Origin of the sequence: Porphyrobacter sp. AAP82, assembly GCF_000331285.1 — a bacterium.
GTDB lineage: Bacteria > Pseudomonadota > Alphaproteobacteria > Sphingomonadales > Sphingomonadaceae > Erythrobacter.
On the sequence record NZ_ANFX01000025.1, the window covers coordinates 1 to 46,512 of the forward strand.

At 64.2% G+C, this 46,512-nt stretch carries 39 protein-coding genes and 1 tRNA gene; 17 read left to right on the top strand and 23 right to left on the bottom strand.

What is annotated here, in order from left to right; genetic code table 11:
* Nucleotides 1-198: 198 nt before the first annotated feature.
* Nucleotides 199-639 (top strand): hypothetical protein, encoded by a 441-nt coding sequence (locus D620_RS0107845; RefSeq protein WP_017665248.1) that lies wholly within the window; start codon nt 199-201, stop codon nt 637-639.
* A 7-nt stretch (nt 640-646) separates the two neighbouring features.
* Here D620_RS0107845 and trmFO read toward each other — a convergent pair whose 3' ends face one another.
* The gene (trmFO, locus tag D620_RS0107850) at nt 647-2,035 is read right to left on the bottom strand and encodes a methylenetetrahydrofolate--tRNA-(uracil(54)-C(5))-methyltransferase (FADH(2)-oxidizing) TrmFO (protein WP_017665249.1); all 1,389 of its coding nucleotides are present in this window, start codon (nt 2,033-2,035) and stop codon (nt 647-649) included.
* Nucleotides 2,036-2,105: 70 nt separating this feature from the next.
* Here trmFO and D620_RS0107855 point away from each other — a divergent pair, with 70 nt between their 5' ends.
* On the top strand, nt 2,106-2,771 hold the full coding sequence (locus tag D620_RS0107855) for a lysoplasmalogenase family protein (RefSeq protein ID WP_017665250.1): 666 nt from the start codon (nt 2,106-2,108) through the stop codon (nt 2,769-2,771).
* A gap of 6 nt (nt 2,772-2,777) precedes the next feature.
* Here the strand turns inward: D620_RS0107855 and gyrA are convergent, their stop codons facing one another.
* Nucleotides 2,778-5,549 (bottom strand): DNA gyrase subunit A, encoded by a 2,772-nt coding sequence (gene gyrA, locus D620_RS14925; RefSeq protein ID WP_017665251.1) that lies wholly within the window; start codon nt 5,547-5,549, stop codon nt 2,778-2,780.
* 323 nt (nt 5,550-5,872) lie between these two features.
* On the opposite strand from gyrA, the gene D620_RS0107865 reads away from it, so the two are divergent.
* The 3 genes from D620_RS0107865 (at nt 5,873) to D620_RS0107875 (ending at nt 8,810) form a co-directional block, all read left to right on the top strand.
* Nucleotides 5,873-7,222 carry a hypothetical protein gene (locus D620_RS0107865; RefSeq protein WP_026092037.1) on the top strand — a complete coding sequence of 450 codons (1,350 nt, stop codon included), beginning with the start codon at nt 5,873-5,875 and terminating at the stop codon, nt 7,220-7,222.
* Nucleotides 7,223-7,378: 156 nt separating this feature from the next.
* Complete coding sequence (lipA, locus tag D620_RS0107870; RefSeq protein ID WP_033376484.1) at nt 7,379-8,344, top strand: lipoyl synthase; 966 nt, start codon at nt 7,379-7,381, stop codon at nt 8,342-8,344.
* Between the two features lie 4 nt (nt 8,345-8,348).
* Complete coding sequence (locus D620_RS0107875; RefSeq protein WP_017665254.1) at nt 8,349-8,810, top strand: type II toxin-antitoxin system RatA family toxin; 462 nt, start codon at nt 8,349-8,351, stop codon at nt 8,808-8,810.
* Here the strand turns inward: D620_RS0107875 and D620_RS0107880 are convergent.
* Genes D620_RS0107880 through D620_RS0107890 form a run of 3 tightly spaced genes read right to left on the bottom strand, consistent with a single transcriptional unit; the run spans nt 8,771 to nt 11,023 of the window.
* On the bottom strand, nt 8,771-9,283 hold the full coding sequence (locus tag D620_RS0107880) for a CinA family protein (RefSeq protein WP_017665255.1): 513 nt from the start codon (nt 9,281-9,283) through the stop codon (nt 8,771-8,773). The two genes, D620_RS0107875 and D620_RS0107880, sit on opposite strands and share 40 nt — an antisense overlap.
* Before the next feature lie 7 nt (nt 9,284-9,290).
* On the bottom strand, nt 9,291-9,851 hold the full coding sequence (locus D620_RS0107885) for a hypothetical protein (RefSeq protein ID WP_017665256.1): 561 nt from the start codon (nt 9,849-9,851) through the stop codon (nt 9,291-9,293).
* Nucleotides 9,852-9,862: 11 nt separating this feature from the next.
* Complete coding sequence (locus tag D620_RS0107890) at nt 9,863-11,023, bottom strand: bifunctional 2-C-methyl-D-erythritol 4-phosphate cytidylyltransferase/2-C-methyl-D-erythritol 2,4-cyclodiphosphate synthase (RefSeq protein ID WP_026092038.1); 1,161 nt, start codon at nt 11,021-11,023, stop codon at nt 9,863-9,865.
* Nucleotides 11,024-11,102: 79 nt separating this feature from the next.
* On the opposite strand from D620_RS0107890, the gene dusB reads away from it, so the two are divergent.
* The 7 genes from dusB to hflX all read left to right on the top strand — a co-directional run bounded on the left by dusB (nt 11,103) and on the right by hflX (nt 20,496).
* A complete protein-coding gene (dusB, locus tag D620_RS0107895) occupies nt 11,103-12,119 on the top strand; it encodes a tRNA dihydrouridine synthase DusB (RefSeq protein WP_017665258.1) in 1,017 nt (338 codons plus the stop codon).
* A gap of 2 nt (nt 12,120-12,121) precedes the next feature.
* Complete coding sequence (locus D620_RS0107900) at nt 12,122-13,225, top strand: two-component system sensor histidine kinase NtrB (protein ID WP_017665259.1); 1,104 nt, start codon at nt 12,122-12,124, stop codon at nt 13,223-13,225.
* Nucleotides 13,225-14,664, top strand: a complete 1,440-nt coding sequence (locus D620_RS0107905; RefSeq protein ID WP_017665260.1) for a sigma-54-dependent transcriptional regulator — start codon at nt 13,225-13,227, stop codon at nt 14,662-14,664. Before D620_RS0107900 ends, D620_RS0107905 begins: the two co-directional genes overlap by 1 nt.
* A 94-nt stretch (nt 14,665-14,758) precedes the next feature.
* A complete protein-coding gene (locus D620_RS0107910; protein WP_017665261.1) occupies nt 14,759-17,002 on the top strand; it encodes an ATP-binding protein in 2,244 nt (747 codons plus the stop codon).
* Between the two features lie 46 nt (nt 17,003-17,048).
* Nucleotides 17,049-18,431: a sigma-54-dependent transcriptional regulator gene (locus tag D620_RS0107915; protein ID WP_017665262.1), complete on the top strand. Its 1,383-nt coding sequence runs from the start codon at nt 17,049-17,051 to the stop codon at nt 18,429-18,431.
* Between the two features lie 167 nt (nt 18,432-18,598).
* On the top strand, nt 18,599-19,180 hold the full coding sequence (hfq, locus tag D620_RS0107920; RefSeq protein ID WP_026092039.1) for an RNA chaperone Hfq: 582 nt from the start codon (nt 18,599-18,601) through the stop codon (nt 19,178-19,180).
* 26 nt (nt 19,181-19,206) lie between these two features.
* Nucleotides 19,207-20,496 (top strand): GTPase HflX, encoded by a 1,290-nt coding sequence (hflX, locus tag D620_RS0107925; RefSeq protein ID WP_017665264.1) that lies wholly within the window; start codon nt 19,207-19,209, stop codon nt 20,494-20,496.
* Here hflX and mazG read toward each other — a convergent pair.
* Genes mazG through D620_RS0107970 form a run of 9 tightly spaced genes read right to left on the bottom strand, consistent with a single transcriptional unit; the run spans nt 20,485 to nt 28,497 of the window.
* Nucleotides 20,485-21,276, bottom strand: a complete 792-nt coding sequence (gene mazG, locus D620_RS0107930; RefSeq protein ID WP_033376478.1) for a nucleoside triphosphate pyrophosphohydrolase — start codon at nt 21,274-21,276, stop codon at nt 20,485-20,487. The genes hflX and mazG overlap by 12 nt on opposite strands.
* An 8-nt stretch (nt 21,277-21,284) precedes the next feature.
* Nucleotides 21,285-21,512, bottom strand: coding sequence for a hypothetical protein (locus tag D620_RS14930; RefSeq protein ID WP_017665266.1), 228 nt, complete (start codon nt 21,510-21,512; stop codon nt 21,285-21,287).
* Nucleotides 21,509-22,291: an MBL fold metallo-hydrolase gene (locus D620_RS0107940; RefSeq protein ID WP_017665267.1), complete on the bottom strand. Its 783-nt coding sequence runs from the start codon at nt 22,289-22,291 to the stop codon at nt 21,509-21,511. The genes D620_RS14930 and D620_RS0107940 overlap by 4 nt, the downstream gene beginning before the upstream one ends.
* Entirely contained in the window at nt 22,288-23,064 is a 777-nt protein-coding gene (locus tag D620_RS0107945; protein ID WP_017665268.1) for a TatD family hydrolase, read from the bottom strand. Before D620_RS0107945 ends, D620_RS0107940 begins: the two co-directional genes overlap by 4 nt.
* Nucleotides 23,064-24,620 (bottom strand): methionine--tRNA ligase, encoded by a 1,557-nt coding sequence (metG, locus tag D620_RS0107950; RefSeq protein ID WP_017665269.1) that lies wholly within the window; start codon nt 24,618-24,620, stop codon nt 23,064-23,066. The genes D620_RS0107945 and metG overlap by 1 nt, the downstream gene beginning before the upstream one ends.
* Nucleotides 24,613-25,584: a hypothetical protein gene (locus D620_RS0107955; RefSeq protein ID WP_017665270.1), complete on the bottom strand. Its 972-nt coding sequence runs from the start codon at nt 25,582-25,584 to the stop codon at nt 24,613-24,615. Before D620_RS0107955 ends, metG begins: the two co-directional genes overlap by 8 nt.
* Nucleotides 25,581-26,213: a dTMP kinase gene (tmk, locus tag D620_RS0107960; RefSeq protein WP_017665271.1), complete on the bottom strand. Its 633-nt coding sequence runs from the start codon at nt 26,211-26,213 to the stop codon at nt 25,581-25,583. Before tmk ends, D620_RS0107955 begins: the two co-directional genes overlap by 4 nt.
* Nucleotides 26,210-27,403, bottom strand: a complete 1,194-nt coding sequence (locus D620_RS0107965; protein ID WP_017665272.1) for a D-alanyl-D-alanine carboxypeptidase family protein — start codon at nt 27,401-27,403, stop codon at nt 26,210-26,212. The genes tmk and D620_RS0107965 overlap by 4 nt, the downstream gene beginning before the upstream one ends.
* Before the next feature lie 53 nt (nt 27,404-27,456).
* The gene (locus D620_RS0107970; protein WP_017665273.1) at nt 27,457-28,497 is read right to left on the bottom strand and encodes a lytic murein transglycosylase; all 1,041 of its coding nucleotides are present in this window, start codon (nt 28,495-28,497) and stop codon (nt 27,457-27,459) included.
* A 117-nt stretch (nt 28,498-28,614) separates the two neighbouring features.
* Between D620_RS0107970 and D620_RS0107975 the strand changes: the two genes are divergently transcribed.
* Nucleotides 28,615-28,704, top strand: a tRNA-Ser gene (locus D620_RS0107975).
* Between the two features lie 342 nt (nt 28,705-29,046).
* Here the strand turns inward: D620_RS0107975 and D620_RS0107980 are convergent.
* The 4 genes from D620_RS0107980 to D620_RS0107995 all read right to left on the bottom strand — a co-directional run bounded on the left by D620_RS0107980 (nt 29,047) and on the right by D620_RS0107995 (nt 31,543).
* Nucleotides 29,047-29,442 (bottom strand): hypothetical protein, encoded by a 396-nt coding sequence (locus D620_RS0107980; protein ID WP_026092040.1) that lies wholly within the window; start codon nt 29,440-29,442, stop codon nt 29,047-29,049.
* A complete protein-coding gene (locus tag D620_RS0107985; RefSeq protein WP_017665275.1) occupies nt 29,439-30,758 on the bottom strand; it encodes a recombinase family protein in 1,320 nt (439 codons plus the stop codon). Before D620_RS0107985 ends, D620_RS0107980 begins: the two co-directional genes overlap by 4 nt.
* Nucleotides 30,755-31,240, bottom strand: a complete 486-nt coding sequence (locus D620_RS0107990; protein ID WP_051020568.1) for a DUF2924 domain-containing protein — start codon at nt 31,238-31,240, stop codon at nt 30,755-30,757. Before D620_RS0107990 ends, D620_RS0107985 begins: the two co-directional genes overlap by 4 nt.
* An 84-nt stretch (nt 31,241-31,324) precedes the next feature.
* A complete protein-coding gene (locus D620_RS0107995; protein WP_017665277.1) occupies nt 31,325-31,543 on the bottom strand; it encodes a hypothetical protein in 219 nt (72 codons plus the stop codon).
* A 19-nt stretch (nt 31,544-31,562) separates the two neighbouring features.
* Between D620_RS0107995 and D620_RS0108000 the strand changes: the two genes are divergently transcribed.
* Entirely contained in the window at nt 31,563-32,183 is a 621-nt protein-coding gene (locus D620_RS0108000; protein ID WP_017665278.1) for a tail fiber domain-containing protein, read from the top strand.
* Nucleotides 32,184-32,205: 22 nt separating this feature from the next.
* Here the strand turns inward: D620_RS0108000 and D620_RS0108005 are convergent, their stop codons facing one another.
* From D620_RS0108005 to D620_RS0108020, 4 genes are read right to left on the bottom strand one after another with little or no spacing between them, the layout of a single operon-like run.
* Complete coding sequence (locus D620_RS0108005; protein WP_017665279.1) at nt 32,206-35,505, bottom strand: DUF499 domain-containing protein; 3,300 nt, start codon at nt 35,503-35,505, stop codon at nt 32,206-32,208.
* Nucleotides 35,506-35,517: 12 nt separating this feature from the next.
* Nucleotides 35,518-38,316, bottom strand: a complete 2,799-nt coding sequence (locus D620_RS14935) for a DUF1156 domain-containing protein (RefSeq protein ID WP_033376481.1) — start codon at nt 38,314-38,316, stop codon at nt 35,518-35,520.
* Nucleotides 38,313-41,819 (bottom strand): helicase-related protein, encoded by a 3,507-nt coding sequence (locus tag D620_RS0108015; protein ID WP_017665281.1) that lies wholly within the window; start codon nt 41,817-41,819, stop codon nt 38,313-38,315. Before D620_RS0108015 ends, D620_RS14935 begins: the two co-directional genes overlap by 4 nt.
* Before the next feature lie 17 nt (nt 41,820-41,836).
* Nucleotides 41,837-42,001, bottom strand: a complete 165-nt coding sequence (locus tag D620_RS0108020) for a helix-turn-helix domain-containing protein (RefSeq protein WP_033376489.1) — start codon at nt 41,999-42,001, stop codon at nt 41,837-41,839.
* Between the two features lie 636 nt (nt 42,002-42,637).
* Between D620_RS0108020 and D620_RS15990 the strand changes: the two genes are divergently transcribed.
* Genes D620_RS15990 through D620_RS16400 form a run of 3 tightly spaced genes read left to right on the top strand, consistent with a single transcriptional unit; the run spans nt 42,638 to nt 45,876 of the window.
* Entirely contained in the window at nt 42,638-43,474 is an 837-nt protein-coding gene (locus D620_RS15990; RefSeq protein WP_081596551.1) for a vWA domain-containing protein, read from the top strand.
* Between the two features lie 3 nt (nt 43,475-43,477).
* Entirely contained in the window at nt 43,478-44,212 is a 735-nt protein-coding gene (locus D620_RS16395; RefSeq protein WP_155800077.1) for a protein phosphatase 2C domain-containing protein, read from the top strand.
* A complete protein-coding gene (locus D620_RS16400) occupies nt 44,209-45,876 on the top strand; it encodes a hypothetical protein (protein ID WP_155800078.1) in 1,668 nt (555 codons plus the stop codon). The genes D620_RS16395 and D620_RS16400 overlap by 4 nt, the downstream gene beginning before the upstream one ends.
* Before the next feature lie 351 nt (nt 45,877-46,227).
* Here the strand turns inward: D620_RS16400 and D620_RS14940 are convergent.
* Nucleotides 46,228-46,512, bottom strand: a 285-nt coding sequence (locus tag D620_RS14940; RefSeq protein WP_017665284.1) for a hypothetical protein, incomplete at its 5' end; no start/stop codon positions are given.

A 46,512-nucleotide genomic window follows, 5' to 3' on the forward strand; every position in this document is an offset into this window, starting at 1 on the left:
CGCGGGCTTGGCGGGGTGGCGGTGCTCGAGGCGCTCGCGGTGCGCGCGCTGGCGCGCGGCGGGCGCCCGCTGATGGAAGGGCGCGGCGCCGCACGCGCCGCCCTGCGGGCCGCTATCTTTCGCGCCTGATTCCGTGTATTTACCGAGCCGTGATGGCAGCAACAGGGGGGCAGACCCTTGCGACAGGCGGTGCTGGGAGTGCTGGGGGGCCTCGTCCTTGCCGGAGTGGGCGTGTTCTGGTGGCAGGGCCGCGCCGAGATCGAACGCGGCGCGCCGCCGCCGCCCGCTGCCACGCCCGCGCGTGACCCAATGCAGCTTCCGCTCGCCGATCCCGGCACCCGGCAAGGCCCCGCGCCGCCCGAACTGAGCGAGCTCGGCAAGGAGGAACAGCGCTTCTTCCGCTATGACCGCAACCGCGACCGGATGATCACCCGCGACGAGATGCTCTCGACCCGCACCGAGGGCTTCCGCAGCCTCGACAAGGACGGCAACAACCTCCTCACCTTCGAGGAATGGGCGGTCACCACGGTCGACCGCTTCGGCAAGGCCGACAGGGACGGGGACGGCAGGCTCACCCCGCGCGAATTCGCCGCGACCGCGCCCAAACCGGCCGCCAGAAAGCCCGCCTGCAAATGTTGAAAGCCGCCTAGGCCGGTACCGCCTCGCGGGTCGCGCTGATCCAGCGCGCCAGATCGGTCTTGGCGCGCGCGGTATAGGCTTCCTTGCGGACCTTCTTGCCGACCTCGTGGAGGGGCGGGAACAGGCCGAAATTGACGTTCATGGGCTGGAAGGTCTCGGCCTCGGCATCGCCGGTGATGTGGCTCAGCAGCGCTCCCAGCGCAGTCGTCGCCGGAAGCGATTGCCACGCGCGCCCGGCCAGTTCCGCCGCCGTCATCAGACCCGCGACGAGGCCGATCGCGGCGCTCTCGACATAGCCCTCGCAGCCCGTCACCTGGCCGGCAAAGCGGATATGCGGCGCGGCCTTCAACCTGAGCTGGCGGTCGAGCACTTGCGGCGAATTGAGGAAGGTGTTGCGGTGCAGGCCGCCCAGCCGCGCGAATTCGGCGTTCTCCAGGCCCGGGATGGTGCGGAACAGCTCGATCTGCGCTGCATATTTGAGCTTGGTCTGGAAGCCGACCATGTTCCACAGCGTGCCGAGCTTGTTGTCCTGCCGCAGCTGCACCACCGCATAGGGCCAGCGCCCCTGCGGAAATTCCGGGGTCACATCGAAAGGATTGTCGAGACCGACGCCTTTCATCGGGCCATAGCGCAGCGTCTCGACGCCGCGTTCGGCCATCACTTCGATCGGCATGCAGCCGTCGAAATAGGGCGTGTCCTTCTCCCACTGCTTGAACGTGGTCTTCTCGCCCTCGATCAGTCCCCGGTGGAAGGCGAGGTATTGTTCCTGCGTCATCGGGCAGTTGATGTAATCGCCGCCTTCGTTGCTGGCCTCGGTGCGCTTGTTCCAGCGCGACTGGATCCACACCTTGCTCATGTCGATCGAATCGTAGTGGACGATCGGCGCGATGGCATCGAAGAAGGCGAGCCTTTCGGAACCGGTCGCGCGCACGATGCTGCCTGCGAGCGCCTCGGCGGTGAGCGGCCCGGTGGCGACGATGGTGAGGCCCGCCTGCGGCAGTTCATCCACCCGCTCGCGCACGATGGTGACGTTGGGGTGCGCGCGAAGCGCCTTTTCGACCTCGGCCGAGAACACGTCGCGGTCGACCGCCATCGCGCTTCCCGCCGGCACGCGCGCGGCGTGGCCTGCGCGCATCACCAGCGAATCCAGCGCGCGCATCTCGTGGTGGAGCAGGCCGACGGCGTTCCTGGTGTCGTCGTCGGAGCGGAAGGAGTTGGAGCAGACCAGTTCGGCGAGGCCATCGGTCTGGTGCGCGGGGGTCATGTTGTCCCCGCTGCCGCGCATCTCCGACAGGCGCACCCTCGCGCCCGTCTGTGCCAGCTGCCAGGCCGCCTCGCTCCCGGCGAGGCCGCCGCCGATTATGTGCACATCGTGGGAAGTCGCATGGCTGGTCATGGCGGGGGCCGTAATTGCGTGTTAGCCCGCCTGCAAGTCCGCACTGGGATCGGGCACGGGAAGGGCAGGCATGGCGAAGCGCGCGTTGATCGAACAAAGGCCGTGGCTGCTGGCGAGCATTGCCGCGTCGGTCGCCTACTACTTCCTGCGCGACAATCCGGTGGGCGAGGGCACCTGGGGCCTTGCCTTGAAGGGCGCGAGCGTCGGCCTGCTGGCGCTCTATGTCGCCTTGCGCGTGCCCCATGGCAGGCACCGCGCGGACGGGCTCCTGCTGGTCGCGGTGCTGGCTCTGGGGGCTTGCGGCGATGTCGCGATCGAGCTCGATTTCGTAACCGGCGGCGCCTTTTTTGCCGCGGCGCATGTGGTGGCGGTGGGGCTCTATCTGCGCAACCGCCACCAGCGCCCCTCGCCCGTGCAGAAACTGACCGGCGCCGCGCTGCTGGTCGGCACGCCGCTGGTGAGCTGGCTGCTGAGCGGCGACGGGCAGATCGCGGCCTATGCCGGCTTCCTCGGCGCGATGGCGGGCACCGCGTGGATGAGCCACTACCCGCGCTACCGGGTCGGCACGGGGGCGGTGCTGTTCGTGCTCAGTGACTGGCTGATCTTCGCGCGGATGGGACCGCTGGATCTGGAGCCTGCCAACACGATCCTGATCTGGCCGCTCTATTACGCCGGCCAGTTGATGATCGCGACCGGGATCATCCAGTGCCTGCGGGGCGAACAGCCGGTCAGGTGAGGGCCGTCAGGTGACGGGCGCCTCGCCCGCCTCTTCGCCCGTCTCGTCCTCGCCGGCATCATCGATCAGCGCCGCGCCGACGATGTGTTCGCCCTTGGCGACATCGAAGATGCGCACGCCCGACGATCCGCGCCCGGAAATGCTGAAGCCCTTGTGTTCCTCGAACCCGCCGGGGGTCAAATGGCGGAAATCGATCCCGAGGCGGATCAGCTTGGCCTGATCGGTCACCAGCATCAGCTGCGAGCCGTGCTTGACCGGGAAGCTCGCCACGACCGGGCCGTTGCGCTCGGGGTTGCTTTCGGGCGTGCCGATATTGGTGATCCCCTGCCCGCCGCGCGCGGTGGTGCGGTATTCATAGGCCGAGGAGATCTTGCCATAACCATTGGCGGTGATGGTGAGGATGAACTCCTCGGCTTCCGCCATCGCTGCGACGTGCCCGGCGGGCAAGGTGGGGACAGCGTCGTTGTTCTTCCACGCCGCGGCGCGCAGGTAGGCCTCGCGCGTTTCCATGTCGGCGGTGAGCGGATCGACCACCGCCATGGACACGACCTTGCCGCCCTTCTTGAGGCTCATGCCGCGCACCCCGATGCCGGTGCGGCTCTTGGTTTCGCGCGCGTCGGTGGCCGAGAAGCGGATCGCCTTGCCTGCATCGCTCGCAAGGAAGATTTCCTGGTCCTCGGTGAGCAATTGCACCCCGATCAGCCGGTCGCCCGAACCCTCGACAAAGCCCATCGCATATTTGCCCGCGGTCGGGATGTTGGCGAAGGCGTCCATCGAGTTGCGACGGACCATGCCCTGTTCGGTGGCAAAGACAATGTTGAGATTGGCCCAGGTCGCCTCGTCCTCGGGCAGCGGAAGCACGTTGGTGACGCGCTCCTCGTCGCCGAGCGGCAGCAGGTTGACCATCGGGCGGCCCTTGGTCTGCGGCCCGCCTTCGGGGAGCTTCCACACCTTCATGCGGTAGACGCGCCCCGTATTGGTGAAGAACAGCACGGGGTTGTGGGTGCTGGTGACGAACAGTTCGACCACCGCGTCCTCGTCCTTGGTCGCCATCCCCGAACGGCCCTTGCCGCCGCGCGCCTGGGCACGGAAGGCGTCAAGCGGCGTGCGCTTGATGTAGCCGCCGTGGGTGACGGTGACGACCATCTCCTCGCGCTCGATCAGGTCCTCGTCCTCGAGGCCGTCCCATGCGGGGGCGATTTCGGACAGGCGGGGCGTGGCATAGGTGGCGCGGATTTCCTCAAGCTCGCCGCGCATCACGCCGTAAAGCTTCACGCGGTCGGCGAGGATCGAGAGATATTCCTCGATCGAGAGCGCCAGTTCCTTCAATTCGTCCCCGATCTCGTCGCGGCCCAGCGCGGTCAGGCGGTGGAGGCGCAGTTCGAGGATCGCCTTCACCTGCCGCTCGGACAGCTTGTAGGTGCCGCCGCTCTCGTCGGCGGAGGGCTCGATCGCTTCGACAAGGCGGATATATTGCGCGATGTCGCCGATCGGCCATTCCTTGGCGAGCAGCTTCGCCCGCGCCTCGGCCGGGTTGCGGGCCGAGCGGATCATCGCCACGACCTCGTCAAGGTTCGAGACCGCGACCACGAGGCCCAGCAACAGATGCGCCCGCTCGCGCGCCTTGTTCAGTTCGAACTTGGTGCGCCGGGTGATGACCTCCTCGCGGAAGGCGATGAAACTCTGCACGATGTCGCGCAGGGTAAGCGTTTCGGGCCGCCCGCCGCGGATCGCGAGCATGTTGGCGGGGAAGCTCGATTGCGCGGGGGTGTGCCGCCAGATCTGGTTGAGCACGACCTCGGGGGTGGCATCGCGCTTCAGATCGATGACCACGCGCACGCCTTCGCGCGAGCTTTCATCGCGGATGTCGCTGATGCCCTCGATGCGTTTGTCCTTGGCGGCCTCGGCGATCTTTTCGACCAGGCCCGACTTGCCGACCTGGTAGGGGATCGAGGTGAACACGATGCTCTCGCGCCCCTCGCTCTTGGCGCCGCGGGTGCTTTCGATCTCGTGACGGCAGCGCATCAGGATCGAGCCGCGCCCGGTGGTGTAGGCCATCCGCCCGCCATGCGTGCCGAGGATCAGCGGGGCGGTGGGGAAATCGGGACCGGGGATGAACCTGATGAGTTCTTCCGAGGTGATGGCCGGGTTCTCGATGAAGGCCAGGCACCCGTCGATCACCTCGCCGAGGTTGTGCGGCGGCACATTGGTCGCCATGCCGACCGCGATCCCGCCCGCGCCGTTGACCAAGAGGTTGGGGAAGCGCGCGGGCAGCACCGTCGGCTCGCGTCGACTGCTGTCATAGTTGTCGGTGAAATCGACCGTGTCCTTATCGAGATCGTCGAGCAGGCTGTTCGCCACCCGCGCCAGCCGCGCTTCGGTGTAGCGCATCGAGGCCGGCGGATCGGGGTCCATCGAGCCGAAATTGCCTTGCCCATCGATCAGCGGCACGCGCATCGACCAGGGCTGGGTCATGCGCGCCAGCGCATCATAGATCGCCGCATCGCCGTGGGGGTGGTAGTTGCCCATCACGTCGCCGACGATCTTGGCGCTCTTGCGGTAGGGCTTGCCGGCGACGAAGCCGCCCTCCTGGCTGGCAAAGAGGATGCGGCGGTGCACCGGCTTCAGCCCGTCGCGCACATCGGGCAGCGCGCGGCTGACAATCACGCTCATCGCATAGTCGAGATAGCTCGACTTCATTTCGTCCACGATATCGATGCGGTCGAAACCGCCGATCGGGGCTGCGGGAGAATCGAGAATGTCGCTGTCGTCGCTCAAGGTCGGGGCCGTTTCTGTGTGTGTTCGGGTGCCGCATGCGGCGGGCGGGCCATAGCAGGGCCGGCGGTCGCTCTCCATTTAGGCACAACCCCGGGCTTTCGCCACTCTGGGGGCGGAACAAGGCGCGAACGCGGCGCTTTTTTCCACACTTGCAGGCCGGCAGCGGTGACGCAGTGCGCGGCGGCATTCAAAGCCCGTTCAGCACGGCGCGCCTAGCGGGAATTGCAAATTGCGTGCGGGCGGTTCAAAGGCTCGCACGGAAGTTCGCCGCAGTCCCGGCCGCCGCAACGGCACAAGGGCCTGCGCTTCTTGTGGAGGATGCAGTGACCAATATTTCTTCGCCCCGTCGTCCGGCCGCGCTCGCGCGCCAGCTCGCTCTGGCAGTGGCGCTTGCCGCCGGCACCGCGGTGCTCGCGGTTCCCGGATTTGCCGATGCGGCCCATGCGCAAAAGAAGAAGAAGGGCGAGGAAGCCGAAGCCGCCGGCAAGCCCGTCTACACCCCGGCTTTCGTCAAGGCCTACCAGCCGCTCGACGCCAAGCTCAAGGCGCCCGGCGCCAGCATCGCGGCCCTCAAGCCCGAGATCGACGCGCTGATCCCGCTGGCGGTCACCAATGACGACAAGCTGGCGCTTGGCGGCATGCTGTTCAACGCCGGGATCACCGGCAAGGATTATGCGCTCCAGCTGCTGGGCGCGGAAACCATGCTGGCGAGCGGCAAGACCAAGCCCGAGGAAACCGGCCGCTATCACGTCGTCGCCTTCCAGCTCGCCAACGAACTGAAGCAGTACGACAAGGCACGCGCCAACCTCCAGAAGGCGATCGACCTGAACTACACCGCGCCCAACCTCAGCGCAGGCGATCTCCAGATGAACATGGCCGAACTGTTCTTCATCGAGGATCGTAACGAGGAAGGCCTCAAGTACCTCACCGATGTCATCGCCGCCAAGAAGGCCGCAGGCCAGAAGGTCGATGCCAAGCTCTATCGGCGCGGGGTTTCGGTCGCCTACCAGAACGAGATCGTTCCGCAGGTCTACGACTTCGTCGAGCATTGGGTCGCCGATTACCCCACCCCTGAAAACTGGCGCGATGCGGTGAACCTGACGCGCAATCTCAACGATTTCGAAGGGCCGGTGCTGCTCGATCTGCTGCGCCTCGGCAAGAAGGTCGGGACCCTCAAGGAGAAGAACGACTTCATCATCTATGTGGAGGCGGCCGACCCGCGCCGTCTGCCTTCGGAGGTGAAGGCGGTGATCGACGATGCCTATGCATTGGGCGTGATCCCCAAGGGCAGCGACAGCTGGATCGAGGAGCAGTACAAGGCCGCAAACAGCCTTGTTGCGGCCGACCGGGCCGGCCTGCCCGCGCTCGAGCGGGACGCCAATGCCGCCGCCGCCAAGCTGCGCACGGTCATGGCCGCCGGCGATACCTTCCTCAGCTACGGCGAATACGCCAAGGCCGCCGGCTTTTACGAGAAGAGCCTGACGCTCGCCGACGCTGACCGCGATGCCTCGCTCACCCGTCTCGGCATCGCGCAGATCGGCGCGGGCAATATCGAGGCGGCGCGCGCGGCTTTCGCGCAGGTCACCGGCGCGCGCGTTCCGATCGCGCGGCTGTGGACGGCCTATGCCGAGCAGCAGGCCGCCGCGGCGACGGGCGCGGCGACGGGCAGCTGATCCGCGTCACACAGGTCTGGATGAGCCAAGGGCGCCGGGCGGATTTCCGCTCCGGCGCCCTTACTTGTCCGCCGCTCCGTTTTGTCAGGAGCCGGTGCGTGGTTTGCAAGCCCCGCCACGCTTGCGGGACGCGGCCTGCGGGCCTAAATGGCGCTGATGAACGACCTCTCCAGCCCGCCGCAGCCCCACACGCCCGAACAACGCCCGGCCCGCCAGCGCAAGCCCGACTGGATCCGCGTGCGTGCGCCGGTGAGCGAGGGTTACAACGAAACGCGCCGGCTGATGCGCGAGCTCAATCTCCACACCGTGTGCGAGGAAGCGGCCTGCCCCAACATCGGCGAGTGCTGGACCAAGAAACACGCCACGGTGATGATCCTCGGCGATGTCTGCACACGGGCCTGCGCCTTCTGCAACGTCAAGACCGGGATGCCGCGCGCTCTCGACCCCTTCGAGCCCGAGAACACCGCGATCGCGGCGGCCAAGATGGGGCTCGAACACATCGTCATCACCAGCGTCGACCGCGATGACCTCCCCGATGGCGGGGCGAGCCAGTTCGTCAAGGTGATCGAGGCGCTGCGCCGCACGACGCCTGCCACCACCATCGAAATTCTCACCCCCGATTTCCGCGGCAAGATGCGCCGCGCGGTGGAGATGATCTGCGAGGCGGGGCCCGACGTCTACAACCACAACCTCGAAACCGTCCCGCGGCTCTACCCCACGATCCGGCCGGGCGCGCGCTACTACGCCTCGCTTCGGCTGCTCGAGGAAGTGAAGGCGCACAACCCGCTGATCTTCACCAAGTCGGGGATCATGCTGGGCCTCGGCGAGCAGCGGCTCGAGGTGCACCAGGTGATGGACGACATGCGCAGCGCCGAGGTCGATTTCATCACCATGGGGCAATATCTCCAGCCGACCCCGAAGCACGCCAAGGTCGAGGAATTCGTCACCCCCAAGGCCTTTGCCGCCTATGGCGCGATTGCGCGCGCGAAGGGCTTCCTCCAGGTCGCCTCCTCGCCGCTGACCCGGTCGAGCTATCATGCGTGCGACGACTTTGCGAAGATGCGCGCCGCGCGCGAGGAAAAGCTCGCCCGCGAACAGGCGCGCGCCGGAGCCGGGGCGTAAGGCCGTGCCCGGCATCCGTGAAACGCGCCGCCTGCCCTACAGCGCCGAACAGATGTTCGATCTGGTCGCCGACGTCGGCCGCTACGGCGAATTTCTCCCCTGGGTGATCGCCACCCGCGTGCGCTCCAACTCCGAAACCGAGATGGTCGCGGACATGGTGGTGGGCTTCAAGGCGATCCGCGAAAGCTTCACCAGCCGGGTGAGGAAGGACCGCCCGCGCGAGATCGACGTCCACTATGTCGACGGGCCCCTGTCGGACCTTGACAATGTCTGGACCTTCCGTGCGGTGGACGAGCAGACCTGCGAGATCGACTTCCTCGTCGATTTCACCTTCAAGAACCGCCTGTTCGAACGGATCGCCGGGCAATATTTCGACAAGGCCTTCCGCAAGATGGTCGAGGCCTTCGAGGCCCGCGCTGCGGCGCTCTACGGCAATAACAGCTCGAGCGCGCAGAGCGTCGCCTGACGGCGGATCTCCGCGCGCCCGCCCGGGCCCTCGCCGCCTTCGAAGAAGCGCAATTCGCCCTCGGGCTCGCCCGTCTCGCCGCGCACCACGCGGGCAAAGACGACCGTGCCGACCGGCTTTTGCGCAGTGCCCCCGCCTGGCCCCGCCACCCCGCTGATCGCCACGGCCACATCCGCCTTCGACCGGTCGAGCGCGCCCTTCGCCATCGCCCATGCACAGGCGATCGACACCGCGCCAAAGGCCTCGATGATGTCGCCCGAAACGCCGAGCATCTCCATCTTGGCCGCGTTCGAATAGGTCACGAAACCGCGGTCGAGCACGGCCGATGACCCCGCGATCTCGGTGATCGCGCCGGCCACCAGCCCGCCCGTGCAGCTCTCCGCGATGGCGAGCTTGCGGCCGGCCGCGGCGTTTTCGGCGACGACGCGCCCGGCCAGCGCGGCGATGTCTTCAGGCAGCAGCGAGAGGGGCACGGGCGGCCTACTTCTTTTTGGCGGCAGCGCCGCAGATCGGCGGGTTCTTGATGTCGGCCAGCTCGACGATGAAGGCTATCAGCCCGCCGAGGTTTTCGCCCGGCAGCGGGCTCAGCAGTTCGATCCCGCGCTCGATCTTGCCGCAGCTTTCGGGCTTGATCTCGCCTTCGATCGCCTGGCCGATGAGCGCATCGACGAAGGGGCGCAGCGCTTCTTCGGGGAGGGCCGCAATGGCGGCGGCCATGTCGTCGCTCTTGCCGGCCTCGCCCTTGCCCTTGGCGTCCTCTTCCATGAAGGTCTTGAGCATCCGCAGCGCGCCCGGCCACGCCTTGTCCTGGCCGTCGCGGAAGGAGGCGATGTAGGCGTCACCCTCGCGCGCAATGAAGCCGCTGGCAGCCAGGCGGCTGTCGCAGGCGGTGCGCGCGGCGTCATAGGCGACCGGCATGACGTAGACGATCGCATCGGCGAGGTCGGCAGGCTCGACACAGGGCTGGACCTGGGCCTGCGCTGCGGTGGCCGAGGCGAGCGCGGTGAGGGCGAGGGCAGGAGCGATCAGGCGGTGGGTCATGGCAGTTCTGCTCAGGTGATACGGGTGACTAGAACGATGGCCTGCGCGGCGATACCCTCGCCGCGGCCGGTGAAGCCGAGTTTCTCGGTGGTGGTCGCCTTGATGCTGACCGCGCCTTCACCCACGCCCATCAGGCGGGCGACTTCGGCGCGCATCGCGGGGCGGTGGGGGCCGATCTTGGGAGCCTCGCAGATCAGCGTCAGGTCGACATTGGCGATGGCATAGCCGGCCTTGCGTGCAAGGCTCACGGCATGTTCGAGGAACCGCCCCGAGCGTGCCCCGCGCCACTGCTGGTCGCTGGGCGGGAAGTGGGTGCCGATATCCCCTTCGCCGACCGCGCCGAGCACCGCATCGGTGATCGCGTGGAGCGCGACATCGGCGTCGGAATGCCCGGCGAGCCCCTTGTCGTGCGGAATCAACACGCCGCCCAGCCACAGCTCCTCGCCCGCCTCGAGGCGGTGGACGTCATAGCCCTGGCCGATGCGGAAGGCGGGAGTGCTTGTTTGGTCCATCAGGTCCTCGGCAAAGGTGATTTTCTTGAGCCGCTCGTCGCCATCGACGAGGGCGACGCTGCCGCCCGCCGCCGTCAGCACCTGCGCATCATCGCCCGCATCCGGCGCGTCCGGCCAGGTGCGGTGGGCGACGAGGATGTCGGTATAGCGGAACGCCTGCGGGGTCTGGACGCGGCGCAGGCCCTCGCGTGCGGCCTTGCCGGTCATCACTCCTCCCGAGCCCGCGACCGCGAGGCTGTCGACCACCGGCAGGACCGGGATCGCGCCGGGGTGCTCGTCAAGCGCCGCCAGCAGCCGGGCGAGCACGTCGCGGGGCAGGTCGGGGCGGGCCGCATCGTGGATCAGCACGCGGGCGGGCGCGGCATCCGCCAGCGCCTCCAGCCCGGCGCGCACCGACTCCTGCCGGGTCGCCCCGCCATGGACGAAGCGCAGCCCCTCGAGCCCTGCCAGTGCCGCCCTTGCGTCCGCTTCGGCCTCGGGGCTTATCACCGTTACGATCACATCGGCACCCGCGTGTGCGAGTGCCTCGATTGACCAGCGGACCAGGGGTTTGCCCCGTAAAATCCTGAATTGTTTGGGTATTTCACCACCAGCGCGCAGCCCCTTGCCGGCAGCGACAACGACAGCGGCAAAGGGGGGAAGGGGAGAGGCGCGGCCCATCGGGAGCATCGCTTAAGGTCTGGACGCGCTTTCGGCAATCCACTATGCGCCTGCCCATATTTTAGGCACCGCCCGTTCCATGACCACGCTTCCCTCTCCCCCGGCCCTGAAGCCGATCGCCATCGGCCCGGTCACGGTCGCCGAGCCGGTCGTGCTCGCGCCGATGACCGGCGTTACCGACATGCCGTTCCGCACGCTGGTGCGCCGCTACGGCTCGGGCCTCAACGTCACCGAGATGGTGGCGAGCGAGGCGGCAATCCGCGAAACCCGGGTCAGCACCCAGAAGACTGCGTGGGACCGGATCGAGGAGCCGGTCTCGATGCAGCTGGTCGGCTGCGATCCGGCCAGCATGGCCGAGGCCGCAAAGATCCAGGAAGGCAATGGCGCGGCGATCATCGACATCAATTTCGGCTGCCCGGTGCGCAAGGTCGTCGGCCAGTTCGCCGGCTCCGCGCTGATGCGCGAAGTGCCGCTCGCGGTGCGGCTGATGGAAGCGACGGTCAAGGCGGTGAAGGTGCCCGTGACGGTCAAGATGCGCATGGGCTGGTGCCACGACAGCCTCAACGCCCCCGACATGGCGCGCATCGCCGAGGATCTCGGCGTGCAGATGGTCACCGTCCACGGCCGCACCCGCAACCAGATGTACAAGGGAAGTGCCGACTGGGCTTTCGTGCACAAGGTCAAGGATGCCGTGAACATCCCGGTGATCGTCAACGGCGATATCTGCTCGATCGCGGACGCCGCCCGGGCCATGGAGCAATCGGGCGCGAATGGCTTGATGATCGGGCGCGGCGCCTATGGCAAGCCGTGGCTGCTGGGGCAGGTGATGCACTGGTGGCGCACCGGCGAGGCGCGCGCGGCGCCCGGCATGGACGAACAATATGCCCTCGTCGTCGAACACTACAACCGCATGCTCGACCACTATGGCCGCGATACCGGCGTCAAGATGGCGCGCAAGCACCTCGGGTGGTACACCAAGGGCCTCCATGGCTCTGCCGAGTTCCGCAACCGCGTCAACTTCATCGACGATGCCGCCACGGTCCTTTCCGAGATCGAGCGGTTCTATGCCCCCTTCCTGATGCAGCAGGCCGCCTGAACGTGGCGTCGATCCCGGCCGAAGATCAAGGCACCGCGCCGCGCCCCGATGCCCGCGCGCAGCTTGCCGGGCTGATCTTCGCGGTCGTGCTGATCGACGGCGAGGCGCGCATCGCCGAGGTCAATCACGCCGCCGAGGACCTGCTCGGCACCAGCGCGGTGCGGCTTGTCGGCAGGCGGCTGACCGACCGCATCGGGCCGATGGACCCGCGGGTCGAGGCGCGGCTGCTGGCCGGGGAGGAGGCGTTGGTGGCGCGCGATCTGGCGATCCGCGTGGGCGCGCAGGAAATCCGCGTCAACCTGACCGCCTCGCCGCTCGGCGGCTTTCCCGGCTGGCGGGTGGTGACGCTCTCGCAGATCGGCCACGATGATGCGGCCAACCCCGGCAATGGCGAGGCGATGCTGGGCGCACCCGCGGTGCTCGCGCACGAGATCAAGAACCCGCTTGCCGCGATCCGCGGGGCCGGGCAGCTCGCCGCGAGGAAGCTGCCGCATGCCGACAAGAAGCTCGCCAAGATGATCACCGACGAGGTCGACCGCATCGCCCGGCTGATCGACCGGATGCAGCAATTGGGCAGCACCCGCACCGCCTCGGTCGATCCGTGCAACCCGCATGAGGCGATCCGCGCCGCGGTCGCGACGATGCGCGCGGCGGGAAGCGCGCTGGGCGAGGTCGAAATCCGCGAGGAGTTCGACCCCTCGCTCCCGCCGGTGCTGGCCAACCGCGATGCGCTCGAACAGGTGCTCATCAACCTCGTCTCCAACGCGCGCGATGCGGCGCTGGCGGGCGGGGGCAAGGGCGGGCTCATCATCGTCCAGACCCGCTTCGTCAGCGGCCTCGCCTTCAGCGCGATCCGCAACGGGCGCGCCGTGCCGCTGCCGATCGAGATCACCGTGTCTGACAATGGCCGGGGGATCGACCCGGCCCTGCGCGACCACGTGTTCGAGCCCTTCGTCTCCTCCAAGCCCTCGGGCCAGGGGCTGGGGCTGTCGCTGGTGAGAAAGCTGGTGCGCGACATGAACGGCAATGTCAGCCATGACCGCGATGCGCGCGCAGGCCTCACCAATTTCCGCCTGCATCTGCCCCAGGCACCGGACGCGGCCTGATGGGACACGCGCACGATCCGGTCCTGCTGGTCGAGGATGACACCGCAATCGCCACGGTGATCATCGCCGCACTCGAGGACGAAGGCTTCGCCATCGCCCATTGCACGAGCATTGCCGCGCGCGACAAGCTGCTGGAAACGCGCCGGTTCGGCGTGATGCTGACCGATGTGATCCTCGAAGACGGTGACGGGCTGGCGAGTCTTTCGGCGGTGCGCGAGCGCGCGCCCGAGATGCCGGTGATCGTGCTCTCGGCGCAGAACACGCTCGATACCGCGGTGCGCGCGTCCGAAAGCGAGGCATTCGAATATTTCCCCAAGCCCTTCGATCTTGACGAGCTGGTCCATGCCGTGCGCCAGGCCGCAGGGGCGCGTTCGCCCTCGGCCCAAGACCCCAGCGCCGCCCTTCCGGGCGAGGGCGAGCGGATGCCGCTGGTCGGGCGCAGCCCGGCGATGCAGGGTGTCTACCGCATGATCACGCGCGTCTTGCGCAATGATCTCACCGTGCTCGTCACCGGAGAAAGCGGGACCGGCAAGGAGCTGGTCGCCGAGGCGATCCACGAGCTTGGCAACCGCCGCACCGGGCCGTTTGTTGCCGTTAACACCGCCGCGATCCCCGCCGATCTTGTCGAAAGCGAGCTGTTCGGCCACGAAAAGGGCGCCTTCACCGGCGCCATCGCCCAGGCGATCGGCAAGTTCGAACAGGCCAATGGCGGCACGCTGTTTCTGGACGAGATCGGCGACATGCCTGCCGAGGCGCAGACCCGCCTGCTGCGCGCGCTGCAATCGGGGCGCATCCGGCGCGTCGGCGGGCGGCAGGAGATTGCGGTCAATGTCCGCATCATCGCCGCCACCAATCGCGACCTCACCCCGATGATCGCCGCAGGCACGTTTCGCGAGGACCTGTTCTACCGGCTCAACGTCGTGCCCATCGTCCTGCCCCCCTTGCGCGAGCGGCGCGAGGATATCGCCGCGCTCGCCCAGCATTTCCTCGTTCTGGCAGCCGAGGACGGGCTGCCGCGCCGCGTGCTGACGGCCGAGGCGATCGAGCGGCTCGAGGCGAGGAACTGGCGCGGCAATGTCCGCGAGCTGCGCAATGTCGTCTACCGCCTCGCGCTGATGGCGCGCGAGGAGCGGATCGATGCCGATGCGGTCGGCGACATCATCGGCCCCGAGATCGCGCCCGCCAGCGTTCCTCAGGACGCAGGGCAGGGCGGCTTCGGCGCGGCACTGGCCGCGTGGCTGACCGCGGAGAGCCCGCCGCCCGGCGCGCTCTATCACCGCGCGCTTGGCGCTTTCGAGAAGCCACTGATCGAATATGCCCTCGGGCGCACCGGGGGCAACCAGCTGCGCGCGGCACAGCTGCTCGGCATCAATCGCAACACCCTGCGCAAGCGGATCGGCGAGCTGGGGCTGGAGCCGGAGCGCTTCTCGCCCTCCTGATCGGCGCGCCTGAGGCACGAAACGTCGCACAACGACAGGATTGTGCGGCTTGGAACTTGCAAATCTGCCACACCATTGTTGTAAAGCGGCAACGATGGCGGAAACCGACCCCCGAGCACCGCGCCCCGCTCTGCGCCAGCCCCCGCGCTGGTGGCGGCGGCTGTTGCTTGCCGGGCGGCGGGCGAATGTCTTTGCATGGCTCGAGGCGGCGGCGCTCATCGCGCTTGGGGCTGCGATCGTTGCGACCTGGTCGACCTACGGGCGCTCGGCGGGGGCTGACGACCTTCTGCCGACGATGCAGGCCTCGGTGCTGCTGATGGCGACGCTGGTGCCGGCGATGGCGCTGCTGGTGCTGATCGGCCGCCGCCTCGCGTTGCGGCGCGCGGCGGGGAGCACCGCAAGGCTTCATGTGCGGCTCGTGTTCTTCTTCTCGATGGTCGCCGCGATGCCGACGCTGCTGGTCGCAGGCTTTGCCGCCTTCCTGTTCCAGACCGGCGTCGACTTCTGGTTCTCCGACGAATCCCGCGGGCTGATGGAGAACGCCAACGCGCTCGCGCAGAACTATTACGATGCCAACCAGCGCGACGTCGAACAGAACTCGGTGACGATGGCGACCGACATGCGCGACACCCTGTCGCGGGTGCCGATCACCGATCCCGATTTCCCCGATTTCTACGCCTATCAGGTGCAGGCCCGCGAGATTTCCGAAAGCGCGATCCTGCAGCGGATGCCCGACGGATCGTTCCGCACTGCCGCCGCGCTCAATCTCACCGAGGCGGGAAGCCCGCTGTCCTTCAGCCGCGCCGCGCTCCCCCGGCTCGACCGCGGCGAGCTGGCCGTGGTGGTTGGCAGCCCGGAGCGGATCGAGGCGCTGGTCCCGATCGACGCGCAGACCGGCGTCTACCTCTACAATGCCCGCACCACCGAGGAGACGATGTTCAACTCGTGGTCGCGCGCGCAGTCGATCGTCACCGCCTATGACCGGCTGACGGGGAGCGCGCGCACGCTCCAGCTGCGCTTCAACATCGCGCTGGTGGCGGTGAGCCTGCTGCTGGTGGGCCTCGCCATCTGGTTCGCCTTGCGCTTTGCCGACCGGCAGGTCGAGCCGCTCACCGATTTGGTCGGCGCGGCGCGCAAGGTCGGCCAGGGCAACTTCGCCTTGCGGCTCGAGGGGCGCACCGGGGCGGACGAGATCGGGCTCTTGAACCGCGCCTTCAACCGCATGACCGCGCAGCTCGAAAAGCAGACCCAGGCGCTGGTCAGCGCCAACCGGCAGATCGACGAGCGCCGCGCCTTTACCGAGGCGGTGCTCGCATCGGTGACCGCCGGGGTGGTCTCGGTCGATGCCGGCGCGCGGGTGACGCTGATGAATGCCTCGGCGCAGGGCCTGCTCGCGCACGAGGGGCTTGGCGAGGACCTCACCGGCCAGTCGCTCGAGGCGCTCGCCCCCGAACTCGCCCGCGTGGTCGCCGAGGGCAAGGAGCGCGCGATCGTCACCCATGCCAAGGGCACCGAGATCCTGACCCTCGCCGTCAAGGTCGCGGCCGGCACCGACGAGGGCCACGTCATCACCTTCGAGGACATCACCCGCCAGCTGCTCGACCAGCGCCAGGCGGCATGGTCCGACGTCGCCCGCCGCATCGCGCACGAAATCAAGAACCCGCTCACCCCGATCCAGCTGGCAACCGAGCGCCTGAAGCGCCGCTACCGCAAGCATCTGACCGAAGAAGACCGCGAGCTGTTCGACGAGCTGACCAGCACCATCGTCCGCCAGGTCGGCGACCTGCGCACCATGGTCGACGAATTCTCCTCCTTCGCGCGCCTGCCCAAGCCGGTGTTCCGCGATGAGGATGCGCTCGATCTGGTGCGCCAGGCGGTGTTCTTCCAGGAAGTCGCCAATTCCGGGATCGCCTTTTCGGTCGCCTCGTCCGAGCTGGTCGACCGCGAGATCCGCTGCGACCGCCACCAGTTCGGCCAGGCCATGACCAACGTCCTCAAAAACGCCGTCGAAGCGGTCGAGGCGCGCGCGGCCGAGGCCAAGGGCGCCTATGCCGGCGCGATTGCTGTCACCTTGAAGGACGGGGGACGCGATTCTGGAGAGGCGATCACCGTCACCATCGAGGACAACGGCATCGGCCTGCCTGCCAACCCCGAACGCCTCACCCAGCCCTATGTCACCACCCGCGAGAAGGGCACCGGCCTCGGCCTTGCGATCGTCAACAAGATCGTCGACGAGCACGGCGGCGACATGAGCTTTGCCAGCAGCCCGGGCGGCGGCACCCGCGTGTCGCTGAGCTTTGCGCGCAATCCCAACCCAATTGAAGGCAGGGCCCCGTGATCCCGCTTTCGCTCCCCCCGATCCAACCCCATGAAGGAGCCGCCCGATGGCGCTCGAAATCCTGATCGTCGACGATGAACGCGATATCCGCGAGCTGGTGGCCGGGGTGCTCGGCGACGAGGGCTATGCCTGTCGCACCGCCGCCGACAGCACCGAGGCGCTCGGCCTGATCGACGAACGCCGTCCCAGCCTTGTGCTGCTCGATGTGTGGCTGCACGGCAGCGCGATGGACGGGCTCGAACTGCTCGATGCGATCAAGGCGCGCGAGCCGAACCTGCCGGTCATCATCTTTTCCGGCCACGGCAATATCGACACCGCTGTCGCTGCGGTCGGGCGCGGGGCGATGGACTTCATCGAAAAGCCCTTCGAGGCCGAACGCCTGCTGCTGCTGGTCGAACGCGCGACCGAGACCGATCGCCTGCGCCGCGAGAACTCGCGCCTGCGCGAGGGGAGCTGGGGCAATGCCGAATTCACGGGCAATTCGCCGTCCATCAACGCTGTGCGCGCGACCCTCAAGCGCGTTGCGAGCACCGGCAGCCGCGTGCTCATTTCGGGCCCGGCGGGCGCCGGCAAGGAAGTGGCCGCGCGGCTGCTCCACGCATGGAGCACGCGCGCCAACGGCGCCTTCGTGCTGGTCAATTCGGCGCGCATCACGCCCGAACGCTTCGAACAGGAACTGTTCGGCGAAGAAGCGAACGGCAAGCAGGTGCGCCCGGGCCTTCTCGAACTTGCCGATGGCGGTACGCTCTATCTCGACGAAATCGCCGACATGCCGCTCTCCACCCAGGCGCGCATCCTCAGGGTGCTGACCGACCAGAGTTTTGTCCGGGTGGGCGGCACGCGCCAGATCGGGGTCGACGTGCGCGTGGTGTCTTCCACCACCCGCGATCTCACGGTGGAAATGGCCGAAAAGCGTTTCCGCGAGGACCTCTTCTACCGGCTCAACGTGGTGCCGGTGGCGATCCCCTCGCTCGCCCAGCGGCGCGAGGACATCCCCGCGCTCGCCGAGCATTTCTTCACCCGCTATTCGAACGACCAGGGCCTTGCCCCGCCCGAGATTTCCAGCGAAGCGATGGCGGCGCTGCAAGCCTATGACTGGCCGGGCAATGTTCGCCAGCTGCGCAATGTCGTCGAGCGCACCATCATCATGACCCCGCGCGAACGGCTCGGCACGGTCGAGCCCGACATGCTGCCGCCCGAAATCATCGGCGGCCAGATCGGTCTGGCGAGCGACAGCCTGACCGCGATCATGGGCGTGCCGCTGCGCGAGGCGCGGGTCAGCTTCGAGCGCGAATATCTCTCGATCCAGATCCGCCGCTTCTCGGGCAACATCTCCAAGACCGCGAGCTTCATCGGCATGGAGCGTTCGGCGCTGCACCGCAAGCTCAAGCTTCTCGGCATGGCCGACCGCCGCGACGAGGATGACTAGCCGCAGCAGCGGCACGGCATAGCAGTTCGCGCCAAAATCAAGCCTTGTCGCGGGCGGGTGCAAGCGCCATTATGGACGTATCAGGGCCGTCGTTCCCCGCTTTTTGCGGCGGCCTGCACCCTGCGGACCGGAAAACAAGCCGGCCGCCAAGAACAGGAGCCACGACCATGTCCAGCGGGCGAACGCTCTCCCCCCGTCCGGTGTCCCGTCCAGCAGTCCCCGCCGAAACCGAAAGCAGGAGCGGCTTAGCCACGGTCCGCCAAGGCGGCAACCTCCAGGACGCCTTTCTCAACCTGCTGCGCAAGAACAAGATTCCCGTCACCATGTTTCTGGTGAAGGGGGTCAAGCTGCAAGGCATTGTCACCTGGTTCGACAATTTCTCGATCCTGCTGCGCCGCGACGGCCAGTCGCAGCTGGTCTACAAGCACGCGATCAGCACGATCATGCCGGGCACCACGCTCGACCCGGCGCAATTCGGCAGCCAGGGTGGCGGCAAGAAGCAGAAGCAGCTCCAGGACATCTTCCTCAGCCGCGTCGCCGAGGCCGAGGTGCAGGTGACCATGTTCCTCGTCAACGGCGTGATGCTGCAAGGGCGGATCGCCGCCTACGACCTGTTCTGCATGCTGCTCGAACGCGACGGTGCGGTGCAGCTTGCCTACAAGCACGCGGTCTCGACCATCCAGCCCGCAGCACCGGTCGACCTCAGCGTCGATGACGATGACGGCGATGACGACGGGGCAGACGACTGAGCTTCGACAGCGAGTTTGCCGATGACGTGACCCGCGGCGCGCGGGCGCTTGTGCTGTGCCCGGATATCCGGGCGCTGCGCTATGACCTCGACCCGGCCGAAAGGCTGGCTGAGGCCGAGGGGCTGGCGCTCGCGATCGGCGTCGTCATCGCCCATTCGGCGGTGCTGCCGGTTCGCCAGATGCAGCCCAACACGCTGTTCGGCTCCGGCCAGGTCGAGAATATCGGCATCTGGTGCGCGCAGCACGAGGCCGAGCTGGTGATCGTCGATGGCGCACTGACCCCAATCCAGCAGCGCAATCTGGAAGACCGGCTGAAGCGCAAGGTCATCGACCGCACCGGGCTGATCCTCGAAATCTTCGGCGAACGCGCGGCGACTGCGGAAGGCCGCTTGCAGGTCGAACTCGCGCATCTCGATTACCAGCAGAGCCGCCTGGTGAGGAGTTGGACCCACCTCGAACGCCAGCGCGGCGGCTTCGGCTTCCTTGGCGGTCCGGGCGAGACCCAGATCGAGGCCGACCGCCGGATGATCCGCCAGCGGATGGGCCGCCTTCGCCGCGAACTCGAACAGGTCAGGAAGACCCGCGCCCTGCACCGCGACCGGCGGGGGAGGGCGCCGTGGCCGGTCATCGCCCTCGTCGGCTATACCAATGCGGGCAAGTCCACCCTGTTCAACCGCCTCACCGGCGCCGAAGTCATGGCCGAGGACCTGCTGTTCGCGACCCTCGATCCCACCATGCGCGCGATCGGGCTGCCGGGCGTGGAGAAGGCGATCCTGTCGGATACCGTGGGCTTCATCTCCGACCTGCCGACGCAGCTGGTCGCCGCCTTCCGCGCGACCCTCGAAGAGGTCACTGCGGCCGACGTGATCTGCCACGTGCGCGACATGGCCAATCCCAGCCACGCCGCGCAGAAGAAAGAGGTGCTCGGCGTGCTGGCCGATCTCGATGTGGTCGATGCCGAGACGGGGACAAGCAGTATCCCGATCCTCGAAGTGTGGAACAAGTGTGACCTGCTCGGCACTGATTCGCTTGCCGAATTGCGCGAGGCGGCCGAAGGGCAGGGGGCCGTAATCCTCTCGGCGGTGACGGGGGAGGGGGTGGACAGCCTCGGCACCGAACTCGCGCGGCTGCTGACCGGCGGGGCGAGGGAGGTGAGCTTCCTCCTTCCCGTCAGCGACGGTCGCAGGATCGCCTGGCTCCACGCACATGGCGAGGTGCTGGGCGATGATGACGGCGGCGAGGGGGAAGAAGGCCCGCTGCGGCGCCTGACCGTGCGCTTGGGTCCCAAGGAATTGGGACAGTTCTCAAGCCTTTGAGGCAGCCTTCTCGGCCTGTTTGACACGTTGCCAATAGGCCTCCTGCGCCTCCAGCGAGAGCTGCGCGAAGTCGTGGCCGTCATGCGCGGCGAGCCGTTCCATCGCGCGGAAGCGCTGTTCGAACTTGGCGTTGGATGCGCGCAGGGCCTCTTCGGCATCGACCCCGTAGCGGCGCACGATGTTGACCGCGACAAACAGCACGTCGCCCGCTTCCATGAGCCGCTCCGCATCGCTCGCTTCGTCGAGTTCCTGCAATTCTTCCAGGAGCTTGTCGCGCGGACCTTGGAGATCGTGCCACTCGAAACCGGCACGGGCCGCGCGCTTTTGCAGCTTCGCCGAGCGCAGCAGCGCAGGCAGCGCGCGGGCGACCCCGTCCATCGCGCTTGTCGCACCGGCTTGGGCACGTTCGCCGGCCTTCAGGTCCTCCCACCGGGCGCTGACCATGGTCCCGGTTTCGGTGCCAAAGATATGCGGGTGGCGCGCTTCCATCTTGTCGGAGATGGCGGCCGCGACATCGGCGAAGGCGAACAGGCCGGCTTCCTCTGCCATGCGGGCGTGGAACACGACCTGGAGCAACAGATCGCCGAGTTCGGATTTGAGTTCGGCCATGTCATCGCGCTCGATGGCGTCGGCGACTTCGTAGGCTTCCTCGATGGTGTAAGGCGCGATCGTCGCGAAATTCTGCGCCAGATCCCATTCGCAGCCGGTTTGCGGATCGCGCAGACGGGCCATGATCGCAAGGAGACGGTCGATAGGTGACTGCTGGGGGGTGTCGCTCATCCTGGTCCTCAAGATGGATAATATATATTATGTAAAATCTTTAGCAGTGCCGCAGCGGTGCCCTGCGCGATCAGGAACCACTCCACCACGAGATAAAACCCGAGGAAAATCGCGAGCCAGGTCAGCGCCAATCTGATCGTTTGCCCCCAGCCGAGCCGGTAGGATGCCAAAGCGCTGCCCATCAGCACCAGCCACACGAGGCTCAAGACGACCGCGACGATCAGCCCTGCATTCACGCGCTCATCTCCAAGCCGTCATATCCCACGGTGACGAAATCCGGGACCTCGGCGCACAGCATTGCGTAATCCATGCTCTTGTCGAGATGGCTGAGCACCACGCGGCCCGCCTTGCAGCGCGTGCCCAACTCGATCGCCATGCCGAGATGTGCATGGGTGGGATGCGGTTCGCGGCGCAGGCAATCGCTGACGAGGATGTCGACCTTGAAGAACAGGTCGATCATTTCCTCGGAGATGGAACTGAAATCGGTGGCATAGCCGATGGACTTGCCATCGGCTTCGAAGCGGTACGCGGTGGTCTCTCCCGGGCCATGCGCCATCTGGCACCAGTCGACCCCGAAGCCCGCGATCATCCTGAGGCGATCGAGTGTGTCGATCGTGCAGATCGTCGAATAGCCTTCCTGCCCGGCAAAGACATAGCCGAAGCGCTGGCGCAGGCGGCGCACGGTTTCGACACTGCCGAAGCCCGGGATCGGCCCGGCGCGACCGTAGCGCAGCACCCTGAGGTCATCGATGCCGTGGCAGTGATCGGCGTGGTCATGCGTCCAGAACACCGCGTCGATATGCCCAACCCGGTTTGCAAGCAGCTGCGCACGGCAATCGGACGAGGTATCGACCAGCAGGCGCTTGCCTTCCTCGCTTTCGACCATGATCGAGACGCGGGTGCGGCGGTTTCGCGGCTCGTCCGGATCGCAATCGCCCCAGTCGCCCGCTCCGTCCGGCCCGCCAAGCCGCGGCACCCCGGTCGAGGTGCCCGAGCCGAGCATCACCAGCTTCACAGAGCCGCCTTGCTGAACAGCCTGAAGAAATTGGCGGTGGTCACCTTGGTCAGATGTTCCACATTCGTTCCGCGCAGCCCCGCGACAAAGGTGGCAGTATCGCTGACATAGGCGGGCTCGCACACCCTCCCCCGATGCGGGACGGGGGCGAGGAAGGGACTGTCGGTCTCGACCAGCAGCTTGTCTTCAGGGATCACCTTGGCGACCTCCTGCAAGTCCTTGGCGTTCTTGAAGGTCACGATGCCGGACAGGGAAATCGTCAACCCCAATGCCAGCACCTTGTCGGCGAAATCGGCCGAGGCGGTGAAGCAGTGGATCAGCGCGGGGAAGGCGCCCTTCCCCATCTCCTCGGCGAGGATCGCGTGGGTATCCTCCTCGGCATCGCGGGTGTGGATGATCACCGGAAGCTGCACCTCGCGCGCAACGTCGATATGCATGCGGAACAAGCGCTTCTGCGCCTCTCTGTCCGACTTGTCGTAATAGTAGTCGAGCCCGGTTTCGCCGATCGCGATCACCTTGGGGTGCCGTGTGGCTTCGAGCAGCGCGGCGCGGCCCAGGTCCTTATGCGCATCGGCCTCGTGCGGGTGGATGCCGACGCTGGCAAAGACATCGGGCTCGCGCGCGGCGGTGCCGACCACCTGATCCCATTCGCTCTGGCGGGTCGAGATATTGAGGAAGGCCCCCACCCCCGCCGCCCGTGCACGCTGAAGCACAGCCTCACGGTCTTCGACCAAGCCCTTGTATTCAAGATGACAATGGCTATCGACCAGCATCACGCGCTCTCGTCAGCGGGCAGTTCGAGCCGCGGGAACAGCGGGGTCGGCGCGGCAAGCTGGTAGTCGCTCTCGGCCAGCGGCGAATACCAGTGGCTGCGGATCCCTTCGAGATTGCGCAGGTCCTCCGGAACGCCGAGCATATCGAGGAGCTTCGCGCTGCTCGCCGGGATCACCGGGCTGATCGCCAGCGCCAGCTGGGCGATGCAGATGTAAAGCGTGGCGAGCACGGTTTCCATCCGCTCGGGGTCGGTCTTGCGCAGGGTCCAGGGGGCCTGCGCGTCGATATAGGCGTTGCAGGCGAACACCGCCTGAAGCCAGGCCTCGACCGCCTGTTGCAGTGCAAGGTTTTCGAAAGCCGGCGGAATTTCATCCGTAATCGCGCGGTCGATGGCTTCGAACAGTGCGGTGTCCGCCGCATCATGCCCGCGGATCGCCGGGAGATAGCCATCAAGATTCTTGGCAATGAAGCCGAGAGTTCTTTGCGCAAGGTTGCCAAAGGCGTTCCCCAGCTCGCCATTGGCCCGCTGGACAATGGCTTCGGGCGAATAGCTGCCATCCTGTCCGAAGGCGACTTCGCGCATCAGGAAGTAGCGCAAGGCATCGACCCCGAACTGCTCGGCAAGCGCGAGCGGATCGGTGACATTGCCGAGCGACTTCGATTCCTTCTGGCCCCGGTTCAACAAGAAGCCATGGCCGAACACCTTTTGCGGCACGGGTAACCGCGCGCTCATCAGGAAGGCCGGCCAATAGATCGTATGGAAGCGCACGATGTCCTTGCCGATGAGGTGCAGGCTGGCCGGCCACATGTCACCCATGTCATCGGGATAGCCGAGCCCAGTCAGGTAGTTGGTGAGCGCATCGACCCACACATACATGACATGGCCCTCGCTGCCTGGCACCTTGACCCCCCAATCGAAGGAGGTGCGGCTGACCGAGAGATCGCGCAGGCCATGTTCGACAAAGGCGATCATCTCGTTGCGGCGGCTTGCCGGCTCGAGAAAGCCGGGACTCTTCAGCAATTCAAGCAGTTGATCCTGATACCTGGAAAGCTGGAAGAACCAGCTTTCCTCGACCGTCCACTCCACAGGCGTGTTCTGGGGGGAGAGCTTTTCTCCGCCCTCGCCCACGGTCAGCTCGCTCTCGTCATAGAAGGCCTCGTCGCGGACCGAATACCAGCCTTCGTAGCGATCGAGATAGAGGTCGCCTGCCGCCTCCATCGCCTGCCAGATCGCCTGGCTGGCGCGGTGGTGCGGGGCTTCCGAGGTGCGGATGAAGCGGTCATAGGAGACGTTCAAAGCATCGCACATCGCCTTGAAATAGCCCGACATCTCGTCGGCAAGCGCAGCGGGTGTGCGGCCCTGTTCCTCGGCCTTCCTCGCCATCTTCAGCCCGTGTTCGTCGGTGCCGGTCTGGAACCGCACGCGCCGGCCCGCAAGGCGCTGGTAGCGCGCGATCACATCGGCGGCGATCGCCTCGTAGGCATGGCCGATATGGGGCTTCCCGTTGGGGTAGCTGATCGCGGTGGTGATGTAGAAGGGGGTCGTCTCAGCCATGGGCCGGTTCGCTAGCGGGGGCGGCGGCGACAAGCAAGCTGCCGATCTCGAAGGGGAGCAGGCTCGCATCGAAATTGGAGGTAGGTGCTTCGGCGGCGAGCTGGACGAGCGCGGCGTGGGCATCGATCAGCCGTCCGCGGCGGGCCGGATCCTCGGCGGCCCGGGCAGCGCGCGCAGCAAGCGATTGGGCAAGGTCGAGCACTGCCTGCATCCGTTCGCGGCCGGCGCGCGGGCCGATCAGCCGGGCGAGTTCGCCGCGCCCGGTCATCCCGCTATCGCCGCCCGCCAGAAGCCCCGAAATGACACGGGCGACAGGCGCGAGGTCCTCGCCGGCAAAACGCACCGCCGCGCCGAACGAACCTTCCGCTGCCGCGATCGCCTGCGCGTCGGAGGGCAGCCCGGCAGCATGCAGCATTGCGCCCAATTGGCTGTCGGTCAGCACCGGGAACCTCAGCGTCCGGCAGCGCGAGCGGATCGTCGCCAGGAGCCGCGCCGGCCGGTGGGTCACCAGCAGGAAGAAGGTGCCGGCAGGGGGTTCTTCGAGGCTTTTCAGCAGCGCGTTGGCGGCGTTGCGTTCCAGATCGTCGGCCGGGTCGATGATGATCGCGCGCCTGCTCCCCAGGGTTGGACGGGTGGTGAGGCGGCGCTGCATCGCGCGGATCTGCTTGATACGGATCGAGCGGGCGAGTTCGAAGGGCTTGCCCTCGGCCTGCGCCTTCTCGCCCTTGTCGTCCTTGGGGCCATATGTGAGGGTGATGATGTCGGGGTGATCGCCGGCCGGTTGCGGCACGCCCGGTTCGGCGACCAGTTCGCGCGCGGCGGCCATGGCGAAGTCGCGCTTGCCCAGTCCCGCCTTGCCCGCGAGCAGCCAGCCGTGATGCATCCGCTCGCCCGCCAGAGCGTCGCGCCACGCGCGCCAGGCCTCGGCGTGGTTGGGCCAGTCGGGTGCAGGCCTGTCGGTCACGCGAGCAAGTCTGCGAGCGCGGCGATGATGCGGGCGTGGACGTCCTCCGGCGCGCCCGCTGAAGCGATGCGGGCAAAGCCTTGCGGATCGGCCTCGGCAAGAGCGCGGAAGGCAGCGGCGACGGCGCGGTGGTATGCCGCCGGACGCCCCTCGATCGCGTCGGCCGCCTGCCCGCGTGCGGCGAGCCTGCCGGCGAGCGCGGCCTCGTCGCCGTCGAGCAGGATCACCCGGTCCGGCCGTAACCCGCCGCTGCCGAAGGCATGGAGCGCGGAGATCGCATCATCGCCAAGCCCCCCTGCCCCGCCCTGATAGGCACGGCTCGAATCCACGAAGCGGTCGCAGATCACCCATTCCCCCCGCGCCAGCGCCGGACGGATCAGCTGCGCGACGTGATCGGCGCGAGCGGCGGCGAACAGCAGCGCCTCGGCTTGCGTAGGCCAGGGCGCGCCGGGGGGCGCCAGCAGCAGCGCGCGGATCGCCTCGGCGCCCGGGGTGCCGCCCGGCTCGCGGGTGACGACGACAGTGAGGCCGCGCGCGCGCAGCGCCTCGGCCAGCAGGCGGGCCTGCGTCGATTTGCCCGCCCCCTCCCCGCCCTCGAAGGCGATGAAGCGGCCCGGCGCGCGCGTCACGAGAACAGCCCCAGCGCCGCGTTGACGATCCGGTCGAGCGGGCCGGCGGTGCCGACGCTGGCCGCAGCGTAAAGCGGAATGCGTGCGGGCGCGACGCCCTCGGCAGTGACTTCGAGCACCGCAACCTCCTGCCCCGCCGCGATCGGCGCCTTGAGCGGCCCGTCGTAGCGGATTGTCGCGGCAAGCGTGCTGTTGCTGCCCTTGGGCAGGTTGACCGCGACCGGGCCTGCCGCCTTCAAGGGCAGCGCGCGCGCATCGCCATCCTGGACCCGCGCCTCGCCGAGCACAACGCCCGGTGCGAACAGCTGGCGGCGTTCGAAGGCGGAAAAACCCCACTCGGCATAGGCGCGGGCGATCTTCGCCCGCAGCCGCCCGTTGGGCACCCCCGCCAGCACCAGCACCAACCGCTGGCCGTTGCGCCGCAAAGTGCCGAGATAGGAGAAGCCCGCTTCGGCGGTGAAGCCGGTCTTGATCCCGTCCGCGCCCGGCACGCGCCCGATCATTGGATCGTGATTGACCTGCGCGATGCCTTTGTAATCGAGCCCCGCGCGGCCGATGTAGTATCCGAACTTGTCGGGGTGGCGCGTGATCATCGCCCGGGCGAGCGCCACGAGATCGCTGGCGGTGGTGAAGGTGCGGCCTTCGTCGGGCCAGCCGTTGGGGCTTTCGAAGTGGCTCCCGGTCATGCCGATCCCGAGCGCGGTCCGGTTCATCAGCGCGGTCCATCCCTTGACAGATCCGGCCTGACCCTCGGCCAGCACTGCCGCGCCGTCATTGGCCGAAACATTGGCGATGCCCAGCAGGAGATCGTCGACCGTCACCCGCTCGCCGCTGTCAAGGAACATGGTCGAGCCGACCCGCCGCCAATCGCGCGCGATGGCCGGGCTCATGGTGAAGACCTGCGCGGGATCGAGCTTGCCTTGCGCAATCAGCTCGAAGGCGAGGTAGAGCGTCATCACCTTGGTGACGGATGCGGGCATGAACCGCGCATCGGGATGACGGGCATGGAGCACCTGCCCGCTCCCCAGATCGACCAACAGGGCAACCGGCGCCTCGGCGGCGGTGGGGACGGCGGGGAGCGCAGGCGGGAGCATGAAAGCGCCCGCATCGGGCACCATCGCGCGCGCAGGGATGCCCGCAAGCAGGGCAAGGAGCGAGAGGGCAAGGAGCGGCAGAATTCGGTGAAGCATGACGCGGCGGGCTATATCGGCCCCCTTGTGTCTTGGCGAGGCGGCCGGGCGCATCAGTTCACGATTTCGTCCGCCAGCAATCCGACGCTCAGGGCATAATAGCTAGAGCAGTTGTATTCGAGGATCGCGCGGTAGTTGCCGGTCAGCAGCCACGCACGGGTGCCGGGGCCGTCGGGCTGGAAGAAGGCGGCCATGACATTGTCGGCCAGCGGGCGCAGCGGCTCTACTCCCGCCGCGCGCCATTCGGCGACGGTCAGCCAGCGGCTCAGCCGGTCATGGACACGCGGGCAGACCGGCGAGACGAGGCGGGTGCGCCAGGCCGCGGCATCGAAGCCCTGCGGCACTGCGGCAGGCACGCCCCACGGTTCGCCCGGGCGCCACCCGGCGTCGCGGAAATAATTGGCAATCGAGGCGAAGGTGTCGGGCCGGTTGGTGAAGATGTCCGCCCGCCCGTCGCCGTCACCATCCGTGGCAAGCCGCAGGTAGACAGACGGCAGGAACTGCGGATTGCCGAAGGCTCCCGCATAGGAGCCGACCAGCTGTTCGCGCGCGAAGCCCTTTTCGGCGATCTTCATCAGCGCGACGAACTCGGCAGCGAAAAGCTCGCGGCGGCGGCCTTCCCACGCCAGGGTGGCGAGACTGCGGGCGAGGTCGAAGTCGCCCTTGACCCGGCCATAGCTGGTCTCGTGGCCGAAGATCGCAAGGATGATCGGCGCGGGAACGCCATACTGCGCCTCGATCGCGGCAAGGGTGCTCTGGTGCTGGGCATAGACCGCCCGCCCCCCGCCGATCCGCGCGGCATCGACATGGGCGGCGATATAGGCCGACATCGGCGGATAGCCGCGCGTGGTGGCGCTGCCGGGCTGGTTGTTGTCGAGCGCGATCACCCGCGGATTGGGGGTGAGCCCGGCGGTCATCCGCTCGAGCGTGTCCTCGCGCACGCCCTCGGCACGGGCGCGGGCCTTGAGCAGTTCGAGGTAGGCATCGAAGGGGATCCCGTCGGCGCTCGCCTGCGCGGTCGCGGGCGCCGAGGCAGGCGGCGCGGTCAGTGCGACCAGAGCAAGCGCGGCAGCAGGAAGCAGGCGGGGAATCATGATGCTAGGGATGTCACACCTTGGCTGAATTCCCAACAACGGCCTGGCCGTTCTCCCCCCTTGGCGACGGAACAATGGTGACAATACCGCCGTCTGGCGTTAGCCAGCGAAGGCATAGGACAGGTGGCCGAGTGGTTTAAGGCAGCGGTCTTGAAAACCGCCGTAGGTGCAAGCCTACCGTGGGTTCGAATCCCACCCTGTCCGCCACTCCCCTGCCGCGAACCCGCAATCGGGCGACCGCAGGGGCGCAAAGCCCCCAGTAATCGCGCCATTTTCCCGATGCCGTCCGAACCCCGGAGACTGGCGAACGCGGTCAGAGCTGTCTCTGAACGCAATTTGTCTCTGATCACCCGAACCTCACCACCGGTCGTTCGGGTTTCAAATAGCTATGCTTTACAGCCATTTGGCCGATAAGCTGGCTCGGCAGTTCGTCGGATAAACTCCTTCGAATGTGCAGTTAGAGAATCCGAGGTGGAGGTGTTGGCGCGCAATTCTGGGCGCACCTGGCCTGTCCGTGTGGACGGCAAACGCCAGCCTGAATGACGGTGGTTAGGCTTCTGAGGAGCCGAAGGCAGCGGCAACCTGCTCTGCCCACGGCAGGTCGGCAATGGCCGTCAGGTCCTTGAGCGACACCGCCAATGGGCACCGCTGCAGCAGCAGTTTCTCGAGAACAGCCGGAGCCAGATAGGCCAGCTTGATCATCCGGCCGATGTAGCGGTCGGAGACATCTTCGGCATGGGCCAGGTCGAGATTGGTGCTCGCCTTTCCGGTCTCCAGCTTGCGCCGCCAGCTCCATGCCTTAGCGACGGCGCGCAGCACATGGGCCTCCACAGCGGCCTCGTTGGCCTCCACCGGATTTGACGGCGGCATGATCTTGGGGCGGCCGTTACGCTTACGGATGGCCAGCGGGATGATGACCCGGATTGTGGTGGGCGCGACGCTCATGCCGCCATCTCCCGGCGCGGCGTCACCATCTCCCTGACCACCGACCCAAGCCCCTCGGTGCGCAGATCGACGGCCATGCCGTCGCTGCCGACCGTGACGCGCTCGACCAGCAGCCGTGCGATGCGCGCTTGCTCAGCCGGGAACAGGGACTCCCACAAGGCGTCAAAGCCCGTCAGGGCCGCCACCACATCGGGCTGTTCTATCTCGGGGCATTCGCGCTGCGCGGCCTCGATCGCCCGGGCCGTGACCTCAGGCGTCAGCAGAAGGGTCCGGATCTGCTGGACGACCGCGGTCTCCACCATACCCGCCGGCAGCCGAACGAAGGTTTCGGTGTTCTCACCCGCCCGGTTCCGGATCGCGTCCATCGAGGTGTAGTAGCGATAAAGGCGGCTGCCCTTCTTCGACACGGTCGGCGTCATCGCGATGCCCTTCTCCGTGAATATCAGACCCTTCAGCAGCGCAGGCGTCTTGGCCCTGGTGTTTCCTGCCCGGGTGCGCGGGCTTTGCGCCAGCACCGACCTGACCTTGTCCCAGAGCACCTGGTCGATGATGGCCTGATGCTCGCCGGGATAGCTGGTGCCCTTGTGGACGGCCTCGCCGAGGTACACCCGGTTGTTCAGGGCTTTGTAGAGGAAGCCCTTGTCGATGGCCTTGCCGCGCTTGTTCAGGGCACCTGCGGCGACCAGTTCCCGGGTCAGCAGCGTAGCCGATCCCAGCTCGACGAACCGTTCGAACATCCCGCGGATGGCGCGGGCCTCGGTCTCATTGATGATCAGCTTGCGGTCAACGACGTCGTAGCCCATCGGCACGAACCCGCCCATCCACATGCCCTTGCGCCGCGAGGCCGCGATCTTGTCGCGGATGCGTTCGCCGGTGACCTCACGCTCGAACTGGGCGAACGACAGCAGGATGTTCAGTGTCAGCCGACCCATCGAGGTGGTGGTGTTGAACGACTGGGTGATGGAGACGAACGTCACCCCATGCTTGTCGAACACTTCAACGAGCCGCGAGAAGTCCATCAACGACCGTGACAGGCGGTCGATCTTGTAGACCACGATCACGTCGACCAGCCCGGCCTCAATGTCGGCCAGCAGGTTCTTCAGGCCCGGCCGTTCCAATGTGCCGCCTGAGAAGCCGCCGTCATCGTAGCGGTCGCGGACTGGGACCCAACCCTCGGCCTTCTGGCTGGTGATATAGGCCTCGCAGGCCTCGCGCTGGGCGTCGAGGCTGTTGAACTCCATGTCGAGCCCCTCCTCGGAGCTCTTGCGGGTGTAGACCGCGCAGCGCAGGCGGCGCATCGGGGTGTTGACGGTCATGATCGCTCGCCCCTCTTGATGTCGCGCAAGCCAAAGAAGCGGTAGCCGTTCCAGCGGGTGCCGGTGATGTCCCGGGCGATGGACGACAGGGACTTGTAGCGGCGTCCCTGCCAGTCGAACCCGTCCTTGAGCACGGTGATCACGTGCTCGGCCCCATCCCATTCGCGCACCAGCCGGGTGCCGATGACCGGGTTGCGGGGATCGCTTATCACCGTGCGCCGGACCTTCTTGCCCTCGACCTCATCAGCCAGGGCGTCGAGCAGCTTGGCCGCTGGCCCGCCGAGCCCACCGAGGGCCAGCTCCTGAATCCTGTAGGCGAGCCGATGTTCCAGAAACTGCCGGCTGTTATTCGGCGCTGGCGTGCCGATAAGGCTCTGCCACTCCGCCTTCAGTTCAACCACCGACATGGCCTTCATGGCGGCGAGCCGCCCCAGCAGCTGACCTTCGGGTCGCGCTGCTGATCTTACGCGTTCTGTTTGCATTACTGTCCTCCAACTCGGGCCTCTGCCCGGTGGACACCACCGCTCTTGGTGGGCAGGAATGCGAGTGAACTATCTCCGTCACTGTCAGAAAAACTGCTGGACTGTTGGCGCACGCTTGGCGCAGGACCGGCGTTCGAAACCGAAGCCGCAGATCGGGCATTCACTGGCGCCCAGCGGCACCTCCGCCTCACAGGACGGGCAGCACTTGTAGGGAGCCTGACCCGGCTCCGGATCGTCGTTGTCGAGGCTGATTTCCTGTTCGAGGCTGCCATGGCGCAGCGCCGCCCCGGCGAAGTCGAGCACGATGCAATCGGTCTTGATAATGCCGGGGTACCTGAAGAAGAACGTCTCGGGCTCCGAGACCGTGGTTGAGGTGGGCGCGATCACCTCGGGCGGTGTCACCGCCGCGCTCGGCTACACTCCGGCCAACAAAGCGGGTGAGAGCTTCACCGGCGCGATCTCGGTGGCCGGGTCGATCACGGCCACCGGCGATGTGACGGCCTATTCCGACGCCAGCCTGAAAACGGATGTGGCGACCATCGCGGGTGCGCTGGAGCTGGTGCGTCAGATGCGCGGCGTCCGGTATCAGCGCCTCGACACCGGCGCAGCCGGCATCGGGGTCATCGCCCAGGAACTGCGCGAGGTGACGCCTGAGCTAGTCGCCGAGAACGACGACGGCCTGGTGTTCAACGCCCAAGAATGGATCATGATCAAGAACGGGTCGATGGTCATGGCCAGCAGCATATTCAAGCTGCCGCTGGACGGATCGAAGACCGGGGCCTGGGGCGAATTCACGGGCGCGGCGGGGTCGACGAGCGTGTCGGCCGGGACGCTGACCGGGCTCACGCGCGGCCTGACCAGCGCGACGCGGACCCTCACGGCTGGATCGGTGGCGGCGACCGTGGCTGCCGGGAGCACGACATTCACCAAGACCAGCATCTAGCCGGCCTTGGCGGTGGCGTGACCTATTTGATGATCTTCTCGATGAACCCGAGCGTGGTCGCGTTCTCGATCAGGGTCCGGACCTTCGCGCGGTCCAGACCTGACGGAACCTCCGCGTCAATCTCAAGCCTGAGGGTCACCTCGCTGCCGGCCATCGTCGTCAACTGCTCGACAATGGCCTCAACGATCTGGTGCATGACACGCGCCGGCCGATCCGGTGAGATCATCACGGTTCCTGAGAAGCGTGTCGGGTTCTTCTCGACCACTGGTCCAGGTGCGACTGGAGGTGTTCCCGTCGGACCACCGCCTGGGACTGGTGGCGTAGTCCCCGGAGTGACGCCTCCACCCTCCGGCACAACCGCTGGCTTGGGCCGATTGGCCTCAGCAACATCCGGCTGGATGATGACGGACTCGCTATCAATTACGATCTGAACCCCACCTGCGTGGTCAATCGCCAGACCAGCATAGGTCTTCTTGGCCTCGTCCCATCGCTCGGCATAGGCAAACGGGCCCGGCAGCATCCCGCCGACGGCCGCCTGAACCGTCTTGGCCAGGACCTCGCGGTTCTTGACCCGCGGCATGTAGGTGTAGCGGTTCAGATACTCCCACAGGTCCTTGAGATGCAGGTGGGACTTGCCGTTCCAGATGTATTTCTGAAGCTCACGGTCTAGCCGAGCCGGTCCAAGCTCGGGGAGCAGGCCTTCGTCGCTGACGAGCTTCTTGCTTGCCCTGGCCAGCAATCCGTCCTGGGCAGGAACCTTGGCTGTCGTCCATTCCAGATCGGCCTGTGCGGTCTCCTGGACAGGGTAGATCAGATAGCACCAGGCTTCCTTGAGCCGCGTCTTCAGCGTTTCATTGGCCTCGACGAGCTTGGCCTTGGCCAGGGCGCTATCGCTCTGAGTCAGGTTCAGCCGGTCGATTTCACGGACGATCTCCGCCCAGGCCAAAGCCGAACGCATGGAGGCCTTGAGGTTGTCGAGCTGGCGCTGTTCCGCAGCCAGGAAGACCAGCATGTTGCGATAGACGCGCGGGGTCGTGCCCCGCTGCATCAAGATATCCTTGGCCTCTGCCAGGGCCGCGGAACCCGCGCTGCCAGTGTGGGAATGCGCCACACCCAGCACGACGGCACGTACGCCGCCAGCGTCGTCAGGCACGTCAGACGAGCTGCCCGGCGCGACCTGAACGGCGTCGAAATGCCCACGATCGGACAGGCCGTTGATGTAGCTTCCCAGCGCCTTGTCGATCTCCAGTAGGACCAGCGCCTCCTCGATCTGCCCGGCACGATCTGCGGCGATCCGGTTCAGGCTCGCCGACATGGAATACCAATAGCGGCCCAGGTCGCTGTGCATGAACTTGGCCTGGTTGGTGAGCCGCCTTAGCGCGTCGCCGAAGATGGCCGGCCGCTCGCCCGGCTGGACCACACCCAGATTGATCTGCTTGTCGTCTAGACCCTTGTTCTCCTGACCGTGGGTCGGAGCCGTGCCCATGAAAATGGTGCGCGCGACGCGGCGGGTCGCCGAGTAGCGGTTCAGGTTCGGAGCGGACTGGTCAATCTTGTAGGGCGTGGACGTAATGCCATCGACGTCGCCGGCGATGATCGACTGCCAGCTGGCGTCGAGATAGTGGAGCAGCTCGGGCTCCACACGGGCCGAGCTGATCGCCACGCTGCCCGGCATGATCATGACCGACGGATCATTGCCCATCCACAGCTCGTGGATGACCTGGGCCATGAGGCGCAGCACACCTCGGGTGCGCTGGAACTTCTCCAGCGAGCCCCAGCTCGTATAGAGCTGGTCGAACATCTCCGGATGGATCGGGTAGGATTTCTCCAGCTTGCGCCGGTAGTCCTCGTCCCCGCAGCCCTGCGGGAAATCGCCCGCATTTTCGCGATAGAGCTTGGCGTACTGCTTCAGCGTATTGTCACGGTGGTGGAACCGGTCGCTGGGGATTTCCTTGAACAGGCGTCGCCGGACGATCTCATAGCTCTCTTCCTGAGAGGCCGGCCGCCAGGACGATTCGACCCGGCTGAAGGTTTGCTTGAGGCGGACCAGCGCTTCCTGGCCACCTTCGCCGCCGACCTCGATCTGCGATGCCGGGAGAGACGCCACCAGCAGCGTACCCGGGCTGGCTTTCACCGCCTCGGTGAGCGCCTGAACGAACGAGAGGTTGGCGTCGAAGGAACCTGATGGCAGGCCCTCGACCTTGTAGACCTGACGCAGATAGGCGACCCACTCGTCGATCAGGATCAGCGATGGCGAATACTTCTTGAAGAGGGCTTCGAGGAGGTTTGACCCAGGCGCGATCCCGCGCTCGTCATTATCGGCCACCATGGCAAAGCCATCGGCCCCACCAAGCTGCCAGGCCAGTTCGCCCCATGTGGTCCGGATTTTCAGGCCACCCTCAACACTCAAGACATCCTGAGGACCACGCGAGGTGCCGACCAGCACAGCCCGGTTGATCTTCTTGGGAACAGTCAGGCCGTGCTGCGACAGCAACTGGTCCAATCCCGGCAGGTCCTGCGCCGCTGTGCCGCTGGCCATGTGATAGAGCGCCAGCATCGAGTGGGTTTTGCCGCCGCCGAAATTGGTCTGCAGTTCCACGACCGGGTCGCCGCTGGCGCTGGATAGCCGTTTTGCCGCGCCGATCAGCAGGTTGCTCAAGCCCTCGGTCAAATAGGTGCGGGCAAAGAATTCGGTCGGGTTCTTGTACTCCGACGGGGCGCTGCCATTGTGGACCTTGGCCAGATCCGCGGCGAACTCGGCCTGCTGAAACTCACCGGTGGCGACGTCCTGGTGGGGCTCAACCACCTCGCGCCATGGCATGAGCCCGGCCACGGTTTCGACCGAGATGTCGAGGCGATGGGTCTTTCGACGCTCCTCATTGCGCTGCAGTTCTGTGAACTTGGTGCGCAGGATGGTGTCGCGCATCTTGGCCAGCTCTGCAGCCACTTCACCGGCGCTGATCGACTCCATAAGGCGGCGCATGCTGTCCAGCGCGCGTTCCGCGTCGTCATAGGTAAAGGTCTCATTGTGCGAGAGCTTGTTGCGCACATCGACCAGTTCATTGACGAGCGATCTTTCGGCCCGGCCCAGTACGGCCTTGAACGCATCCATCCAGAATCGGTCCATCGCGTTGAAAAGCGCAGACTGATCCCAGGCTATCTCGCCCTTACTGTTAGGCCTGAGGCCGGGCAGCTTCTCCACGACCTGAACCTGCCAGTGGCCGGTCAGGGATGATTCAAGGCGCTTCTCAACGAACGGGACCAGGGCCTCGGGAAGAAGCTCCATGCCTTCGAAGACGTATTGACGGGTACTCTTGGCCATCTTCCGTCTCCCTTAAAGATCAAGGCGTTGTTGAAGATCACCACGCGTGTCGTAAATCGCAGCGGCTTGGCGGGACAACTCTGTCCAGTCGGCAATCAGGGCGTTGTAGGCCGTGGCCTCCTTGGCATCCTGCCGCTTGTTGGCGCTGATATCGTAAAGGATGTAGGCGAGGTCCTTCACGGCTTCGGCCTTGTCACCGATCTTCTTCAGTAGGACGCCTGTCGCCTGCGAAATACCGTCCTTTTCGTGCAACCGCACGAGATGCTGAAGGCATTCCCAAATCGTCAGATGCTGATCGGTCCTGGGCTCCCATTGGTCATCCAGTTCATCCCGGCGGAGTACGCGAACTTTGCCCGCCTGGCTTTCGACGATCCCGGCGTGCTTGACGCTTTCGACCGAGATGCCGCGGGCTTGGGCGATACTGGCGGCAGTCCCGTAGTCGCCAGCCTTCATCCCGTTCTGTTCGAACCAGGTGATGGCGAACCGAGTGTCGGCATCGAACTCACCCTGAATGCCGCCAAGATATTCGTCCAGCTCACGGTTGATCAGCTGTAGGGCGGTCTTCACGCTCATCGGACTGTCGTCGGATTCGAGCACGGCACAATAGCGCGAGAACACACCCATACCCGGGCCGATGGCGGATTGCGGCATGTCGGCCGGGGCAATGTTGGCGGCCTGAAGGTCCTTAATCGCCGAGGGCAATTCACGCTTCAGCGCCCGGATGAACTCGGCTCTGGTGGTATTATCTGCGCCTTCAGGTCGCTTTCTACAAACTAGAACTACCGAACTCGCAAGAGCATTGCTTCCAATACCTCGAATTCTCGACGTCTGCTCCGATCTAACCGGCCAAGTCGCTCTGATGTCCATCCCAGCATCAATAATTGCCTGGATAAACGTTGACCAGCCTGTCGAGCTGATACCATCTTGCTCAATCTCGCTCTGTTTGAACGCATAATATATCGCCAGCGGATACTCGGGACTTGCCCGTTTAGCCATGCTAGCCATGGCCTTCGTCATGCCCGCCAAAAAGAATTCTTCTGCAGCTTTGCCGCCGCCGTGCCGAGCTGGCGTAGCTACAAGCTCTTCTGACTTGGGGGTTTGAATTAAGGAAAATAGTTCCGGATATAAATCACCAACGCTGCGCTTCAACCAAACGTAAAAGAAGTCTGAAAGATCGGCATAGCCTATATTGTCATAATATGGCGGATCAGTTGAAATGACAGCGTTCGGACCATAAGAAACCGACTGGGCGTCATTTTGCCAGGCAACACCAGGTGTGTCAGTAATAAGTCGTGACAGGCAACTGGCCTGGTAGGCTGTGGCCGGTGCAAAGCCACCCACCACATCGGCCAAGATGTTTGCTTCTGCAAAATCCCAAACCATAGGTATAGCCTGTCGACCGAAAAGATTCATTGCCTTTTCGTTGCTCGGGCTCCATCGAACAAGAGAATTATTGAAGTCAGCGGCCCTGTCGATTCCAAACGCAAGATATATACTTATGGCTTCAGCATAGGCTTTCGCGCCCATTCCTTCATCGCGCAGCGATACATTATTGTCGCTCATTCCCGCGGTTAGCGCGTCGGCTTCGATACGAGCCCGTGCTTCCCCTATGAGATTGGTCAACGTATCGAGTGCAACAAGCTGTCTCTGCGTGAATAGATCACTCCATTTCGACATGCCGTAATTTCCGATGCGAAATCCCAACCCCTGTTGGAAAAATTCCACTTCGGGCTTCCATTTCGCAACTTGGGAGAAGGCGACATCTTCGTGAAGCTGCGACGGTGGAAGATATATGCGGCCACCCTTTCCCTCGGCTACGATTGCCATGAGTGTCTGGCCCAGTTCACCTCGAAGGCCGCATTCTTTTATGTATTCCGGCGTGATCGCCGTGCCGGAAATCGGGCACACGAAATTGGCTCTTCCAACCTTGGTTCCCTCCTTCGCCTGATCAAGTTGCGCCTTCGTGCCCCCTTCACAAATTCTGTATTGTATCGACTTCGAAGACTTATCAACGACTAGGGATATCCAGCGCTCCTTCCCCTTTTTTGTGCTGAGGACAAAATTCGAGGCGATCGGAACTTTTACTTCAGAAAAAGCGGGATCTGGGCTCGGCACCGTGCGCGCCCAGATCCAAGCAATTACCGTGACTTCATTGCCGCCAAACTCTTTCGGCAGCGTCACCTTTGGATACAGCTGACCTATTTTCTCCACGGCACGTTTGCGAAGCCAATCACCATAATATGTGACGTCTTCGGCCAAGCCCTCAGCATGCCGATAGTGATTTCTCTCATGTGGTCCGGGATGGACTGGCTCTCTCGCTTTGAATCCTGGCGGAATTTCGATCATCGCCTTACCGATTAGGACGGAAACAGGATTTAGGTCACTACCGTAAGCCGGGAGGCCTAGCCGCTGCGCCTCTGAAGCAATTGAAAATCCGCCAGAAAATGGATCATAGATCGATGGCAGCTCGCCATCGCAGCTTTTCAATATTTCGGCTCTGGCTTCGCGTAACAACTCTACATCTTGGCTGTTCTTCCAGTCTGCGAGCCGCTCCAATATTTTGAAGAGTCGATTTCGTTCTGCCTGCCTCATCTCTTCGGTGGGGAAATCATCTGGATGGCTAGAGGGATCGTCTACTAGCTGAGCAAATAAAAACGAACGACACGCAACGTGGGGGCGTCTCGCCCACCAATGGTGAATACCCCGAGGATGGGGGCCAATGCCCGGCATCTTCTCATAGGAAGAGCCTGAACTGATCGCCTCCAGTGGAATGGCGACTTCGATCAGCTTCTTCTTGTAGGGCTTAGTCATGCGGGTGCCTCGGCCCGATCAAGCAGGCGCTTTATGTTGAACTGGATGGCGTTTTGTTCGAACGGCGGTTCGCGCGTGTCGAGAGCACCGCGAACATAGCGTGGCTCACGGGCGAAGCCGGCCTCGACCTGAACAATGGCCAGGATGAACTTGTCGGGCTCGTGCAGGGAGGTGATCACCTCCTGCCGCGTGATCATCACGCTGTCGGCGCCATCGATCCGTCCCTTGACCTCGATGAAGCGCAGGTGATCCGCTTTCGGGTCGTAGGACGCTATGTCGTAGCCGACCTTTTGCGCCGACACGTCCTTGGGCGAATTGCCGAGCGCAAGTTCCGCCTCGATCACTGCGGTCATGGCTGCGATCTCGATCAACCGGCGAGCAACCGGGTCCTCGGAAAAGCCTCCGCCTGCAGCGTCACCCTCTGGCTGACGCGCCTGCAGCAACCCGCGCGGAATGACGATCATGCCTCCCCGCACCCGCGGTGGCTGGGACGAGATGAAGCGCTCTTGCTCCAGGATGGCCATCCGGCGCTTAAGCCGTTCAGCCAGATCCTCGGCACGGCGCTCAGCGTTCTGCCAGTTGAGGCGTGTCTTCTTGCCGGCTCGCTCTTCTTCCTTCAGCTCGAAGGCCCGGGCGTCCCAGTAGTTCACTTCCTTCTTCAGCCGCGCGCGGACTTCCTGTTCGACCTTGTCGATCTCGGGAACGCGGCGGGTCTTGACCTCGGCCACATGGCTCTGGGCCAGCTCGACCGTGGCGAAGCGAACGGCCGTCTTCTCCAGATCGTTGCGCAGCCAGTCCTCATGCAGGAGGTCATCGACCAGGGCGATCTCGGCGGGCGTCGCAGGGCGTAGATTGAGGTGCGGCGCGATCCCGGCATCCGTGGCATTCCCATCCCGGTCGATCGCAGCGAACTGCAACTTCTCGGAAATGATGTGCGGCTTGCCGGTGGACGTCAGCCGGCTGTCCTGGACGCTGTGTTCAAGCAGGAACAGGGCCTCGATGCCGTCGCCGGGGTCGGTATCGTCGACCATCACCGCGCCACGCTTCATGAGATGGTCGTACTGCTCGCGGATGACGCTGATCACCGCCTCCATCAGCGGATGCCCCGGATAGAGGAAGGCCGCCACCGGCTGCTGATTGATCCGGCTCTTCTCAAAGCAGATGCGTTCGTACTTCTTCTGGATCGGCGCGCCCGATCCGATCTGTCGGTCGCGCTCTCTCAGGACAACCGGCACGTGGAGGATTTCCCAGCGGCCTTCCTCCCGGCGTTTGATCTGGCCGCCAAGGTGCTGGAAGGCCTCGACGAAGAAGCTCTGGACGTGGTGGGGCTGCAGCCGCTGGGCCTCAGCCCGTTCCATTTCCAGCCGCAGCTCATGCACCTTGGTCTGGGGCATGGTGTCGTTGGTCAGCGCCCGGCGCTCAAGCAGCCGCAGAAGATGGTCCTGGTCAACGGCGCCATCGACGACCTGGAACAGGCGGGCTTTGACATCCTCCTGTTCGCCGTACTGGATTGCCTCGAACAGCAGGTCCTTCAGGGCCGTGCCTTCGAACAATTCGCCTAGGACGTCATAGACACGGCCGCCGAGCGCCTCACGCGCGGCCTCCAGCTTTTCCAGCAGACGGCCATAGACCTCGCCCTCGCGGGTGTCGGCTGCGACGAGGTTCCAGAGGTGACAGACCTCGGTCTGGCCGATCCGGTGGATACGGCCGAAGCGCTGTTCGATCTTGTTGGGGTTCCAGGGCAGATCGTAATTGACCATCAGATGGCCGCGCTGAAGGTTCACGCCTTCGCCGGCCGCGTCATTGGCGATGAGGACCAGCATGTCGCGGTCCTGCATGAACCGCTCGACGATCTTGCGACGCTCTTCACGGGTCACGCCGCCGTGGATCACATCGACAGCATCAGGCTTGCCAAGCCGCGCCCGTACCTTGTCGACGAGATAATGCAGGGTGTCTTTGGGCTCGGTGAAGATGATCAGCTTGCGTCGGTTGCCATCGGCGTCAACCATCAGGTCATCGTCGAGGATACGGTTGAGCTGGGTCCACTTGGTGTCCTGGCCTGAACCGAGAACGTTCAGAGCCATGCTCTCCAGGCCCTTGAGGGTCTGAACCTCGATCTCCAGCTGCTCGATGGTTTCGGCTGTGGTCGCACCGGTCGAGATCAGATCCTCGATCTCGTCGACCTCGTCCTGGCCGTATTCCTCGATATCGCGCAGGTCGTCTTCCCGAACATTGACGACGCTGAAGTCGGCTCGACCGCCGCGGCGTGCGAGACGCGCCTCTGCGAGCTGGTTTTCCAGGCGTTCGCGACGACGCTTCAAGGACTGGTAGATCGCGGCCGGCGACGATGCGAGGCGGCGCTGCAGGATCTGCAAGGCGAAGCCGACGTTGTTGCGCTTCTTGCCGTCCTGGTCGGCAAACCGCTGAACGCGGTTCATCTCGGTCCGGACGTATTCGGTGACGGCGCTGTAGAGCTCGGCCTCCATAGGCGAGAGCTCGTACTTGACGGTGTATGCGCGACGCTCCGGGAAAAGCGGTCGGCCATCAAACCGGAGCAGCTCCTCCTTGGTGAGGCGCCGCATCATGTCTGCCGTGTCGGCATAGTGGACGCCGTCACGGAAGCGACCCTCGAACCGGTCGCCGTCCAGCAGGGCCATGAAGAGCTGGAAGTCCTCCTCCTTGCCGTTGTGGGGCGTAGCTGACATCAGCAGCAGGTGACGCGATGCCTGGCCCAGTAATTGGCCCAGCTGGTAGCGCTTGGTGTATTTCACGTCGCCGCCGAAATAGGACGCCGACATGCGGTGGGCTTCGTCGCAGATCACCAGATCCCACTCGGTGGAACTCGAGAGCTTCTGCTGCAGGTCTTCGTTGCGGGCCAGCACGTCCAGGCGCGCGATGAGCCGGGGGTGATCGTTGAACGCGTTTCCGGACCGGGACGTCTCGATCATGTCGCGGGTGAGGATGTCGAACTCCAGACCGAACTTCTGGCCGAGCTCATCCTGCCACTGCTCGACCAGGCTGCCCGGGGCAACGATCAGACAGCGTTCGAGATCACTGCGGGCGATCAGCTCCTTGATCAGCAGGCCGGCCATGATCGTCTTGCCGGCGCCCGGGTCATCGGCCAGCAGGAACCGCAGCGGCTGGCGCGTGAGCATCTCGCCGTAGACCGCAGAGATCTGGTGCGGCAGGGGCTCGACCAAGCTGGTGTGGATGGCGAGGTAGGGATCGAAGAAGTGCGCCAGCTTGATCCGGTTGGCCTCGGTCACCAGCCGGAGCAGAGCGCCGTCGGCGTCGAAGGACCAGGCGTGGCCGCGGGTTTCAACGGACAGGCGGTGCTCATCGTCGCGATAGAGCGTGGTCTCGGCCACAGACCCACCGGGGACGCGGTAGACGAGGTTGACGGCCTGTTGGCCTATCCAGTCGACCGAAACGATCTCGACAGGCTGGCTGGGGATGATGCCCTGAACGACAGCCCCGTTCTTCAGGTCCTCGAGAACAGTCACTTTGAGTTCCCCATGGATCAGGCCCGCCCTTGCTCTTGAGCGATGATCCATCGGTCGATCTCGCTCTTCCGAAAGCGCCAGGAAGCCCCGACCTTGAACCCGGGGATCTTGCCTTCAGCAGCGAGGCGATAGGCTGTTTTTTCAGCCAGCTTCAGATAATCAGCTACCTCCCTGATGGTCATCACGTCGCTCTCCAACTGCCGACTCCATCAGAATGGTAGGCTCTGATTGAGAAAATAGGAGAAAATTGCGGATGCCACAACCTCAATCCTGGGGGGAGGTATACAGCCCGCACACGTCAGTATCGGTCGCAGGTGTATCCGGACAGCGAGAGTTCGCCCGCAGGTGCTCTCCCACCGCCAACATCTGAATGCGAATCAATGAGATGGGCCTTCCGGGGCCAAAAAATCCCCAGCTTCCGCGCGGTTTTGCCAATGGCACCTAAACCCCAGAGACTGCCAGACACGCCGAAATCGGTCTCTGATCGGCTTTCGTCTCTTTTCACCTAAACCCCATGATCACCTGGTATGGGCTGAAAAGTCCCGCAATTCTTGGGTTTTTCGCCTCAAACAATCCTGCTCAATTCGAGCTGATTGCGGCTGGGCGGCACCTCTTTGAGAACGCGCGGTATGGATAATCTCGAGGCCACGGGCTATTCTGGTCTAGTGATGGGGCTGCGCTACCATGAACCAGACGGCGCGGATTTTGGGGTTCTGCTAGGTTTGCGATTGCCGATCGTGGATCAAGTTGAGATAAGGCTATTTCAATCGGGTTCGGATCATAATAGTTGTTGATCTGACTTGGGGTGAGGATTCAGAATGAGCTACAGTGCCGAAATCAGCCGTGACAACCCTACGTGCATTCTGTTCATTATTGACCAGTCAGGATCGATGGCAGACGTGATGCCATCTGGGCGCAGTAAGGCTGATTTTGTTGCCGATGTTCTGAATAAAACTATTTATACCCTCGTCACAAACTGCACAAAAGCCGATGGAGTACGAAGCTACTTCGACATCGGTGTAATTGGTTATGGCGGTCAGGGTGTTTCCGTAGGTCTGGGTGGCGGATTGACTGGAGCAATCAACTCGGTTGTGGACATCGCTGATCGTCCGCTGCGGGTGGAAGATAGAACCAGGCTGGAAGACGATGGCGCTGGTGGCGTCTTCGAACGGAAGGTGAAGTTTCCCGTCTGGTTTCAGCCTCAGGCAAGCGGTGGCACTCCCATGTGCCAAGCTTTGACCCAGGCAGCAGAAGTCTTGGTGAGCTGGTGCGACAGTCATCCGGGGAACTACCCACCGACTATCCTGCATGTCACCGATGGCGAGGCGACAGACGGTAATCCGGAGCAGATTGCCGATGCGCTTAAGCAGCTCTCGACCAACGATGGACAATGCCTTTTGTTCAATCTTCACGTCTCGACAAAGGCCGGAGAAAGCGCGGCGTTTCCCGCTTCAGAAAGCGGCCTTGCTGATGATTTTGCGCGGATGCTCTTCCGTATGTCGAGCAGTTTCCCTAGCCATATTGCGCAGCTTGCCGCAGACAAAGGCTATGGCGTCCGCGATGGATCTAGAGGTTTCATATTCAACGGCGATCCGAAGGACATCGTGAATTTCTTCGATATCGGCACTCGACCGAGATTGACCGCAGATCGCTAAGCGATGCAGACCCTAGGCGCTGCAGCCAGAAGGCTAGAACTAGTTTTCTTGCACTGCGTGGCTAAGTCTTTAGGCCAGCCCAATGAAGATAGCTGTGCATACGACGAGGATCGTCAGATATTTGTCGTGAGTGATGGTGCGAGTATTTCTTATGACTCGGCGCTATGGTCAAGAATTCTGACGGATCATTTTGTTAAGTGCCCTGAGGTCGATGAGTCTTGGCTAGATCTTGCGAGAAAAGAATTTTCTGAGTCTCACAATTTTCTCGATCTCCCATGGAACAAACAAGCCGCCTTTGATCGCGGTAGTTTCGCGACACTTTTGGGCCTAAAATTCGATCCCGATAAAGGTAAGGCTCACGTCCTCGGCGTTGGCGACAGTGTGCTTGTCATGATTGACGACGTGGATGGATGGATAACCAGTTACCCATACGAAGAACCGTCCCAATTTAGGCAGGATCCAATACTGATATCGACAAAATCAGGATCGTTTTTCGTACCTGAGGAATCGATACAACCCCTCCAGCTATCTGAACATACAGGAGTAGTTCGGCTCTTGTTGATGACTGATGCTCTCGGCGCTTGGTGTCTAGAGCGTGGATATGAAGGAGCGGTTCGTTTGACCGAACTGGATGATGAGGAGGAGTTCAAAGATTTTCTCCGCACTGAACAGCAGGCCCAAAGAATGAGGATCGATGATGCGACGCTCATGGTCCTGAAACTGGAGGGCGTCGTATGAGCTATCCTCAGATCGTCGAGTATAACGATGCTATTCAGTCTCCTGATCGTACACTGAATGATCCCGAGCTCCGAAATGGTAGCGTCAAAACAAATCAACTAGGGTTGCCACTGGCTTTGTCTGGCGGCTTTGCGCTAACATACGAAGTTAGCTCGGGAGGTAGGCGATTTGCAGTCCGCTGCTTTCATCGCGAGGTGCCTGGTATCGAGCAGCGTTATGCGGCAATATCTAATAAAATCAGGTCACTGAATAGCGACTACTTTGTCGACTTTGATTTCCAGCCGTCGGGCATCAAGGTCGGCGGGAAGTCATATCCGCTGCTCAAAATGGATTGGGTCCAAGGGGATACCCTTGGAATTTTTCTCGATCGCCACAAGGGGCAGAAAAGTCAAATCGTTGATTTGCGGGATAAGCTAAGAGAGCTTGCTCGGTATTTATCCTCACAAGGCATCGCGCATGGGGACCTCCAGAACGAAAACATAATCTTAGCGAATGGCCGGCTTCGCCTAATTGACTATGATGGCATGTACGTGCCGGGAATGGTTACCGGAAAAGGTAGCGAGATTGGCCACAAGCACTTCCAACATCCCGCCCGCACGACGGGAGATTTTGGCCCTCACATTGACAGATTTTCCTCGATCGCGATCGATATCGGTCTCAGGGCGATCGCTGAGAATCCTGCGCTGCAGACAAAATTCAGTGAGGGCGGCGCGACAATACTCTTCAGGGCGAATGATTACGCAGATCCTGGCAGTTCGGAAGCTTTCAATGCGCTTCGGTCCATGCCTTCGATTAGATCAGACGCTGAGCGATTTGCAAATCTCTGCCTGTCACCAATCGCATCTGTACCGTCGCTTGAAGACTTCATTGCTGGCAAGGGTGGCCTCGGGCAGATCATATCCGCGCAGCCTGCCAAACCTGTCAAGCAAGGCTATATTCCGGCCTTCACGGTTGTCGACGCAAGCAGCTTTGCGTCAGCCGAAGCGTCCGTCGGACAACGCGTTGAATTGATTGGTCAGATTGTATCGGTAAAGGAGGGTACCACCCGGGGTCGAGGCAGGCGGGGTGGCAAACCATATGTGTTCATCAACTTCGGCGATTGGCAAAAGAGTTCAGTTAAGCTGACCCTGTGGTCCGAAGCGCTCGGTAAAATGCAGTCACGGCCAGATGAAAGTTGGGTCGGTCGCTGGGTAAGCGTAACAGGCCTCATCGATCCTCCTTACCACGGAACTTTCGGGTCAATATCATATGTGAATGTCGGCATTACGATTGCCGATGGCTCTGAGATCGTTCAGCTCACCGCAACGGAAGCCAAGTACCGCTTGGCGTCCAAAGGTCAGGTTGCAACTACAGCATCCAGACCGCCTTCTAACAAGGATGTCCTTGAAGGCCTTAAATCCGGCGGTTCTCGCACAACATCCGGGAGAAGCCCCTCACCTTCAGCTGGGCGCTCAACCTCGTCAGCTAATCGGCCTACAACAACAGCGTCGAGTAACCAGCAAATACTCGCTGGTCTGCGTGCAACTCCGGGGTCTAGCGTAACGTCGGGAAGCGGCACATCGCCGACAAGGCAACCTTCAGGAGGCGGAGGCGGGAGCGGGAGCTCTGTACCTTGGGGGTGGATAATTATCGGTATAATAATACTCTTTGCTATCTTTGGCTGATCCTCTCTCCGAGAGGCTGCGGCAATAATGGGCAGGAAGATTCGAAAGTGACCAGAAGACGTCATGGAGACGGCAATTATGGGTTGAGCTGGGGCTTGCCGGGCTTCCGTATTGGAAGGAGCCAGTACGGTAATTGGTGGATATCACTCGGCTTACCGTTTGGCTTGCGGATTACAAAGAGGCTTGGTCGAAACGCCCTCGGTAACGGTTCAGATTATCGTGGGTCGGAATTTCCGGATGGGGACGAGTTTAAACAAATCTCTGAGAAGAGTGTTGAGCGAGATATGCAGTCAATAACAAAGAATGAAAAAATATTAGATCGGATTAAAAATTTGAATAAGTGAATTTGTCTTAAGGGAATGCAATCCTCTCTTGGTCTTCCCACGGCTTATCTGCAACCGTTGTTAAGTGCTTGATTGAGACGGCCGGCGCGCGACGCTCGATGAGCAGCCTCTCCAGCACGGTCGGTGCCAGATAGGCCAGCTTCAGCACACGGCCGACGTACACCGGCGTCACGTCCTCGGCGGCCGCAATGTCCTGAATGGTTGCCACCTGGCCGCTGTCGAGCTTGTGACGTGACCCCCTGATTTTCCTCCACGAGCGATTAGAGTCTGGCCTGAAGGAAGGACAGACGAT

Coding starts and splice junctions, on each gene's coding strand:
- D620_RS0107945 (WP_017665268.1), bottom strand. CDS start 23,064: ATGCTGGTCGATAGCCATTGTCATCTTGAATACAAGGGCTTGGTCGAA.
- D620_RS16395 (WP_155800077.1), top strand. CDS start 43,478: ATGCAGACCCTAGGCGCTGCAGCCAGAAGGCTAGAACTAGTTTTCTTG.
- D620_RS0107915 (WP_017665262.1), top strand. CDS start 17,049: ATGGCGCTCGAAATCCTGATCGTCGACGATGAACGCGATATCCGCGAG.
- D620_RS0107905 (WP_017665260.1), top strand. CDS start 13,225: ATGGGACACGCGCACGATCCGGTCCTGCTGGTCGAGGATGACACCGCA.
- mazG (WP_033376478.1), bottom strand. CDS start 21,276: ATGAGCGACACCCCCCAGCAGTCACCTATCGACCGTCTCCTTGCGATC.
- hfq (WP_026092039.1), top strand. CDS start 18,599: ATGTCCAGCGGGCGAACGCTCTCCCCCCGTCCGGTGTCCCGTCCAGCA.
- D620_RS0108000 (WP_017665278.1), top strand. CDS start 31,563: ATGCCGGGGTACCTGAAGAAGAACGTCTCGGGCTCCGAGACCGTGGTT.
- D620_RS0107990 (WP_051020568.1), bottom strand. CDS start 31,240: ATGCAAACAGAACGCGTAAGATCAGCAGCGCGACCCGAAGGTCAGCTG.
- D620_RS16400 (WP_155800078.1), top strand. CDS start 44,209: ATGAGCTATCCTCAGATCGTCGAGTATAACGATGCTATTCAGTCTCCT.
- D620_RS0107965 (WP_017665272.1), bottom strand. CDS start 27,403: ATGCTTCACCGAATTCTGCCGCTCCTTGCCCTCTCGCTCCTTGCCCTG.
- D620_RS0107985 (WP_017665275.1), bottom strand. CDS start 30,758: ATGACCGTCAACACCCCGATGCGCCGCCTGCGCTGCGCGGTCTACACC.
- D620_RS0108020 (WP_033376489.1), bottom strand. CDS start 42,001: ATGACCATCAGGGAGGTAGCTGATTATCTGAAGCTGGCTGAAAAAACA.
- trmFO (WP_017665249.1), bottom strand. CDS start 2,035: ATGACCAGCCATGCGACTTCCCACGATGTGCACATAATCGGCGGCGGC.
- D620_RS14935 (WP_033376481.1), bottom strand. CDS start 38,316: ATGACTAAGCCCTACAAGAAGAAGCTGATCGAAGTCGCCATTCCACTG.
- D620_RS0107910 (WP_017665261.1), top strand. CDS start 14,759: ATGGCGGAAACCGACCCCCGAGCACCGCGCCCCGCTCTGCGCCAGCCC.
- D620_RS15990 (WP_081596551.1), top strand. CDS start 42,638: ATGAGCTACAGTGCCGAAATCAGCCGTGACAACCCTACGTGCATTCTG.
- D620_RS0108005 (WP_017665279.1), bottom strand. CDS start 35,505: ATGGCCAAGAGTACCCGTCAATACGTCTTCGAAGGCATGGAGCTTCTT.
- D620_RS0107890 (WP_026092038.1), bottom strand. CDS start 11,023: ATGGGCCGCGCCTCTCCCCTTCCCCCCTTTGCCGCTGTCGTTGTCGCT.
- D620_RS0107980 (WP_026092040.1), bottom strand. CDS start 29,442: ATGAGCGTCGCGCCCACCACAATCCGGGTCATCATCCCGCTGGCCATC.
- dusB (WP_017665258.1), top strand. CDS start 11,103: ATGACCACGCTTCCCTCTCCCCCGGCCCTGAAGCCGATCGCCATCGGC.
- lipA (WP_033376484.1), top strand. CDS start 7,379: ATGAACGACCTCTCCAGCCCGCCGCAGCCCCACACGCCCGAACAACGC.
- metG (WP_017665269.1), bottom strand. CDS start 24,620: ATGGCTGAGACGACCCCCTTCTACATCACCACCGCGATCAGCTACCCC.
- D620_RS0107970 (WP_017665273.1), bottom strand. CDS start 28,497: ATGATTCCCCGCCTGCTTCCTGCTGCCGCGCTTGCTCTGGTCGCACTG.
- D620_RS0107855 (WP_017665250.1), top strand. CDS start 2,106: ATGGCGAAGCGCGCGTTGATCGAACAAAGGCCGTGGCTGCTGGCGAGC.
- D620_RS0107885 (WP_017665256.1), bottom strand. CDS start 9,851: ATGACCCACCGCCTGATCGCTCCTGCCCTCGCCCTCACCGCGCTCGCC.